The organism is Bacillus sp. RC51 (assembly GCF_044908115.1).
GTDB lineage: Bacteria > Bacillota > Bacilli > Bacillales > Bacillaceae_G > Bacillus_A > Bacillus_A mycoides.
On sequence record NZ_JBIYCW010000008.1, the window covers coordinates 173,015 to 230,685 of the forward strand.

At 34.6% G+C, this 57,671-nt stretch carries 58 protein-coding genes and 1 other annotated feature (2 of these 59 running past the window's edge); of the genes, 37 read left to right on the forward strand and 21 right to left on the reverse strand.

The genetic code is table 11. From position 1 onward, the window contains the following. A protein-coding gene (gene tet, locus ABH959_RS17595) for a tetracycline resistance ribosomal protection protein (RefSeq protein ID WP_113937607.1) crosses the window boundary here: on the reverse strand, positions 1-1,220 show its 5' portion. 724 nt of this gene lie to the left of the window's left edge; 1,220 of the gene's 1,944 nt are visible here — the first part of the coding sequence; the start codon lies at positions 1,218-1,220; its stop codon lies beyond the left edge, outside the window. 264 nt (positions 1,221-1,484) lie between these two features. Between tet and ABH959_RS17600 the strand changes: the two genes are divergently transcribed. The 10 genes from ABH959_RS17600 to ABH959_RS17645 all read left to right on the forward strand — a co-directional run bounded on the left by ABH959_RS17600 (position 1,485) and on the right by ABH959_RS17645 (position 11,078). Further along, the gene (locus ABH959_RS17600) at positions 1,485-1,913 is read left to right on the forward strand and encodes a MarR family winged helix-turn-helix transcriptional regulator (RefSeq protein ID WP_000204168.1); all 429 of its coding nucleotides are present in this window, start codon (positions 1,485-1,487) and stop codon (positions 1,911-1,913) included. 18 nt (positions 1,914-1,931) lie between these two features. Next, positions 1,932-2,570, forward strand: a complete 639-nt coding sequence (locus tag ABH959_RS17605; RefSeq protein WP_113937605.1) for a nitroreductase family protein — start codon at positions 1,932-1,934, stop codon at positions 2,568-2,570. Positions 2,571-2,617: 47 nt separating this feature from the next. After that, the gene (locus ABH959_RS17610; protein WP_002142306.1) at positions 2,618-2,911 is read left to right on the forward strand and encodes a putative quinol monooxygenase; all 294 of its coding nucleotides are present in this window, start codon (positions 2,618-2,620) and stop codon (positions 2,909-2,911) included. Between the two features lie 146 nt (positions 2,912-3,057). Then, positions 3,058-3,990, forward strand: a complete 933-nt coding sequence (locus tag ABH959_RS17615) for an AAA family ATPase (protein ID WP_113937604.1) — start codon at positions 3,058-3,060, stop codon at positions 3,988-3,990. Further along, entirely contained in the window at positions 3,987-5,096 is a 1,110-nt protein-coding gene (locus ABH959_RS17620) for a DUF58 domain-containing protein (protein WP_404492980.1), read from the forward strand. The genes ABH959_RS17615 and ABH959_RS17620 overlap by 4 nt, the downstream gene beginning before the upstream one ends. 15 nt (positions 5,097-5,111) lie before the next feature. Beyond that, positions 5,112-5,846, forward strand: coding sequence for a signal peptidase II (locus ABH959_RS17625; protein ID WP_113937603.1), 735 nt, complete (start codon positions 5,112-5,114; stop codon positions 5,844-5,846). A 350-nt stretch (positions 5,847-6,196) separates the two neighbouring features. Beyond that, positions 6,197-6,703: a DUF3902 family protein gene (locus tag ABH959_RS17630; RefSeq protein WP_404492981.1), complete on the forward strand. Its 507-nt coding sequence runs from the start codon at positions 6,197-6,199 to the stop codon at positions 6,701-6,703. Between the two features lie 452 nt (positions 6,704-7,155). Then, positions 7,156-8,322 (forward strand): serine hydrolase domain-containing protein, encoded by a 1,167-nt coding sequence (locus ABH959_RS17635; RefSeq protein WP_002137026.1) that lies wholly within the window; start codon positions 7,156-7,158, stop codon positions 8,320-8,322. Between the two features lie 366 nt (positions 8,323-8,688). Beyond that, positions 8,689-10,443 (forward strand): adenine deaminase C-terminal domain-containing protein, encoded by a 1,755-nt coding sequence (locus ABH959_RS17640; RefSeq protein WP_113937600.1) that lies wholly within the window; start codon positions 8,689-8,691, stop codon positions 10,441-10,443. Between the two features lie 113 nt (positions 10,444-10,556). Further along, a complete protein-coding gene (locus ABH959_RS17645) occupies positions 10,557-11,078 on the forward strand; it encodes a hypothetical protein (protein WP_113937599.1) in 522 nt (173 codons plus the stop codon). A 121-nt stretch (positions 11,079-11,199) separates the two neighbouring features. Here ABH959_RS17645 and ABH959_RS17650 read toward each other — a convergent pair whose 3' ends face one another. After that, positions 11,200-12,579, reverse strand: coding sequence for a catalase (locus ABH959_RS17650; protein WP_113937598.1), 1,380 nt, complete (start codon positions 12,577-12,579; stop codon positions 11,200-11,202). A gap of 289 nt (positions 12,580-12,868) precedes the next feature. Between ABH959_RS17650 and ABH959_RS17655 the strand changes: the two genes are divergently transcribed. After that, positions 12,869-14,086 carry an aspartate aminotransferase family protein gene (locus ABH959_RS17655; RefSeq protein WP_113937597.1) on the forward strand — a complete coding sequence of 406 codons (1,218 nt, stop codon included), beginning with the start codon at positions 12,869-12,871 and terminating at the stop codon, positions 14,084-14,086. Between the two features lie 303 nt (positions 14,087-14,389). Continuing rightward, positions 14,390-15,841, forward strand: coding sequence for an MFS transporter (locus ABH959_RS17660; RefSeq protein WP_002084815.1), 1,452 nt, complete (start codon positions 14,390-14,392; stop codon positions 15,839-15,841). Between the two features lie 68 nt (positions 15,842-15,909). Here ABH959_RS17660 and ABH959_RS17665 read toward each other — a convergent pair whose 3' ends face one another. From ABH959_RS17665 to ABH959_RS17675, 3 genes are read right to left on the reverse strand one after another with little or no spacing between them, the layout of a single operon-like run. After that, a complete protein-coding gene (locus ABH959_RS17665; RefSeq protein WP_404492982.1) occupies positions 15,910-17,019 on the reverse strand; it encodes a DUF4018 domain-containing protein in 1,110 nt (369 codons plus the stop codon). Further along, the gene (locus tag ABH959_RS17670) at positions 16,994-18,157 is read right to left on the reverse strand and encodes a DUF58 domain-containing protein (protein WP_404492983.1); all 1,164 of its coding nucleotides are present in this window, start codon (positions 18,155-18,157) and stop codon (positions 16,994-16,996) included. Before ABH959_RS17670 ends, ABH959_RS17665 begins: the two co-directional genes overlap by 26 nt. Continuing rightward, entirely contained in the window at positions 18,154-19,083 is a 930-nt protein-coding gene (locus tag ABH959_RS17675; protein ID WP_012261180.1) for an AAA family ATPase, read from the reverse strand. The genes ABH959_RS17670 and ABH959_RS17675 overlap by 4 nt, the downstream gene beginning before the upstream one ends. A 204-nt stretch (positions 19,084-19,287) precedes the next feature. Between ABH959_RS17675 and ABH959_RS17680 the strand changes: the two genes are divergently transcribed. Together ABH959_RS17680 and ABH959_RS17685 are read left to right on the forward strand one after the other, a co-directional pair. Next, a complete protein-coding gene (locus ABH959_RS17680; RefSeq protein WP_000991891.1) occupies positions 19,288-19,605 on the forward strand; it encodes a PadR family transcriptional regulator in 318 nt (105 codons plus the stop codon). Positions 19,606-19,612: 7 nt separating this feature from the next. Further along, positions 19,613-20,149, forward strand: coding sequence for a DUF2812 domain-containing protein (locus ABH959_RS17685; RefSeq protein ID WP_113937594.1), 537 nt, complete (start codon positions 19,613-19,615; stop codon positions 20,147-20,149). A 104-nt stretch (positions 20,150-20,253) separates the two neighbouring features. Here the strand turns inward: ABH959_RS17685 and ABH959_RS17690 are convergent, their stop codons facing one another. After that, the gene (locus ABH959_RS17690; protein ID WP_113937593.1) at positions 20,254-20,550 is read right to left on the reverse strand and encodes a hypothetical protein; all 297 of its coding nucleotides are present in this window, start codon (positions 20,548-20,550) and stop codon (positions 20,254-20,256) included. A 191-nt stretch (positions 20,551-20,741) separates the two neighbouring features. Between ABH959_RS17690 and ABH959_RS17695 the strand changes: the two genes are divergently transcribed. Next, positions 20,742-21,851 carry a lactonase family protein gene (locus ABH959_RS17695; RefSeq protein ID WP_113937592.1) on the forward strand — a complete coding sequence of 370 codons (1,110 nt, stop codon included), beginning with the start codon at positions 20,742-20,744 and terminating at the stop codon, positions 21,849-21,851. A 166-nt stretch (positions 21,852-22,017) separates the two neighbouring features. On the opposite strand, the gene ABH959_RS17700 is transcribed toward ABH959_RS17695, so the two are convergent. Further along, positions 22,018-22,266 carry a hypothetical protein gene (locus ABH959_RS17700; RefSeq protein ID WP_000433610.1) on the reverse strand — a complete coding sequence of 83 codons (249 nt, stop codon included), beginning with the start codon at positions 22,264-22,266 and terminating at the stop codon, positions 22,018-22,020. A 287-nt stretch (positions 22,267-22,553) separates the two neighbouring features. On the opposite strand from ABH959_RS17700, the gene ABH959_RS17705 reads away from it, so the two are divergent. The 9 genes from ABH959_RS17705 (at position 22,554) to ABH959_RS17745 (ending at position 28,490) form a co-directional block, all read left to right on the forward strand. Next, the gene (locus ABH959_RS17705; RefSeq protein WP_113937591.1) at positions 22,554-22,937 is read left to right on the forward strand and encodes a VOC family protein; all 384 of its coding nucleotides are present in this window, start codon (positions 22,554-22,556) and stop codon (positions 22,935-22,937) included. Between the two features lie 15 nt (positions 22,938-22,952). Then, positions 22,953-23,495: a GNAT family N-acetyltransferase gene (locus tag ABH959_RS17710; protein WP_113937590.1), complete on the forward strand. Its 543-nt coding sequence runs from the start codon at positions 22,953-22,955 to the stop codon at positions 23,493-23,495. Further along, positions 23,495-24,073: a kinase gene (locus ABH959_RS17715; RefSeq protein WP_404492984.1), complete on the forward strand. Its 579-nt coding sequence runs from the start codon at positions 23,495-23,497 to the stop codon at positions 24,071-24,073. The genes ABH959_RS17710 and ABH959_RS17715 overlap by 1 nt, the downstream gene beginning before the upstream one ends. A 27-nt stretch (positions 24,074-24,100) precedes the next feature. Continuing rightward, complete coding sequence (locus ABH959_RS17720) at positions 24,101-24,679, forward strand: HAD-IA family hydrolase (protein ID WP_113937588.1); 579 nt, start codon at positions 24,101-24,103, stop codon at positions 24,677-24,679. A 178-nt stretch (positions 24,680-24,857) separates the two neighbouring features. Continuing rightward, positions 24,858-25,592 carry a response regulator transcription factor gene (locus ABH959_RS17725; protein WP_113937587.1) on the forward strand — a complete coding sequence of 245 codons (735 nt, stop codon included), beginning with the start codon at positions 24,858-24,860 and terminating at the stop codon, positions 25,590-25,592. Next, on the forward strand, positions 25,592-26,908 hold the full coding sequence (locus ABH959_RS17730; protein WP_404492985.1) for a GHKL domain-containing protein: 1,317 nt from the start codon (positions 25,592-25,594) through the stop codon (positions 26,906-26,908). Before ABH959_RS17725 ends, ABH959_RS17730 begins: the two co-directional genes overlap by 1 nt. An 89-nt stretch (positions 26,909-26,997) precedes the next feature. Further along, positions 26,998-27,681 (forward strand): YhfC family glutamic-type intramembrane protease, encoded by a 684-nt coding sequence (locus ABH959_RS17735; RefSeq protein ID WP_404492986.1) that lies wholly within the window; start codon positions 26,998-27,000, stop codon positions 27,679-27,681. After that, positions 27,678-28,064: a DUF3887 domain-containing protein gene (locus ABH959_RS17740; RefSeq protein ID WP_113937584.1), complete on the forward strand. Its 387-nt coding sequence runs from the start codon at positions 27,678-27,680 to the stop codon at positions 28,062-28,064. Before ABH959_RS17735 ends, ABH959_RS17740 begins: the two co-directional genes overlap by 4 nt. 114 nt (positions 28,065-28,178) lie before the next feature. Then, on the forward strand, positions 28,179-28,490 hold the full coding sequence (locus tag ABH959_RS17745) for a hypothetical protein (RefSeq protein ID WP_113937583.1): 312 nt from the start codon (positions 28,179-28,181) through the stop codon (positions 28,488-28,490). Positions 28,491-28,532: 42 nt separating this feature from the next. On the opposite strand, the gene ABH959_RS17750 is transcribed toward ABH959_RS17745, so the two are convergent. The 3 genes from ABH959_RS17750 to ABH959_RS17760 form a co-directional block, all read right to left on the reverse strand. Next, positions 28,533-28,748 (reverse strand): helix-turn-helix domain-containing protein, encoded by a 216-nt coding sequence (locus tag ABH959_RS17750; RefSeq protein ID WP_002084833.1) that lies wholly within the window; start codon positions 28,746-28,748, stop codon positions 28,533-28,535. Positions 28,749-28,758: 10 nt separating this feature from the next. Continuing rightward, on the reverse strand, positions 28,759-29,241 hold the full coding sequence (locus tag ABH959_RS17755; protein ID WP_002032872.1) for a DUF2975 domain-containing protein: 483 nt from the start codon (positions 29,239-29,241) through the stop codon (positions 28,759-28,761). Between the two features lie 764 nt (positions 29,242-30,005). Continuing rightward, complete coding sequence (locus ABH959_RS17760) at positions 30,006-30,596, reverse strand: hypothetical protein (RefSeq protein ID WP_113937582.1); 591 nt, start codon at positions 30,594-30,596, stop codon at positions 30,006-30,008. A gap of 629 nt (positions 30,597-31,225) precedes the next feature. On the opposite strand from ABH959_RS17760, the gene desA reads away from it, so the two are divergent. After that, complete coding sequence (gene desA, locus ABH959_RS17765; protein ID WP_219302844.1) at positions 31,226-32,257, forward strand: Delta(5) desaturase DesA; 1,032 nt, start codon at positions 31,226-31,228, stop codon at positions 32,255-32,257. A 541-nt stretch (positions 32,258-32,798) separates the two neighbouring features. Here desA and proC read toward each other — a convergent pair. Next, positions 32,799-33,617, reverse strand: a complete 819-nt coding sequence (gene proC / locus ABH959_RS17770) for a pyrroline-5-carboxylate reductase (RefSeq protein WP_113937579.1) — start codon at positions 33,615-33,617, stop codon at positions 32,799-32,801. A 339-nt stretch (positions 33,618-33,956) separates the two neighbouring features. Beyond that, positions 33,957-34,167: a binding site (T-box leader), on the forward strand. 144 nt (positions 34,168-34,311) lie between these two features. Between proC and proB the strand changes: the two genes are divergently transcribed. Beyond that, a complete protein-coding gene (proB, locus tag ABH959_RS17775) occupies positions 34,312-35,415 on the forward strand; it encodes a glutamate 5-kinase (RefSeq protein ID WP_404492987.1) in 1,104 nt (367 codons plus the stop codon). Positions 35,416-35,538: 123 nt separating this feature from the next. After that, complete coding sequence (locus ABH959_RS17780) at positions 35,539-36,786, forward strand: glutamate-5-semialdehyde dehydrogenase (protein WP_113937577.1); 1,248 nt, start codon at positions 35,539-35,541, stop codon at positions 36,784-36,786. Positions 36,787-36,863: 77 nt separating this feature from the next. Here ABH959_RS17780 and ABH959_RS17785 read toward each other — a convergent pair whose 3' ends face one another. Further along, positions 36,864-38,057: a NupC/NupG family nucleoside CNT transporter gene (locus ABH959_RS17785; protein ID WP_002084844.1), complete on the reverse strand. Its 1,194-nt coding sequence runs from the start codon at positions 38,055-38,057 to the stop codon at positions 36,864-36,866. A gap of 363 nt (positions 38,058-38,420) precedes the next feature. Further along, positions 38,421-39,656: a helix-turn-helix domain-containing protein gene (locus ABH959_RS17790; RefSeq protein WP_113937576.1), complete on the reverse strand. Its 1,236-nt coding sequence runs from the start codon at positions 39,654-39,656 to the stop codon at positions 38,421-38,423. 136 nt (positions 39,657-39,792) lie between these two features. Here ABH959_RS17790 and ABH959_RS17795 point away from each other — a divergent pair, with 136 nt between their 5' ends. Beyond that, positions 39,793-42,084, forward strand: a complete 2,292-nt coding sequence (locus ABH959_RS17795) for a glycoside hydrolase family 3 C-terminal domain-containing protein (protein WP_404492989.1) — start codon at positions 39,793-39,795, stop codon at positions 42,082-42,084. 428 nt (positions 42,085-42,512) lie between these two features. Here the strand turns inward: ABH959_RS17795 and ABH959_RS17800 are convergent, their stop codons facing one another. Next, the gene (locus ABH959_RS17800; protein WP_404492990.1) at positions 42,513-43,004 is read right to left on the reverse strand and encodes a DinB family protein; all 492 of its coding nucleotides are present in this window, start codon (positions 43,002-43,004) and stop codon (positions 42,513-42,515) included. A gap of 355 nt (positions 43,005-43,359) precedes the next feature. Here ABH959_RS17800 and ABH959_RS17805 point away from each other — a divergent pair, with 355 nt between their 5' ends. The 6 genes from ABH959_RS17805 (at position 43,360) to ABH959_RS17830 (ending at position 48,219) form a co-directional block, all read left to right on the forward strand. Further along, positions 43,360-44,403: an ArsR/SmtB family transcription factor gene (locus ABH959_RS17805; RefSeq protein WP_404492991.1), complete on the forward strand. Its 1,044-nt coding sequence runs from the start codon at positions 43,360-43,362 to the stop codon at positions 44,401-44,403. A 57-nt stretch (positions 44,404-44,460) separates the two neighbouring features. Continuing rightward, positions 44,461-45,675, forward strand: coding sequence for an MFS transporter (locus ABH959_RS17810; protein WP_404492992.1), 1,215 nt, complete (start codon positions 44,461-44,463; stop codon positions 45,673-45,675). Positions 45,676-45,772: 97 nt separating this feature from the next. Then, the gene (gene hmoA, locus ABH959_RS17815) at positions 45,773-46,099 is read left to right on the forward strand and encodes a heme-degrading monooxygenase HmoA (RefSeq protein WP_002084853.1); all 327 of its coding nucleotides are present in this window, start codon (positions 45,773-45,775) and stop codon (positions 46,097-46,099) included. Positions 46,100-46,283: 184 nt separating this feature from the next. After that, complete coding sequence (locus ABH959_RS17820) at positions 46,284-46,721, forward strand: VOC family protein (RefSeq protein ID WP_016091644.1); 438 nt, start codon at positions 46,284-46,286, stop codon at positions 46,719-46,721. Positions 46,722-46,887: 166 nt separating this feature from the next. After that, positions 46,888-47,592, forward strand: coding sequence for a nucleotidyltransferase domain-containing protein (locus tag ABH959_RS17825; protein WP_219302828.1), 705 nt, complete (start codon positions 46,888-46,890; stop codon positions 47,590-47,592). Between the two features lie 207 nt (positions 47,593-47,799). Continuing rightward, entirely contained in the window at positions 47,800-48,219 is a 420-nt protein-coding gene (locus ABH959_RS17830; protein WP_404492993.1) for a VOC family protein, read from the forward strand. Between the two features lie 500 nt (positions 48,220-48,719). Here the strand turns inward: ABH959_RS17830 and ABH959_RS17835 are convergent, their stop codons facing one another. The 3 genes from ABH959_RS17835 to ABH959_RS17845 form a co-directional block, all read right to left on the reverse strand. Beyond that, positions 48,720-49,178: an SRPBCC domain-containing protein gene (locus tag ABH959_RS17835; protein ID WP_113937568.1), complete on the reverse strand. Its 459-nt coding sequence runs from the start codon at positions 49,176-49,178 to the stop codon at positions 48,720-48,722. Between the two features lie 70 nt (positions 49,179-49,248). Further along, positions 49,249-50,223 (reverse strand): helix-turn-helix transcriptional regulator, encoded by a 975-nt coding sequence (locus tag ABH959_RS17840; RefSeq protein ID WP_113937567.1) that lies wholly within the window; start codon positions 50,221-50,223, stop codon positions 49,249-49,251. Positions 50,224-50,499: 276 nt separating this feature from the next. Then, entirely contained in the window at positions 50,500-51,102 is a 603-nt protein-coding gene (locus ABH959_RS17845; RefSeq protein WP_404492994.1) for a hypothetical protein, read from the reverse strand. A gap of 185 nt (positions 51,103-51,287) precedes the next feature. Between ABH959_RS17845 and ABH959_RS17850 the strand changes: the two genes are divergently transcribed. Then, positions 51,288-52,070, forward strand: coding sequence for a class I SAM-dependent methyltransferase (locus ABH959_RS17850; RefSeq protein WP_404492995.1), 783 nt, complete (start codon positions 51,288-51,290; stop codon positions 52,068-52,070). 166 nt (positions 52,071-52,236) lie between these two features. Here ABH959_RS17850 and lsrF read toward each other — a convergent pair whose 3' ends face one another. From lsrF to ABH959_RS17870, 4 genes are read right to left on the reverse strand one after another with little or no spacing between them, the layout of a single operon-like run. Then, on the reverse strand, positions 52,237-53,019 hold the full coding sequence (lsrF, locus tag ABH959_RS17855; protein ID WP_242245819.1) for a 3-hydroxy-5-phosphonooxypentane-2,4-dione thiolase: 783 nt from the start codon (positions 53,017-53,019) through the stop codon (positions 52,237-52,239). 6 nt (positions 53,020-53,025) lie between these two features. Then, positions 53,026-53,388 (reverse strand): cupin domain-containing protein, encoded by a 363-nt coding sequence (locus ABH959_RS17860; RefSeq protein ID WP_404492996.1) that lies wholly within the window; start codon positions 53,386-53,388, stop codon positions 53,026-53,028. Between the two features lie 25 nt (positions 53,389-53,413). Next, the gene (lsrK, locus tag ABH959_RS17865) at positions 53,414-54,976 is read right to left on the reverse strand and encodes an autoinducer-2 kinase (RefSeq protein ID WP_404492997.1); all 1,563 of its coding nucleotides are present in this window, start codon (positions 54,974-54,976) and stop codon (positions 53,414-53,416) included. Next, complete coding sequence (locus ABH959_RS17870) at positions 54,976-55,908, reverse strand: sugar-binding transcriptional regulator (RefSeq protein ID WP_113937562.1); 933 nt, start codon at positions 55,906-55,908, stop codon at positions 54,976-54,978. The genes lsrK and ABH959_RS17870 overlap by 1 nt, the downstream gene beginning before the upstream one ends. Before the next feature lie 197 nt (positions 55,909-56,105). On the opposite strand from ABH959_RS17870, the gene ABH959_RS17875 reads away from it, so the two are divergent. Together ABH959_RS17875 and ABH959_RS17880 are read left to right on the forward strand one after the other, a co-directional pair. Beyond that, entirely contained in the window at positions 56,106-57,599 is a 1,494-nt protein-coding gene (locus ABH959_RS17875) for a sugar ABC transporter ATP-binding protein (RefSeq protein ID WP_404492998.1), read from the forward strand. Beyond that, positions 57,596-57,671, forward strand: partial view of an ABC transporter permease subunit gene (locus ABH959_RS17880; protein WP_404492999.1) — the 5' portion only. It continues 893 nt past the right edge of the window; only the first 76 of its 969 coding nucleotides appear in the window; the start codon lies at positions 57,596-57,598; its stop codon lies beyond the right edge, outside the window. Before ABH959_RS17875 ends, ABH959_RS17880 begins: the two co-directional genes overlap by 4 nt.

Here is a 57,671-nt window from a genome sequence, read left to right on the forward strand (position 1 = left end):
GTTTCAATAACTTCTTTTTGCACTTCACCGAAAAGGCGAATGTATAGTTCATTGTGAACATTGTCTTTCCACACTTTAATGAGCGGATCTTCTTCGCATAGCTCCATAAGTGCAGCGTATAGATCATGAATTCGCTCTTTAGGTACTGCTTCAATAGCAGCTTCCATTTGTGGTTCGGCAAAGTGAATATCTTTTATATAATCCGTCCGTTCACCGATAATATCACCAATTTTAATATTCGTAAGTCCCCATACTTTGCAAAACTCTCCGCTTTGAACAGTAGAAGATTGAACGGCATCTCCATTATGAAACATGCACATTTTTTTAATCTTTTCCTTATGTGGTAGAGACTCTCCACGCTGTATATCAACATATTTTCTAACGTGTAAACTACCTGAAAAAACTCTTACGTAAGCAATCTTTTCGCCAGAAGATTCACGTTCAATTTTAAAAACAACACCGGATAATGTTTCATCTTGTGCCGATTTAGTAGCTGGAATTAAGGATGAAATATTTTTAAGTAATTCAGTTACTCCTATACCTGTCATTGCTGAACCGAAAAAGATTGGGTACACATTTGCTTGCTGTATTTGCTTTTCGAGTTCTTTTCTTAATAGTGCATCCGGTATTATTTCGTTATTTACATATGACTCAAGCAATGATTCGTTAAATGGTGCTAATCGTTCAATACAATCGTCATAGGATTTATATTCAATAATCCGTACTTCCTTTGTACCTTCGTTTTCTACAGAGTAGAAGGGGCATGCTTCATTTGAAAGAAGCTCTTTTATTTGTTTCACAACTTTTTCAGTATTTGCGCCACTACGGTCTATTTTATTAACAAATAATATAGTAGGTATGTTTAATTTCTGTAATATCCGCATTAAAATCTTCGTTTGTGCTTGCACACCTTCAACGGCAGATATAACTAAAATGGCACCGTCTAAAACACGGAATGATCGCTCCACTTCAGCGATAAAATCAGCATGTCCAGGTGTATCAATGACATTTACTTTTAAATCATCAATAAAGAAAGAAACGACAGATGCTTTAATCGTAATTCCGCGTTGTCTTTCTAATTCCATTGAGTCAGTTTGCGTATTGCCACTATCTACTCGGCCAACTTCTTTAATCACATTCGTTTCATAAAGAATACGCTCAGTCAAACTCGTCTTGCCAGCATCTACGTGCGCGACAATCCCTATATTTATTGTTGTCATATATGAATATCCTCATTTCATTTTCCATTTTTAATTCCTCATTTTTATTTGTGTATTGCCGCATTACAATCACTCTCCAGTCATTTAAATTATTACTATTATAATGTAATTTACATTTTTTGTAACGCTACAAAACGCCTTAATTTGGAAAAAATAAAAAGAAAACAAAATGCTTGCATTCTAAATCGATATAGATTATATTAATTGACATATCAACTATTGATACATCAAACATTTTTGATTTGGATGTAAAGGAGGGGTAATTTGACAAGTTCATGCTCAAAAGAAGCAATAATTTTATATAAATTACACTTCCTCAATAAAGAAGTAAGTTCGAAGTTTGAAGGGTGTACGGGTATGAGTCAATCTAGACTAGAGCTTATACTTCAGTTATATGAAGTAGATGAAATTAGTCAAAAAGCACTTCAGCAAGAAGTGAATATTGATAATGCCGCGATTACGAGGCATTTAAAACAGCTGGAAGCAAATGGAATGATTACAAGACGTAAAAATCCAGATGATAACAGAATTACGTTAGTTTCTCTTACAGAAGAGGGACGAAATAAAATTCAAGTGTATCAAGAGGAAAAAGAGCGTTTCGCAACATCTGCATTTAAAGGATTAAGTGAAGAAGAACGCGATAATCTTTTAACAATGCTAGACCGCATTCAAGAAAACATAAAAGAATTATAAAAAAGGGAGAATACAACTATGACTAATTCAGTAAAAACAAATGATTTTAACGAAATTTTAACAGGACGTCGTTCAATTCGTAAGTACGATCCTTCAGTGAAAATTAGCAAAGAAGAAATGACAGAAATTCTTACAGAGGCAACACTTGCACCATCTTCAGTAAACATGCAACCATGGAGATTCTTAGTTATTGAAAGTGACGAAGCAAAAGCAACACTGGCGCCACTTGCGAAATTTAATCAATCTCAAGTAGAAACATCTTCAGCAATGATCGCTGTATTTGGTGATTTAAATAACTTTGATAATGCAGAAGAAATTTACGGTACAGCAGTTGAGCGCGGACTTATGCCAGCTGAAGTAAAAGAAGACCAAATGAAAAAACTTTCAGGTTACTTCTCAATGGTTACACCAGAAGTAATGAAAGATACTGTACTAATTGACGGTGGTCTTGTAGCAATGCAATTTATGTTAGCAGCACGTGCTCACGGCTATGATACTTGCCCAATTGGTGGATTTGAAAAAGACCAAATCGCAGAAGCTTTCGGATTAGACAAAGAGCGTCACGTACCAGTTATGTTAATTTCAATCGGAAAAGCTGCTGACAGTGGTTATCCATCAGTACGTCTTCCAGTTGAAAAAGTTGCTGAGTGGAAGTAATTTTATAAAAAAAACAGAAATAAGTGAGATATGAGAGGGGAAACACCATGATTATTATTCACGCAATATTTCAAGTAGATCCAGCAAAACAACAATCGTTTTTAGAAGAAATTCAGCCATTACTTCATGGTTCAAGAGAAGAAAGTGGAAATGTATCTTACGATTTATATAAAGATACTGAAAAAGAAAGTGTTTATACGATGGTAGAAGTATGGAAAGATGAAGCAGCAGTTGCGAGTCATAATACGAGTGAACACTTCACATCTTTCGTTAGTAAAGCATCACAGTTTTTAAATGCTCCGCTTGATATAAAAGCTTATAATGGAACGTTAGTAAAATAATATGGTTATAGAAGATGACTTTGGCGTATGCTGAGGTCATCTTTTTTATTTTGATAGGAATATATTTACTTCTAACGTGATGTGTTATAATTTGGAAAATAAATATTCTTAATTTTAAAAATATTTTAAGGGTGGAAGTGAAATATATGAACATATTAAAGAAAATCACTAACAATATTTCAAAGGTCATTATAGGGAAAAATGAATCGATTGAACTAGCAGCTATAGCTCTTATAGCAAGAGGACATATTTTATTAGAAGATGTACCTGGGACGGGGAAAACAACATTAGCGAAAAGTTTGGCTAAAAGTGTGGACGCTAAGTTCCAAAGAATTCAATTTACAGCTGATACTTTGCCTGGAGATGTTATTGGACTCGAATATTTTGATGTGAAGGAATCGGATTTTAAAACGAGGTTAGGGCCTATTTTTGCAAATATAGTATTAGTAGATGAAATTAATCGAGCTGTACCGAGAACACAATCTTCGTTACTTGAAGTTATGGAAGAACGTACTGTTACAATTGCGAAGCAGACACATTCTTTACCAGAACCTTTTTTAGTTATTGCAACGCAAAATCCTCTTGAATCGGCTGGTACATTTCCTTTACCTGATGCTCAATTAGACCGATTTTTACTTACTATACGCCAAGGTTACCCTACGAGAGAAGCGGAAAAGGAAATGATGAATCGGTTCCAAACGAATGATCCATTAGAAACGCTGCATTCTATTATTTCGAGTGAAGAAATAATAAATATACAAAAACGTGCAAGGGAAGTGTTAGTAGGGAGTGATGTGCAAGATTATCTTCTTGAAATCATTGAAGCAACTCGTAAGCATGAGCTAATTGAAATTGGTGTAAGTCCTCGGGGCACATTGGCATTTATGAGAGCGATTCAAGCACGAGCGATATTAAATGAAAGAGATTATTGTACGCCAGATGATATAAAACTACTAGCTGCATCCGTTTGTGCTCATCGGTTAACGTTAACGATTGAAGGTGAGATGAAAACGACGAAAGAACAAATTATGAAAGAAATTCTTCATACGATTAGTGTGCCAGTGGAGAATGTACGATGAATCAACAGCTTGTGTATACACCGTTAGCGGAGCCTTTCGTAATAGGAGTTATGTCAGTTGTAGCCGTTATTTTATGTGTATTTTCAAGTAATCTACTCATATTATCTCTCGTATTTTTGTATTTAATTTTAATAGGCGCTACACATATATATATTCGGAAAGTATCTCGCGTTAACTGGAAATACAATCAAGGTAATTCGAACGTTTTTATAGGTGAAATAAATATGTGCAAATTGAAAATTTCAAACAAGTCGATATTTCCTATTTTCAATATCGTATTTCGATTTAAATGTGAAAACAAGCTAACTTGGAATCATGATGAACTAAACAAAAATCATAGTACAGGTTCAAATTATTATTTGAATTTCAATATAAAAGGAGGAGAGGCAGTTTCATTTGATTTGCAAGCTGTAGCTTTAAAAAGAGGAATCGCGAAATGGGAAGAAGTTGAAATTGTTATTACTGATCCCTTTGGATTCATAACGAAACATATAACATATAAACAAGTTGATACGCCGTCCTATTTAGTTTTACCAGCCGTTCCGAAAATACAAGTTCCTGAATTACAAGAATGGTCACGCGGATTTCGAAAAGCGATGTCTTCTCCGCTATATGATGAAACGAAAGTAATGGGAGTGAAGTCTTATGAAAATGAAGATTTTCGTTCTATCCATTGGGGTGCAACAGCAAAAACAGGGATGATAACTGCGAAAAAATACGAACGAACACAATCTGATAAATATGCGATTTATCTCAATTTACAAAATAAAAGTGGCGTTTCTTTACGAAATGATATTGAAGAGCTTATTGAATTAACGGCAGGCATATGCAAACAACTGCTCATGCAAGATTGTTCATTTGAGTTATGGATTAACAGTGTGAAAGGTAACGGATTGTTACATGTAAAGAACGGGGATAATCGGAAACATTTGCAAAATGTATTAAAGGTACTTGCCTCAATATCGGATCAAGATACGCCTGTATCATCTTCTTATTTTTATACAGCAGGATTTCGTCGTAAGGAATTGGATGCAGTTCCTTTAATTCTTGGTACTTCACCTAGGGAATACAGTAGAACGAATAAATGGATTGTAATTAAAGAATAAGAAGGGATTCATGTCATGTTGAATAAAAAGCGGCATATGAAAGTGAAGTTTTGGAGTGTAAGAGCTTTAATCATACTATTCTTTGCGGTTAGTGCGATAACGTTATCACAAGGTGTTGTGCATGTACAAGACATAGTAAAAGAGCGTTTTTTTAGTGAAAAGAAATCTGAAAAAATTTATAAGGAAACAATAAACAATGAAAATAATGAAGATTATGGCACACCTTTGGAAAAGACAAAAGTAGGAGATAAAGGGATAAGAACAAAAACGGATAGTAAAATGCCAGCTTTCGAAAGGAAAAGTTCATGGGGGGATGTATTTTCTGTGCTCTCAAGCTCATGGATCAGTATAGCTTTTTATGTGATTATTGTAATGTCAATTATATATTCCATCTACAAGTACATTAGGAAAAGGTTGACGAAAACTGAAATAATACAGGAGAAAGAATCGGTCACAAAGCAAACTGTGGTAAGAACCACAAAGGATGAAAAAGTCATTGATCAGTCAGAAAAGTCATTGCCTGCAGATACGATAAGGAAAAAGTTAGTTGAATGGGAAAGAACTTTACCATTTCACGAACAGCGAAGGCCCTATGAAACGATGCAACAATGGCTGAAAAGAATTTGTAGAACGATAGACATTATTCCAATATACGAGTCTGTCCGATATGGTGAAAAGACGTATACGGAGTTAGATATTAAGAAGACTATGCGGTGGATAGAGCGGGATGGAAAAGGGGGACATGAATAGCAGAATATGCTATATCAAAATAAAAAAGATGGCTGAGTTAATCTAAATATAAAAATTATATAAGTAAATAAAATTAGCTGCAAATTAATTTTATTTACTTATATTTAATTGCATGTTAATGTATACTTAATTTTTTAATATCTCTACCAATGGAAAAAGAATATACAAGCTATATGGAACTCTTTGTAGAGTATTGCTTCTTTAATTGTTCATGAGTGTATCTTTGTTTTATTAATATAGAATGAAAAAAGGATGCATTAGAGCTAAACGATTAATGGGTAGCATGTTAATAAAAAATTACATGAGTTTAGTAAAAACTTATAATTTATTTTTAAGGGTGTGAAAATATAATGAAACCGGTATTGAAAAGCATACTTATTTCCTTTGCTTTTTCTGCAGTAGGGATGTGTTGGTTGCTGTTCATGTTATTTAGAGGAGGCGGAGACTGGTTATTGTCTTGGATAGGGGTATTAATGGCATATTTATCTTTATACACTTTAATAGATTTATATTGTAAAAATACATACGAAAAAACATTAAATATAGTGCTTATAAAATCAACAGTTACTACCTTTAGTTTTGGAGTATTAGGAATCATATTTGGTATAATACACGAGCTATTAACACCATGGAGTCTCAGTTTAATGGTTTGGTATTGGCTGCTAACTCTACTTTTATTTTTAACGACCATAATATTATTAGCTATTTTAGTATTTGTAAATCGTAAAGATCAAAATTTCCCCGGGGTATATAGATTACTTATACTTCTAAGTTTACTTCTTACGTTAGGACCAGTATTGTGGCCACTATTTCTTACTATTCTTGGAAATGGTATGAATGCTAGTGCAGGATGGTAAAAGTGGATATAGATTAGTAGTTTAAAGAAGTGAATGAAATAAAAAGTTGATATAGGGTTTTAAGTATGTAAGAGAACGTGTTTTGATAAATTGAAAACACGTTCTTTTTTTATTGTTAATCTTAATATGCACTCCTGAAATTTATAAGATAATTCGATTGGGAAAAAGATATGTTACTGGAACAAACATATATGTACCTTTGAAACGAACACAATTAATGAATCATCTTAAAAATAATAAAGACGAGGTGAAATGAAAATAAGGGCAGTTAAGTCGCTGTCCTTATTTTATATGCCCTTTTTATTTTCATGCATAGCTCTTTCTCAGTTTATCGTATCAAAATCTGAACGTAAGTATTTCGTAAGGAATGGATAAGAAAAAAGAGAGTTTTATCATATAGGATTAAAGTATAACTTGAATTAATCCGATATTAATAGAGGAGAGGGAGCCTTATGAAAAAATGTAATTCAATTAAGTTAGCAAGTTTGGCAGTTTTATTAGCGGGTACTACTCTATTCACACCAGGTTTTACTGTGAAAGCAGAGTCTGTTCAAAATTTATCTAGTCCGTCACAATCACATGATCAAAAGAATCGGAATGGTTGGAAACAAGTAATGCAGGAAACAGTACAGCTTGGAACCCCAGGAATATTAGCGAAGACGTCTAACAATGGAAAGATTAGTAGTTATACTGCTGGCGTCGCGGATTTAAGTACAAAGCAACCGATAAAATCAGAATATCGCTTTCGGATTGGTAGTGTGACCAAGACTTTTACAGCTACGACTGTACTTCAATTAGTAGGAGAAAATCGCATACAACTAGACGATCCAATTGAAAAGTGGCTACCGGGCCTCATTCAAGGAAATGGGTATGATGGCAATCAAATTACGATACGTCAACTTTTAAATCATACGAGTGGTATAGCTGAATATTTAAAGTCAAAAGACGCTGACATAATGAATTCGAAAAAAACGTATACAGCAGAAGAAATAGTGAAAATAGGACTTTCTCTACCTCCAGATTTTTCACCAGGTAAGGGATGGTTGTATTCAAACACAGGATACGTCATATTGGGAATGCTTATTGAAAAAATAACTGGAAATAGTTATGCGGAAGAAATTGAAAAGCGAATTATTGAGCCTTTGGATCTGTCAAATACGTTTTTACCAGGGAATTCACCCGTAATTCCAGGTAAGAATCATGCTCGTGGGTATATGAAAATTGATGAAACAAGTGAGTTGAAAGACATGACGTATTATAATCCGAGTTTAGCTAATTCAGCTGGAGATATGATTTCTAATGCGGACGATCTAAATAAATTCTTTTCATTTTTACTTGGTGGTAAGTTACTGAAAGAACGTGAGCTAAAAGAAATGCTTACTACAGTTCCTATAGAAGGAAAAGGTGTTGGTGATGGATATGGCCTTGGGATCTATGAGACTAAACTTCCAAACGGTGTTTCAGTTTGGGGTCACGGAGGGGCAATTCCTGGATTTACAACTTTTGTTGGCGGAGTAATGGGAGGCAAACATACATTAGCTGCCAATATTAACTCTTTAGGTGCGATGGATGTTTTTACACAGTTTAATAAAATGATGCAAATTGAATTTAAGAAATAGATGAAAAGAAAGCGAATGGAATACTGCTTTAGTTGTAAATAAAAGAGATGCTTTTTAATTTCGCAAATAAGGGCAGTATTAGCATTCATGGTATGGCAGCAATCAAGTATATGTAGAACATAAATACGGATACAAGTGTAATTCAATCTTATAGTCTAGTATAAAAAAGATGTCAGTTGCATGATATCTTTTTTATTTTGGATCAAAGAGATATATTATGAATTTTGAAAATTGTTATTTTTGTAATTATTCCATATAATAAAGGGTATAGGGGATATACAGGGGAGTTATGAATGGATAATACTTTAGTTAGTTAATTATTTTTATTTTAATAAATAAAAGTAAATTGATGTGGAGTGAAATACATTGGGACAAAATCAGTTTAGATGGAGTAACACACAATTACGAGAGCATGTTGAAGTAATAGATGGCACAAGAAGCCCGCACATTTTATTCAAGAATGCAACATATTTAAATTCCTATATGCGCGAGTGGGTGCAAGCAAATATTTGGATCTATGATGACCGCATTATATATGTAGGAGAAAAACTACCAGAGCAACTACATGAATGTGAAGTGATTGATTGTGATGGAAAGTATGTAGTTCCTAGTTACATTGAACCGCATGCACATCCATATCAATTGTATAATCCAGAAACTTTAGCAAATCATGCGATGCAATTTGGGACAACGACGTTTATTAATGATAATTTAACTTTATTTTTTACCTTACAACGTGAAGATGCATTTCGTGTATTAGATGAATTTGAAAAGATTCCAGCAAGTATGTATTGGTGGTGTCGTTTTGATGGACAAACTGAATTGCAAAACGGGGAATCTTTATTTAATCGTGAAGAAATAATAGAGTGGCTAAAGCATAAAGCGGTTCTTCAAGGCGGCGAGCTAACGGCGTGGCCAAAGTTATTACATGGCGATGATGAAATGTTACATTGGGTGCAGGAAACGAAACGATTACATAAAAAGGTGGAAGGGCATTTCCCAGGAGCATCTGAAACGACTTTAGCGAAGTTAAAACTGTTAGGTACAGATTGTGATCATGAAGCGATGACGGGGCAGGAAGCATTAACACGTCTTATGCAAGGTTACACCGTTTCTCTTAGAAACTCTTCTATCCGTCCAGATTTAGAAGTTTTACTGAAAGAATTGCTGGAATTAGGTGTCAAGCACTTTGATAGATTCATGTTTACAACAGATGGTTCACATCCGTCATTTTATGAAAACGGAATGACGAATAGGATGATAGAAATCGCGATAAAGCAAGGAATACCAGTAATTGATGCCTATAATATGGCAAGCTATAACATTGCTCGTTATTATAATATGGAGCATTTACACGGCGCGATCGCGACAGGAAGAATTGCAAATATTAATATTTTGGAAAGTAAAGAAAACCCGATTCCAATAAGTGTAATTGCAAAGGGTAAGTGGATGAAGCGTGACGGAATAAACAAAAATGCATCATTACATATAGACTGGAGTAAATTCAAAGTAACTCCATTATCATTAGACTGGTCTTTAAAGAAAGAAGATATGATTTTTTCTGAAACAACAGGTATAAAATTATTAAATGATGTTATTTCAAAACCATATGTAACTGAAATCGACTTAAACGGTGAGGAACTTTCTCTAGATCATGATGAGTGTTTCCTTATGATGATTGCTCGTGATGGTACTTGGCGAGTGAATACAGTTGTAAAAGGCTTTGCAAATAAATTAGGAGGCCTTGTTAGCTCATATTCCGGTACAGGTGACATCATCCTCATTGGAAAGAGTAAAGAAGATATGCTTACAGCTTTTCATAGGGTAAAAGAGCTTGGCGGGGGAATGGTAATAGTTGAAAAGAATGAAGTATTACACGAAATAGCATTACCATTGCTCGGGATTATGTCTAATTTAAAAATGAGTGAATTAATACAGGAAGAAAAACAGATGGTGAAATTATTGCAAGAGCGTGGCTACGCGTATGACGATCCGGCATTTACGATTTTATTCTTTTCTGCGACGCACTTGCCTTTTATACGAGTAACGCCTATAGGATTATATGATGTGAAAAGTAGTAAGGTACTTGCTTCGCCGATGAAACTGATAAATCAATATTAAAAGGAAAGGTCCTATAAAAAGTCTATTTTATAGGACCTTTCTCATTCTTAGCATAAGAATATCCTAAGCCTCAAATAATATAGTATCTAAATCATTTGAGGTGATACTTAAATATGAAAAAACTATTGTATGTTTTAAGTGTATTTATTTTGTGCGTATCTATACAGCATGTGGTACATTCTCAGTCAAATGCACCAAGGTTATCTTCGGATTGTCTGGAAGAAAGTAAAATTCGTGATGAAAAGTATGTGAAAAACATTATGAATGACATTATATCTACATTTGATTTAAAGATTGATGAAAATAGTTTTTGGGAAATTAGTAAAAGAGACCTAGAGGCTGCGCATTTGATGTATGGTGGAAGGGAAAATGATTCTTATTATAATTCGCTAACTAAAGTTTATGATAGTGGTGGATATAGAGGAGAGCCTAGATTATTTGTGAAGGCGCAAGAAGCATTTTTACTTTATAAAGAAATTGACGATACTAATGTAATGAAACGCTTAAACCTTGAAAAAGGGGAATGGATTGTTACCGAAACGAAAAAGAAGCAAGGGAAAATCGTGGAATACAGACCATTACAATGTGAAAAAGATTATCTGGAAAAAAGAAATGAGTACCATAATATGAAATGAGATAACGAAAATCTTGAAGGGGAAAGATTTCGTTAATAAATGTACATTGGTCGATAGAAATCACGAGTAAGTTCGCAAAAAAACGTCATTTTAATCATTAAAAATGACGTTTTTTATATTCTTAAAGCCTTTGCATCGTACTCTCAATCCTCTTTGCCAAATCAGCTGACACTTCATGGAAATACCCTAAAACTACCTTTCTTATATCATCGGAGATAACTTTCAAATCACTAGCTAAGTTTTCGGCAAGATGTTCTTTTTCTATCGGTTGTAACTTCGCATAAAATTCACCAGGCTGCCCAAAGTCGTCTTTCTTAGTTATAGAAGCTCTTTCAAGTTTTCCTTCAACGTATCTTCCGTCACCGCTAGTTGTTTGATTAGCAGGTGTCCAATTTTGCTGTTGGTTGATCGCTATTTTACGAAATTCAGGTCCAATTCTTCTTCTTTGAGAATCACTATAAATGTTAGCACGACCTTGTAGCATTTTATCATCTGATAGTTCTGCACCGTCTAGTAAATTAGAAGGGGAGAAAGCGACTTTTTCTACTTGTTCTTTATAGTTTTCAGGATTTTTATTTAATACCATTTTGCCTACTGGTATAAGAGGATACTCCTTTTCATCCCATACTTTTGTATCATCTAAAGGGTCATAAGAAAGGTGTGTTTCATCTTTAGGATCCATGAGCTGGACATATAAACCATATTCCACTGCTTTACCAGCCTCAATTGCATCGTATAAATCTTTCCCGCTATAATCAGGGTTTTCGGCAGCTAGTTTATTTGCTTCCTCACTAGTAATGAATTGCACACCTTCAAATGGATACCAATGATACTTTACGTACTTTCGATAACCGTGAGCATTTCTCCAAACATATGTATTTACACTATGTCCTGGAATGTGGCGAAGACTTTTTGCCGTACCAGCATCAGAGTATAAACGGACAACAAAATGAATGGATTCGGGTGCTCTAGCGACAAAACTCCAAAATCTATCAGGGTCTATTAAGTTATTTTTAGGTGAAGGCAACAACGCATTAATAGTTTCAGGGAAACGCATCGGATCACGAACAGAAAAGACAGGAAGGTGATTACATAAAAGATCAAATACGCCTTCTTTTGTATAAAATTTTGTAGCAAAACCGCGTACATTTCTAGCAGTATCAGGTGTTCCTTTCGTACTAACCGCTAATGAAAATCGCACCATAACAGGAATTTTCTCATTAGAATTTTGTAAAAAGCTTAGTTTTGTATGTTCAGACATCGGATATATCGTTTGAAAATAACCGAATGCACCAAATCCTTTTGCATGAACAGGTCTTTCTAAAATTTTTTCATGGATAAATTCTTGTAACGCCTCGTGCAGTACATTATCTTGCTTTAAAATAGGTCCACGTGAACCAACTGTTTGAGAGTGAAGTATAGCTGGTTCAGTAAGTTCTCGATTGCTATTAAAGTATTCTCCTAATAAAGACTCCTTCTGTTTATCATGTTTTTCATTCATCGACATAGCCTCCAAAATTTTTTCGTTGATTGTTACTAAATATGATTCTTTAGCCTCAATTATGTATTACATACGAAGTTCAAATTTATAACATACCGCTAGATGAAAAAAACGCACATATAGTGGACCTGTTGAAATAGAAGAAATTATGAAAAAATGAATATCGGAAAGAGAAATAACACGTTTTAGAAAACCACAATTAAAATTTCAATCTTAAAAATGAATTTATACATGATTTTATAGAGAATGAACATAAATAAACAGGGAAAATAACTAGGAGGAATTTAAAATGTCGGATTGGTTTCAATTAGATAAAGAATATATGATGCCTACGTATTGTCGTACGAAGGTTGCGATAGAAAGAGGAGAAGGGTGCAAGCTTTATGATGTGGATGGTAAAGAGTATGTAGATTTATTTTCTGGTGTCGGAGTGAACGTATTAGGGTATAATCACCCGAAAATCGTGCAAACGACAATGGAACAAGTTACGAAATCTCTGCATCTCCCATTTCATTTTTTAAACCCAGTTGCGATTGAGTATGCAAAGAAATTAGTTGATTGCTCTTTAAAAAATGGAAAAGTCTTTTTTACAAACTCTGGTACGGAAGCGACAGAAACAACGTTGAAATTAATTGATAAATATAGAGCGAATACGCATGAGGAACGTGAAGGAATCGTAGTGCTGAAGAATAGCTTCCACGGGCGTACGTTAGGGGCACTTCATTTTACGAGACAAGAAAGTGTATATCAAAATTTCCCTAAAACATCGATTCCTGTATATGAAGTAGAGCGCGAGAATATAGAGCAATTAGAAGAAACAATTGTTAAAGAAAATCCAATTGCGATTATGCTAGAGCCTGTATTAGGTAGCGGGGGGATATACCCTTTATCGGGTGAATATTTACATGGTGTTCAAAACTTATGTGATAAATATAATGTCATTCTTATCGTTGATGAAGTTCAAAGTGGTATGGGGAGAACTGGTAAACTATTTGCTTATCAAAATTTCAATATTACACCGGATATTATTCAAATTGGTAAGGGAGCAGGAGGCGGGATACCGCTTGGCGGAATTATTGTAGGTGAAAAATTATGTGATGTATTTGCACCAGGAGATCACGGTACAACGTTTGCGCATTCTTCAATGGGAACGGCTTTAGGGTTAACGGTTTTAAATACATTGATTGACGATGGTTTAATGCAAGAAGCGTATGAAACATCACACTATCTAAATGATAAATTGCAAGAAATTCAGAAAGAAAATTCTTATTATATTCAGGAAGTACGTCATGCTGGAATGATGTTTGGAATTAGTTTGAATGATAAGAATGAAAATGTTAAGAAATTACAGGTGGAGCTAATGAAGAAAGGAATGTTAGTTGATGTTACACAAGGGAACATCATCCGTTTACTTCCTCCATATATAATTACTAAAGAAGAAATTGATGCATTTATTTATGAGTTTATCTCCTGTATTCATAGCTTATCAGCTATAGCGAGTGTTTAAAAAACTTTATAAAAAAGCACCTTATTTTTAATTCAAATAGGAAGAAAATAGGGGTGGAAAAAATAAATTTACGTATTAAAATAAAAAGCTGAAAAAGGTACTCGTATAGCGCCTTCTTCAGCTTTTTAAAATAGTAAATTACTTAATCTAGGAAGCATCTCGTTGGACAAATAATTAATTATGTGAAACAATAATAACAGATAAGGAGACGTTGCTTTTCCTTAAGTGCTTCGTATTGAATTTATTCTAGTAAGAGAAGGTGTGCTTAAAGAAGTTAAATTAAATAAGGGGCTGTTTTACTATATGCAACAAAATAATGATTTGAATTTTGAACCTCAAGACGTTAATATTGTCAATCCTAAACAAGCCAGGAAAGCAGTTATTGCTACTGGTATAGGGAATGCAATGGAGTGGTTTGACTTTGGATTATACGCGTATTTAGCGGTAATATTAAGTCAACTATTCTTCTCAGGTGTGGATAATAGTGGTTTGCAACTTGTACTTACATTTGGTACATTTGCAGCGGCCTTTCTCGTTCGACCAATCGGAGGTATTTTCTTTGGTAGAATAGGAGATAAGTATGGCCGAAAGATTGTTTTAAGTACAACTATTATTTTAATGGCACTTTCTACATTATTCATCGCATTACTACCAACCTATGAACAAATTGGTGTATGGGCACCAATACTACTTTTAATTGCTCGAATGATTCAAGGCTTCTCTACAGGCGGCGAATATTCAGGAGCAATGGTTTATATCGCAGAATCTTCTCCAGATAAAAAGCGTGGTATACTCGGTAGTGGTCTTGAAATTGGAACACTCTCAGGTTACATTGCTGCCTCGGTAATTGTTACCATTTTAACGTTATTATTAACAGATGAGCAAATGCTCAGCTGGGGATGGCGTATTCCTTTCTTAATTGCTGCACCAATTGGTTTGGTCGGTTTATATTTACGACGTCATTTAGATGAATCTCCAATCTTTCAAGAGATGGAAAAAGCACAAGAGGAATCTGAAGACAACGAACAATTTTCATTTATGGATATATTAAAATATCACAAAAAAGACTTCTTATTAAGCACAGTAATTGTTGCCTTCTTTAACATTACAAACTATATGATCCTTTCGTATATTCCTTCTTATTTAACACAAGTACTAAAAGTCAAAGAAACAACGGGCTTATTAATTATTTCAATTACGATGGCACTTATGATTCCACTAGCACTTTATTTCGGTAAATTAAGTGATAAAGTAGGTAATAAACGCGTAGTACAAATTGGTTTACTCGGTTTAGCATTATGTTCAATTCCAGCATTTTTATTAATTGGTAACGGACATATTGTAGCCATGTTTGCGGGTATTTTCATTTTAGGTTTCTTCCTTAGTGTATATGAAGGAACATTGCCTTCGTTATTACCAGCACTCTTTTTCACAGATGTACGTTATCGTGCGCTTTCTATCTCCTTTAATATTTCTGTATCTATATTCGGTGGTACAACGCCGCTTGTATGTTCATACTTAGTTCATGCTACTGGTAATCCACTGGCACCAGCATTTTATTTAACAGGTGTAAGTGTAATTGGATTAATTGTGTTTAGTGTACTGTTTGTCACAACATCAGGACGTGCACTAAAAGGTTCTTATCCTACTGTAGAATCGAAAAAAGAAGCACATCAAATTGCTAAAGAGGATCCTGAAGAAACACTTTGGTGGCATGAAGAATCTTTAGAAATTGAAGCAGGAAAAAAAGCATAATTTGTGAAAAGCAACGTGGACTTTTACACAAAAAGACTCCTAGTTTAATAGGAGTCTTTTTGTATACATCATTTTCTCTTCTTCTTCAAACTCTTCTGATACGCATAAAGCTTATGAACCTCTTCCTTAAATTCATGCAGAAGTACAGTGTTTTCACCATTTGAATAACGCACTGCATTATACGCGTCTATAATAATATGACTCTGAATATTTACCTCTTCTTCATCATTAATTCTCTCTAGCCAAGCTTCAACAGTTTCTCCTCGTTCTCGGTTTAAAGGAGGAGATAGCTTACTCTCGAGTTTGAAAATTTCTTTTCGAATTTCATTATGTGGTGGTTTATTTCGTTTGAACCGTTTTTGGCTAATGCCTTCTTTATCAGTAATGATTGTAGATTCAAAGACAGGCATATTTGGTAAACTTAAATGTTTTCGTTTTTTTACTATTTTCCAAACGACGTAAATAGCGATGGCTGTACATGCTATTATTGTAATGCTATTTATGAGAGTTGGATCAAAAGGACGCTGCCCCAGGTCCTCTTTAATTTGAGGATCTTTTAAATTTCCTTTATTCGACCAAAAGTCGTCTGTATCTTTTAATGCAGCTGCCGAGAACAATGGATTTAAAGCATAACCAAATCCTAAGGCAACTACTTGTATGATATAAGAAAAAAGAAGCCGAATATAAGGAAATACCGGAATAAGTAAAGCGCTAATTATTCCAATCGTAATAATAGAAGTGAAACGTAATAGCTGTTGATTACGATTGGAACCTGTTAACCAAAATGTAATCATAATGTGTAAAGTTAATAGTAACAATTTCCACAATGGTGGAAAGGGGGCATAAAATATAGCTGAAACGACAAACCATACAATACCGCCTAACGATTTTTGTACTGGATATCCCGGTCCAACAGAGTGTACGATAAAGAAAAACAGTGGTAATAATATTGTGCCTAAAATAGAGAAAGGTAGAAATAAAGAACAACCGATTATTTGAATAACTAACAGTAGTACAAAACCTGTCGTTTTTTTCTTCATAAATTTATGAATAAGAAATACTCCTACATAACCGGTCACTAAAAATATAGCAATACCAATGAGTTCATCTCTTTCCGTTAATAATGAAAGAAGGAGGAGCAGAATAAAGTCATTAACGTGATAGAGCCAAGTTTTCAAGCTTTTCCACCATCCCTTCATTATTAATGAGGAACGTAGGCTGAGATAGAAGAGGGAGCTCCTTTTTCTGCAAACCAATGTATATCATTGTAGATGAGCGTTCCCTTTTTCTCGTTACATAGTGAAGAAATCCTTGTTTCGGAAGTAATGTACTATCATCTGAAATACGTGCTAATTCTTCTAACGCTTTGGCGTAATGTGTTTGTCCTTCGTTTAATGGTAAAAGCAAAGGGCCACCTTCTGCTAAAACGCTAATAAATAACTCAAACGGAATTTGATGCTTCGTTGCGAATTGACAAATGTACGTTGTAAATGAAATAAGGTCTTCTACATTCTCTTTCCAACCAAACCCACGATCAGCAGCTAAAGAAAGACAAATTGTCCAACTATAATTTTTTACAGGTTCATATTGTTTAGCTTGTAACGCCTGCATTTTAGCAGATGCTTTCCAATGAATAGAGCGGAAAGATTCACGTTCATATCGTTTAACACCGATAATGGATGTTTCATCATTGTAAAAAGAGAAATTCGTTCGATACGAACCTGTTAATAGTTGCTGAAGTTCTTGTAAACCGGCTACCTCTTTAGGAGAAGGGTACACAATAATTTCAGCCTTTAACTTATCGAAAACAGGTAAATGTACAGTTAAAAGATGAAAAGGATCTTTTAAAACACATTCGAACTGTTCAATTTGAAACACACCACGCTTCGTTGCGGTTAATGTTAAATCCCATTTTTGTGCTGAATGAGCAGGTTGTGAAAATGGGAAAGAAAATAACGTTTTCGATATTTGTTCAATCCCTTGATCCTTATGCGGTATAAGAGATGAATTTAAATGAAAATAACAAACGCCGTTAACAAGTGGTATGTTTGCACCATTTTTTAAATGAATATAAAATTGTCCAGATTCATCTGGGAAAAGCCGAGTTGTTTGTTTCTCATTTATAATTTGAAATTTTTTCTCTAAGTAAGCGACATATTTATAAATGAAAATCGCAAATAAATAGTAGAAGAAAAAGAGAAACATAATAATTCGTTGCGGCAGAAAAAACGTAAATAGTATAGCACCTGGCACAGTTAATTGAATAATATGGAGTTGAAAAAATAAAGGTACAGTTACAACGCGCTGTCCATTCATGCTTGTTCAATCTCCACGGGTACGTCCACTTCTTTTAAAATCCTTTGCATTAATTCATTTTTTGTCGTACGTAAAGCTCCTTCCATCGATAAGACGATACGGTGATTCCAAACGGAAGGAACTAAAAATTGTATATCTTCAGGTGTGCAATATTCTCTGCCGCGTAAAAAGGCTAGTGCTTGAACGGCACGTACTAAAGCTAATGTAGCACGCGGGCTTACACCGTTAGCAATGTAATCATGATTTCTTGTAGCGTGAGCAAGCTTAATAATGTAATGTTCTAACGGTTCTGATACGAAAATTTCTTTCACTTGTTTCTGTGCTTCTAAAATGTCTTCTAAAGAAATGACAGATGTGACGCTTTCTAACGGTGCATTGTTACGAAAACGGCGCATCATTTTTAATTCATCTTCAGGAGACGGATAACCAATTGAAATCGTCATTAAAAAGCGATCAAGTTGTGCATCTGGAAGAGGGAAAGTTCCTTGTGATTCAATCGGGTTTTGCGTCGCAATAACAAAGAACGGTTTCGGAAGAGGAGTAGACTGCTTTTCAAGCGTTACTTGTCGTTCTTCCATCGCTTCTAACAAACTAGATTGTGTTCTCGGCATCGCGCGGTTAATTTCATCTGCGAGTAGTATATTTGTCATAACTGGTCCAAGTCTTAATTCGAATTCACTAGTTTTTGGATTGAAATATTCAATACCTGTTACATCACTCGGAAGTACATCAGGGGTAAATTGAACGCGAGAAAAATTACCACCAATGCTTTTAGAAATTGTTTTTGCTAGTAATGTTTTTCCAGTACCAGGTACGTCTTCAAGAAGTACATGTCCATCAGCAAGCAGTGAAACGAGGAGTAAATCAATTACATTTTCCTTACCGACAAAAACAGATCCTATGTTTTCTTTTAATTTATTTATCATATGTATCATTCCTTTCAAAATAAAAATGGATATTTCTATATTTTAACAAATTATTCAGAAAATTGGTATGATTTTTTAATCCGAAGAAATAGATATTTAATTTTAATATTACACTTGCATATTTTGGAATATGATTATGCAATATCGTTATACGATGTATCGTAAGTCGATATATCATGAAGCGATGTATCGGAGGTAGTTATAATGAATGCGAAAGCGCAAAAATACATTCCATTAACTGAGGCGACATATTACATATTGTTGTCACTTGTAAAGCCAATGCATGGTTATGGAATTATGCAAATGGTAGAAGAGATGACAAATGGGGAAGTAAAACTCGGTCCTGGTACTTTATATGGGAATACGACGAAGTTATTAAAAGAGAAATTGATTGTTGAAGTTGCCTCTACAGACAGAAAGAAGTGCTATGAGTTAACACCGTTTGGGAGAGAAGTGTTAGAGCTAGAGTATAACAGACTGCAGAGATCTGTAAGGAATGGAAACAGTATATTAGGGGAGTGAATGGAAGATGGAGACAAAGAAGATATTCAAACCTTTCGCGGTATGGAGCTTAGAAAAAGAAGAAGCTTTTTTACGGGATATGCACCAACAAGGCTGGGCATTACAAAAATATAATATAATGTATACGTTTCAGAAAACTAAGCCGAAAGATGTAGTATATAAAGCGGATTTTAGATTGGATTATAAAGATTCAATGGAAAAACAAAAAGAATATATTGAAATATATGAAATGTGTGGATGGAAACATGTAACGAGTTTTGCAAAGTGGAATTATTTTTGTAAAGATGTAGAAGAGGAAAAAGAGTTGCCTGATATTTATTCAGAAAAGGAAACGAAGGTACAAAAAATGAAGGAATTACTACAATTTTTTGCCTTTATTTCAATAACTATATTACCCTCAATGTATAACGCATTTTTAAGTTCAACAGAATCAAGAGTGCCAATTTGGGCGAAAGTTATGCTGGGGTTTGTTGGTTGTATGTATATGTATCTCTTTATAAGGCTCTCTTGGAAAATTAAGAAATTGAAAAGCGAAATATTATAATAAAGAGTGGATTTTAAAAGAAGATGATTATCGGAATCATCTTCTTTAATTTTTATGTAATTCTATTTTGTTCACTCTTTTTTACATAATAAAAAACTATATATTTAAGGCATAGAACTAACAGTTACAAAGATAATACCAGTGATAATACCTAAAAAAATCATAAATGATGAAGAAACGATTAATAATAATGAACTACCAATTAAGACTATTTTATTAGATTTTTGATGTTTAAAGTGGTAATAAAGTAAAAAGCCGCAAACAGTAGAAACAATCCATATAGCTAGACCGTAAGGAGCTGTTATCTTCTTCCAATCGAAAATCCAAAAGTAAAAAATACCTATGTGACAAGTTAATAGTAGAAATGTAGATGGAATCATTAACTTTTTATTTAAAATCATTAATTTCACCTCTCTTATGTAAATATTACCAAAAGAGTGTGGGGTTGAAAATATAATATGGAAGTGAATAAGGATTTCACTTAAAGAAACTACGAGATGAGTAAGAGATATTTCTAAATCAATTTCCATTTGCATGGGAATTTAAATGGAAAAAGAACCATATAAAATTATGAAGGGAGGAGAGTCATAAAATGCAGAGAATGAACAATTATTTTCGTGCTCGTGCGAGTATGGTATACATGATGACTAATAATGAAGTAATGAATCACATTGTTGCTTTTCATATGGATACGAATGGAATGCTCACCTTTGTGGGTTCTTACCGAACTTACGGAAGAGGTACTGGTATAAAGGAAGTTTCTACAGAAACGGCAAACGATGGTATAGATCCTCTAGCATCACAAGGTTCTCTGACTTTGTCCCGTGATGGTCGGTTCCTATTTGCAGTTAACGCAGGCAGCCATAGTATCAGTAGTTTTATCATAGCAGATAACGGGGTGCCGACTTTCGTGGATGTAAAGTCATCAGGAGGTGCTCAGCCCAATAGCATTGGTGTGTATGGTAATCTTCTCTATGTCTCCAATGTAGGTAATGCTGCAAACAATTTTGCATCAAATATTACTGGATTTCACATAGATGATAAGGGAAACCTTACACTTATTCCAGGATCCACTCATGCTCTCAGTACCTTTAATGCTCAGCCCGCACAAGTTCTCTTCACCCCGGATGGTAGTAAAATTGTTGTCTCCGAGCTTACATCAAACCATCTCAGTGTCTTCCATGTAAATAAAGATGGTACGGTTACAGGACCAATTGTTAATGATTCTTACGGTAAAGGCCCATTGGGTGCTTACTTTCTATCGTCCGGAATTCTCTTAGTTACAGAAGCAGTTTCAAATGCGTTGTCATCTTATTCCTTGAGCAATGACGGTACTCTTCATGTAATCAGCGGCTCTGTACAAAACGGATATAAAACTGCCTGTTGGGTTATAACAACGAAGGATGAACGTTTTGCCTACACTACGAACACTTTAAGTGGCACCATCTCCACCTACCAAATCGCCCCCAATGGAGTAGTGTCAGTAGTAAGGCATATTACTAGTACACCGCCGGGGACGGCACCGGGTCTTCCGATGGATGTTGGAGTGAGTAAAGATGGACGACATTTTTACACCCTTAATGGAAATCAGGGTACAGTGTCAGTATTTAATATTCAAAGTGATGGTAGTCTAGTAAGGTTGCAGGTTGTTGCTTCATCAAATTTTCCTTACTTTGGGTCGCAAGGCTTAGCTGTTCTTTGATTCTATTGGGCCGCTATATTTGTGTGGAAAAGAAAAATATATGACGGTGTATGAATAGTAGACATGTAGATGAATTAGAAACCTTTGATTAAACAGCAATTGTCCACCTTGCTTATGTAAAATGGAAAAACCCCCTATAGAAAATTGATAGGGGGTAGGGAAATGTTTAAGAGAAAGACTGATTTTGAGCCGGTTTAATAAATTGCTCTGGGTTTTCAACAAGCCCGCATACAGCACATTGGACGCGGTAAGTAGGTCCTTGATAAGCCATATGAAAAGCGTTCATCGTTTCATTTGTGTATTCTTCTTCTACTTGACCAGTTTGCGGATTTAATTTTACTGGTTTTACTTGTTGCTCAAGAATATTAAAGCGAGTTCGGTTCGTTTTACAACTTGGACATAGCATTGGTTCCATATGTATACACCTCCATTTGTAGCATTTCTTAAGCGGTATGATTTTATGCAAGTAAAAAAACTTTCTCAACATAAATAGGTATTTATTATATTTAAAATTCAGAAAAAATAAAATATAATATAATAAATGTAAGAACTGGTTATGTCCAAACCAAATCTCCTGTTTTATGCCAATAAGCTGGGGGGCCGAGAAATCGGCCTCATTTTTTTGTGCTCATCTCAATAAGGTACAAGGTTTTTAAAAACATTTGTCGAATTTTTAAAGGTGAAGGTTAAGGGGGAATAATTATGAACTTAAAAATGAAATACATTATTTTATATGTAGAAAAGTTTGAGCAATGTCTTCAGTTTTATAAAGAAATTTTAAGATTGCCAATAAGAGCAGAGCACGGTACATATATTGAATTTGAAACAGGAGCAACAGTTTTAGCGATGAATACACGAGAGGATGTTAAGGAGTTAACGGGACTACCTCTTACAGAAGGTGTACTACAATCTTCTCATTTTGAGTTAGGGTTTGTTGTAGAAGATGTAAAGGGAACGATTGAGAAATTAAAAGAACAAGGGGTTAAAGTTCTAGTTGAGCCAATCGTAAAACCGTGGGGACAAACAATTGCTTACATTGCCGATCCAGACGGTAATTATATTGAAATTTGTAGTTCATTAGAATAGAAGGAGAAAAAGAGGATGGGGTTTCCAAAATTAGAGACAGAACGTTTACTATTAAGAGAACTTACACTGTTAGATGCAGAAACGATGTTCCATTATTTTTCAAAAGAATCCGTTATTCGTTATTTTGGGATGGATGCTTTCGAAAATATTGAGCAAGCGAAAACGACAATTCAAACGTTTAGAAAGCGTAATGAAGAGGGAAGCGTATTTCGCTGGGGAATAGAGAAGAAAGGAACGGATCAATTAATTGGTACGTGTGGGTTTCATTTAATTAACAATCATCATAAACGAGCTGAAATTGGTTATGAGCTAGATGATACGCATTGGGGGCAAGGATACGCAACCGAAGCACTGCAAGCAATGTTAGCTTACGGATTTGAAACGTTGCAATTTATAAGAATTGCAGCTGTCGTATATATAGAAAATGAAGCTTCCCGTAATTTATTGACAAAAGTCGGATTTCAAGAAGAAGGATTACTTCGAAAATATATGATTCAAAATGATGTTGCTCATGACACGGTCGTTTATTCATTATTAAAAGAAGAGTGGCAAAAGTAATGAGCACAAATGAAATAATGAAAGTTATTAAGGAACATAAAGATGAACGATTTATACTAGGTATAGATGGACTAAGTCGTTCGGGTAAAACAACATTGGTTAAAAAATTAGAAGAAAATATGAAACGAAATGGAATCTCGTTTCATATTTTTCATATTGATGATCACATTACCGAGCGTAACGAGCGATATAATACTGGATTTGAAGAGTGGTATGAGTACTACAACCTTCAATGGGATATTGATTGGTTGCTGCGAAACTTTTTTCAAAAGTTGCAAAGCGATATTGAATTAGAATTACCTTTTTATCATGATGAAACAGACTCATGTGAAATGAAAGAAATACAGCTTCCTTTAGTAGGTGTAATAATTATAGAAGGCGTTTTTCTTCAGCGAAAAGAATGGAGAGATTTCTTTCATTATATGGTGTATTTGGATTGTTCAAGAGAGACAAGGTTTCTACGTGAAAGTCCAGAAACGCAGAAGAACCTTTCAAAATTTCAAAGTAGGTATTGGAAAGCTGAGGAGCATTATTTGGAAGCAGAATCGCCGAGGGATAGGGCGGATTTAGTTATTTAGTGATTAGAAAATAGAAGGGTGAATGAAATGAATATTTTGTGGGACTTTGATGGGACGTTATTTGATACGTATCCGGTATATACAAAAATTCTTTCTCAAGTTTTAGGGAAGGAAATAAGTGAAGAGGAAATCTATACAAAGTTAAAGGTTTCATTTTCTCACACAATTGATTATTATAAAATATCTAAAAAACAATTAAGTGAAATTGATGTATTAGAGAGTCGCATTATGATAGAAGATATAAAACCATTTGAAAAAGTGGAAGAGGTATTAAAGTTTGCCGATAAAAATGTAATTATGACTCATAAAGATAGAGCGGGGGTATTATCTATATTAAATCATTACGGCTGGGAGAAATACTTCGTAGACATGGTTACAATTGACGATGGTTTCCCCCGAAAACCGAACACTTTATCTTATGATCATTTGCATAAAAAGCACAGTATTGATTTAGCTATTGGTGATAGAGAATTAGATTTATTACCTGCAAAAGAATTAGGTATTTCAACATGTATGTTTCAAGGGAATTGTGATGTAGCGGATTATTCTTTATCGCATTACTCGGAATTTTTTAACGTAGTGATTGATAGAGAGGTTATTTTATAAATAATTCAAATAAAACCTTTACTTTTTGCTTGAAAGTAGAGGTTATTTTCTATGCTTTATAAAAAATATAGAAAATTAATACTTTCTAGTACTTAGGAGGAGATTGGTATAACGATTTGAATTATATAGTTATAGATAAATTTATAGATGAAAAGATTTCAATAAAGCGAGTGATCACATGAGTATTTTCATTTTAGAAGATGATGTCATACAAGCACAGCAAATGAAGCGGCTAGTTGAAGAGATTTGTGAGGAGTATATGTTGCCTTTTGATTTTATAGAGGTAACTAGTAAAAGTGAAAACATCATTACTAACATTCCTAAGGCGAAGTATATCCCAATCTATTTTTTAGATATAGAGATAAAAAGAGAAGAACATAAAGGGTTACAAGTGGCACAAGAGATACGAAAGTATGATACGCAAGGAATTATTGTGTTTGTAACGACGCATTCTGAATTTGCACCTATTTCATATCAATACATGGTATCAGCTTTAACTTTTATTGATAAAGGGTTGCCATACGAGGAGAGGTGTAACGTTTTTGAACAATGTTTACTCCAATATGAAGCGCGTAATAAGCATATTATTCCATCTGATGATTTTATCGTTGAAAATAGTAATGCGACTGTGCGGGTTCCGTTTCATGAAGTTGAATATGTTATGACTGATGAACCACATCGTTTAGCATTAGTGACGTTAGATCGTATCGTTTATTTTTATGGAACATTAAAGGAGATAGAAATAATAGATGAACGTTTATTTCGTTGTCATCAATCATATATCGTGAATACGAAGCAAATGTCTTATTACGATGCGAAGCAAAAAATGATAGTTTTAAAAAGCGGGAAACGTATTCCAGTATCACGTCGTTTATTGAGTAAAGTACGTAACATATTAAAGGGTGAGATGTAATGTATATTTATGATTTATTTGCAATACTGCTTACTAGTATAAGCCATACGTTTTTATACATTCAATTAATCCGGTACAATAGATTGTCATATAGAATGTTAATAGCTTTAAGTGCAGTATTCATTATTTTACTGGCTATTGTCGTAACAGTAACGAGATACCCAGAGTTGAATAGTACTATTGTGTTATTTTTAATAAGTTTAGGATTAATGCAAAATGAATTGAAATTTAAGCATAATGTATATTTTGCACTAGTGAGTATGGTGATTATAACGTTAGTGAAAATGTTGCTATTTGATTTAGGAATGAAAATCTTTATGTTAACAACATTCAATTTATATTTATGGACAGGTAGTATTATTCATCTTATCGTATCGACACTTACTTTTATCGGTATTTTTGTAGCTCGGAAAAGAATCCGAAAAATTGCTCAATATATAGTAGGTAGTCGGCTATACTATGTAACTTATATATTATTAATTGTTGGATTTATTATTGAACTAATTTTAACTCGGCCATCTTCTGCGTTTTTAGCAAAGTTAAATCAACAATACAGTGATGTAAGTTATATTTCAGCGATTATTGTATTTTTATTATTAGTCATCATAGTACTTATAAGTTCACATTTATCGAAAGCAAAGTTACAAGAAGAGCATGAAAAACGTTTAGATAAAGAGTTATTAGATTATGTGGAGAAATTAGAGGATATGCATGATGAGCTTGCTAGTTTCCGTCACGATTATATGAATGTATTACTATCGTTAGAAGAGGGAATACGCACGAAAAATGTGAAAGAAATTGAGCAAGTGTACTATGACGTTATAGCTCCTACGTTAAAAACAATAAATGATCATGAACTTGATCTTGCGAAATTATCTCGCATACATATTCCTGAAGTGAGAAGTGTATTGAGAGCGAAAGTTGGCACTGCCCAGCAACAACAAATAAAAGTAATGCTTGATATACCGGAGAAAATTGAAAGTGTTTCGATGACGATCATTTCATTTATTCGCATCATTTCAGTTTTAGTAGACAATGCAATTGAAGAGGCAGTACATAGTGAGGAAAAGATATTGCAAATCGCATTCTTTGAAATGGATTCACGACAATATTTTATTGTGCGTAATAGTTCAAAGGATGAAGCGATTGATTTGCAAAAAATTTATAAGAAAAACCATTCAAGTAAAGAAGGGGCTAGAGGATACGGGTTATTCTCATTAAAACGTATTATGAATAAAACAAATAATGCGACGTTAGAAACAACTTATGTAAGTCCTTATTTTACTCAAACATTCATATTAAAAGAGATGAAATGACCATCTATGATGAAAATGAAACCGAATAGGAAAGAACTACATACTTTCTTCACTCGTTTTTATACACTTCAAGTAAGAGGTGAAACGAGATGAATGGTCTTATTTTTACAGCGTGTATAAGTATAGGGTTACCGCTTGTTGCACTTTTATATGCTTTTTGGAAGAAACGTTATATCCCGTATATGTTAGGCGTATTGGCATTTGTTGTATCACAAATTTTAATCCGTATACCAATACTGAATTATTTAAATGGAAATAGCACAGCTTTTTCAATGTTGAGTGTCATGCAGCCTATATTATTTGTGATTATGCTTAGTTTGTCAGCTGGTATTTTTGAAGAGATAGCTCGTTTTATTGCAATACGTTATTTTATGAAACAACGAGATTGGCAGTCTGGATTTTTATTCGGAGTAGGGCACGGTGGTATTGAGGCGGTGTTGATAGTTGGTATCCCGGTAATATCTCTATTATTGTCACAAACAGTCATTCAAAATGGTGACAGTTACTATTTCGGCGGTATTGAGCGCATCTTCGCGATGATATTGCATATTGGACTTTCCTTCATTGTATTACAAGCTGTCGTCCAAAAGAAATTCCGTTATGTTGTATATGCAATTCTCATCCATGGGACCGCAAATGCATTAGCTGGCATTATATCTCTATATGTACCAGGGAAAAACGGGATCATTATGTCAGAAGTTTCAATAGCAATTTGTGCTTTACTTCTATTTAGTTATAGTTTCATCTTAAAAAGAAAGGGTGTATTAAAATGAAAAGAATGTTACTCATTATTATAAGTGCTATTGCGGCGTTCGCACTTGCAGCATGTACTGGTAATAAAGTAGATGAAAGTACTTCAAAAAAGTTTATTCCGAAAGCGGAAGAGATTGTAACGTTACTAAATGAAGCTAAGTATAAAGAAGTACATGAAAAATTTGATAGTAAAATGAAATCAGCCTTATCAGAAGAGCAAATGAAAGAACTTACTCCTATAATTGAAAAAGCTGGTACATTCGAAAAAATTGAGAAAAAATCGATTGAAGAAAAAGATGGTTTATATACTGTTATTCTTGTAGCAAAGTATAGTAAAGAACAACGTACCTTTATCGTAACTTATAACGATAAAGAAGAAATAGCTGGGTTAGTAATTAGGTAGAAATGTAATGGCAGATAAGGTGGTTGTGTCCACTTTATCTGTTTTTTTGTTTTAACCAAATTATGGTTATTCATGCTAATATGAACACATAGCTATATAAAAGGGGTGGGTATTATGAAAATCGAAATAGTTCCCAAAAAGAAGTACAGTATAATAAGCTATATATCTTTACTCATCGGAATTATGTGTTTTTTATTCGTTTTTATAACTCCGACGAGAATAGCGAATGCGGGAAATATAGTTGGAGATTATGTAACGATTGCTCTTACAGGTGTAGGTATTATACTTTCAATAATTACAATGACGAAACAAACAGAGAAGAAGGCAATTGCAATTATCTCATTAATACTTTCCTCATCATTTTTTATTTTTTGGATTATCGCGATTATCTTATTGTTTACTGGGCAAATAAGTTTTGCGCCTTAATGAGCGATAAAAAGAGTCCTTCATTACGAGAAGGACTCTTTTTTATTCGCTATCTTCAGGTTGATATTCTAAAATATCCCCAGGCTGGCATTCTAATGCTTTACAAATAGCATCTAAAGTTGTAATTCTAATTGCTTTTGCTTTTCCATTTTTTAATATAGAAAGGTTAGCCATTGTAATTCCAACCTTCTCCGAAAGCTCTGTTACACTCATTTTTCTTTTAGCTAACATTACATCAATATTAATTATTATTGCCATGTTATTCACCTCAGACCGTTAAATCATTTTCTGATTTTATATCTATCGCATCTTTTAAAAGTCTTTGGAGAACGGCAGCAAAGACTGCGATAACCATTGAAGCAAAGATTAGGAGCATACCAAGTATAATAATACCTGGTGCATCATCTCTCTCTGCTACAAGATAGAAGAGTGGCATACCTACCACATATAAAATACTGATTGTTACTGCGCAGTTTTTTATCTTTTTTAAAGCCCTAACAGATAATTTCGAGAAAGCGTTACCCTTGTCAATGAAGCTTACAAGTTTAAAGGCTTGATATAGAGCAAAATAAAAAGGTATCACGGTTGCATATAGATTGATTAAAACAAGATATTTTATAAATGCAATATCCGGGAACAATTCTGCTGCATATTTCCCTATGTTAGGAACTAAAAATATACATAAAGCAAGAACAGGGATTCCAATCAGAATAATAGCTGTCTTTAAAAAGAGTGTTGATCCTTGTTTCATATAAAGCACCTCATTTATTAATTATCTATTTAATCTAACATGAAATTTATCGTTTAACAATAAATTTTTATTTATTATAATCTTGTTTTTATTGTTAAACCAATTTTGTATTTTAATAAAGATAATCATTCCTTCTTTCTGTAAATGATGTTATGTTAAAAGTAACGATTAAGTCGTTCTTATCCCGCTATTTGTGGGAGTCGGGCTGCCCGTAAAAGCCCGATTGGTGAAGGCTAATAATCAGTGGGGATTGAAAAAAAAACCTCTGATTAAAGTTTCACTTTATAGATAATAATTAATATGATTATATCTTTAGAATTTCTTCAACTACTACAAATAAATGAACAGTAAAAAGCCGATTATCCTTTAGATTACAAGAAATCGGCTTTTTTATATAAAAGATTGCTTAGCGTACGAAAATCGCTTTTTGTTGGCAGTGCCCTGTCACAATCAAGCTGAGAAAAACAAATAATCCAAAACGAGAAAATTCTTAAGTTGATGGATGTGTGATGCTACTCCTATGTTAAGGTTCGAGTCATTTGAAACAGCAACCTCTATATTGAGTGGTGTTAAAGCGACGTATATGATAAAAAAGATGTATCGCTTGTAAAAAAATTGCATCACCTTGAATGAGCTAATACGACAAGAATCCGTTTCGGGCCTAATTAGGGAATGCAGTACAGATCAGTATATAGTATACAAGCATTCCCTTTCTATAAATACGGTATGTTTTTAATATAATTAAAAGAAAATTTTTGTGTTCTTTAATATGATGTGACATAATACCAGTTTTTTTCTATTTTTGTGATTTCTTTATATTCATTATTAAAGTCGTATTTGTTTGGTTTAGTATCATTTGGTGTATAAATAAATCCTGAAAAATTATCTAATATACCACGATAAGTAAAAAAGAAAACAGAAATACCATTTTTATTTTGTTGAATAATTACATCCCCACCGTTTTTGGAAGTGGATGCAAACTGTTTAGGTAAATGAATTTGTCTACTATCATAATGAACATTAGGAGTTAACTCTTTATGTTCTATACGTGCTATAACTTTTTCACGGTCTTCTTTATAGATAATAAAATCTAAATTTATATAAATCTCATTAAATGGTATACATATCCAAGTAATTATTATGATTAATTGAATAATTAACGGTTTCCAATTTTTGTATTTGATAAGATGTATGATTGTGAAAATTAATATCAAGAAAAACAATCCATGAACTATTATTGAAAGAAATGGCATAACAAATGGGGTAAGGAATTCAACTAAATACCATTTGAAAAAATGATAAAGTATAAGAGCGAGACCGCTTATTAATGTAATTTTGGTTAAATTCTTATTCAAATTTTGAATCTCCTTTCTATATTAAAAACTATGTGATTTTAGTATGAATATAAAATATATTTTTTCATAAATTTCCCTTGTTTTCATTTTATTAACTTTGTGTGATTAATATTTTGAATATATCATAGATTTAAAATTAAATAAACGGACGTTGAATTTTTATATTTTATATAGAATAACAGTTAAATAAAAGTGAGGGAAGTTTTCAAAATAGACTAGTTTTTTATTTGAAATGTAATTTGATTAGTTTCATGAAATAGATCCAGTTCCGGTAAAATCAATTGCAACAAGTGAACATTACGAGACTAAGAGGAGCATATCAAAGTCGGTGACACCGACTTATGGGACAGTTCACTTCTGATTGTGGAAACGGGGCAGTACAGAAGTGGAAAAATTCTGTGTTTCTTTTTAATTAATATATTTATTTGGAAAAACTTCGAAATTTCCGGCACAAATGCTCCTTCTATCCTATAATAGAAGCTATTCTGGACGTAAGTAATTTGTAAGGAATGAGTAAGAAAAAAGAGATTTTCATAGTATAAAATATTTATTATACCTACGTATAACACCTGCTACTAATAATGTGTTATAATACGAATTAGCAACATAAAGGAAAGGAATTAGAAAAAATGACCTTACAAAATACTAAAAATTTAAAAAAACAAGTTGCTCCTTTTGAAAAATCAACGGCAAAAAAAAGTGTTTGGCAAATCATCAATACGGTAGTGCCATTTATTATCTTATGGTACCTTGCTTATAAAAGTTTGTCCGTTTCTTATTGGTTAGCATTAGTTCCAGCTGTGTTAGCCGCTGGATTTATGACACGGGTTTTCATTATTTTTCATGATTGTACCCATCATTCTTTCTTTAAAAGCCGTCGTGTAAATAGAATAGTAGGGACATGTATGGGTGTTTTAACTTTATTCCCGTTTGATCAATGGGGGCATGAGCATTCCGTTCATCACGCTACAAGTGGTAATTTGGATAAGCGAGGTACAGGAGATATTTGGACGCTTACAGTGAATGAATATTTGGCAGCGCCATTTAGACTCCGTTTAGCATATCGTTTATATCGCAACCCATTCGTTATGTTTGTGTTAGGTCCGATTTATGTTTTTCTACTTAAAAATAGATTTAACAGAAAAGGTGCTAGAAAGAAGGAACGCATGAACACCTATTTGACGAATGTTTTAATTGTTGCTTTAGTAGGGTTACTTTGCTGGGCAATCGGATGGCAATCGTTTCTTTTAGTACATGGTTCCATATTCTTAATAGCAGGTTCAATAGGTATTTGGCTGTTTTACGTACAGCACACATTCGAGGATTCTTATTTTGAAGAAGATAAAGAGTGGGAATATGTGAAAGCGGCAGTGGAAGGAAGTTCTTTTTATAAACTACCTAAAATCTTGCAATTTTTAACTGGTAATATTGGATTTCATCATGTTCACCATTTAAGTCCAAGAGTACCTAACTATAAACTAGAAGAGGCACACAATAATACGCTTCCTTTAAAGAATGTACCAACGATTACTCTTGCTACAAGTTTGCGGTCACTCCGTTTCCGTCTTTGGGATGAGCAAAACAACAATTTTGTTAGCTTTAAAGACGCCAAAAAATTAGTGAAAAACAATGTTTCTATTCCAGTAAAATCAGAACTATAACTTCATCAAATATGACTGACTCCCCTTAATCATTTTCGATTTAAGGGGAGTTTTTGTTTAACTAGTAGATGCACGATATGTAGAAAACTTAAATGATTTAAATTGTAATGGAGGTGGATTAGGAATAGTAGGTATTAATATTAGAGGACGATAAAAATATTATGTTAACAATTTGAGGCGATTGATATTACTTTTTTCAATAGATATTATGCTTAGTCTCTGAGTATATTTCATCTGGTATGTATCATGTCTTTTACAAGAAACGTATGATTTAAAACTTAATACAATCTGCAGAAAATACATATAAAAATGATGTTACCTTAATGATAAAAGGGTATTACGCTATAAAATAAATGATAATAAGAACAGTGAAATTATTTTAAGATAACAAAATACAAAACGGACAAACTCAATTATCCTTGAATTTGTCCGTTCAGTTACTGGTGAAAAAGGAGGAGTATGTAAATGTAATGTACATATAGTCTAAAACTGTTTAAAGATATGTGAATGTATTTAAAGTGGGTTTCTTTACACTTATTTATTACTTTTTAGTTTGCCTAGATAGTTCAACAGACTTTTGCGTACAACGCTGCATAGCTGAAATGATGGCTGTTCGTAAGCCTTTTTCCTCTAATGTTGCTACAGCTTCTATCGTTGTTCCGCCAGGGGAACAAACCATATCTTTCAATTCACCTGGATGTATGCCTGTTTCTAGTACCATTTTTGCAGAGCCTAACACAGCTTGAGCAGCGAATTTATATGCTTGATTTCTAGGCATACCATTTAATACAGCTGCATCTGCCATCGCTTCTATAATCATATATACGTATGCTGGCGACGAACCACTTACAGATGTTACAACGTCCATTAATTTTTCGCTTACGATCTCTGTTTGACCAAAGCTATTGAAAATGTTTAGCACATCTTCTAAATCTTTTTCTGTCACCATTTCATTAGGGCATAACGCAGACATTCCTTCTCCAACAAGAGCAGGGGTGTTAGGCATTACTCTTACAACCTTTAATTTTTTAGCAAAAGCCTCTTCAGTACTTTTAATGCTTTTCCCGGCAGCGATCGTTACGACGATAACATCGTTTTTGATTATTTCTTTTATTTCGTTAATGATTGATGCGTATAGGTCTGGTTTAATTGATAAAATTAAAATATCAGCATTTTTAGCTACTTCATTGTTGTCAGTAGTTGTAGTTAGCCCATATTTTTCACTAGCATTTTTTAAATTCGTAGTGTTTAAATCCGAACAAAGAATATTATTTGCAGACACTATCTTTTTGTTTAGCATCCCACCAATCATAGCCATTCCCATATTTCCGCAACCGATGAATCCAATTTGTTTATCCATAATAACTCAATCTTGCTCCTTTTATAATAAATTATATCATTTTGAAATTGTTATCTTAAAATAACAATAACATCTCCATGCAATATAAAGAAACATTCTAAGAGAATATATTCCTTTTTGCAACACCAAAAGTTGAAAATCAATTATATTCGACAATATGTAAATATATACACTTTAATTTTAGGTTTTATGTTGATGAATATGAGTTAAACTTATATCGATTTGTATTTTCATTCAGTAGGGTAATAAATTCATACAAGTAACTTGCCGCTCTATTTATTTTTAAAAATACTTCTTGACACCAAATCAAATTATATCGCATAATATAAAAAATTAAACCGAAAATCGTTGAAGGGAAATAGTACATATGTCTTCTTGCGAAAGAGAGTGGAATTCACCGGCTGAAAGATTCCTCGTATAGAATATATCGAACCTATCCCTGAGTCTTAAATGAAAGTTTAGGCGTTCGCCTGCGTTATAGGCACCAAGTGGATATCTATGTATATCAATTAAGGTGGTACCGCGGAACAATGACCGTTTCGTCCTTTTTATTTTATTAAGGGCGAAGTGGTCATTTTTATTTTGCTCTTTAATAGGCTAGGTGCAGCACTGATAAGAATAGAAGCCGCTGTAAGCTGTATGAATAGAAGTGAAATTTATAAAAACTTTGATTTTAGACTTGGGGGATAAAAAAGTGAGAAAGCAAAGAATTGTTGTAAAGATTGGGAGCAGTTCCTTGGCAGCAAGTCATGGAGGCATCTGTAAAGAACAACTTTCAGATCACGTTGCTGCATTGGCACGATTGAAAGAGGAAGGGCATGAAGTTTTGTTGATTACATCTGGGGCAGTCGCTGCAGGTTTTTCGGCTCTAGGGTATCCTAGCAGACCTGTGACAATTAAAGGGAAACAGGCTGCTGCCGCTGTCGGGCAAAGTTTATTAATGCAGGCGTACACGGAGGAATTCCGTAAATATGGTATCGTTACTGCACAACTTTTACTAACGAGAAGTGACTTTTCTAGAAAAGAACAATACAGTAACGCTTACGCTACTTTAGGAGAGCTACTAAATCGTTCCGCTCTTCCTATAATCAATGAAAATGATTCCATTTCTTTAGAAGAGCTGACGTTCGGTGATAATGATATGCTGTCAGCTTTAGTAAGCGGACTTGTTTCGGCGGATATGCTCATGATTTTTACAGATGTGAACGGTTTATATGACCAAAATCCTCAGAAAAATGCGGATGCGAAAAAATATCATTTCCTTCCTGAGGTAACGGAAGAAATTGCTTCTCTTGCTGGAGATGCGGGCTCAAAACTTGGGACTGGCGGTATGAAATCAAAAATCGATGCTGCAAAGACGGCACTATCTCTTGGAGTGAGTGTATTTATCGGAACGGGATGTGGACAGGAGAAGTTTTTAGATGTTATGAAGGGCAAAGGTGATGGAACATATATCGGGAATGCTCCTCAAAAAGTGATTAAGATGAACAAGCAATGGATCGCCTTGCATTCGCTTGTTAGCGGACAAATTGAAGTAGATGCGGGGGCAGCTTCTGCCATCATTCAGCATGGTAAGAGTCTTCTTCCTGCTGGTGTTACAAATGTGTCAGGATTTTTCCAAGTGGGCGAAGTCGTGGAAGTAATCACGCAACAAGGGCGCGTAATAGGAAAAGGACAATGCACATATAGCGCAGAGGAACTAAAGGATCTAAAAGGTATGCAGAGCCAAGATATTCAAGCAAGAGGGGAAAGGCATAATTATGAAGTTATCCATAGGGATCATTGGGTTTCATTTTAAGAATAGCGAGGGCAGAGTCCACTGCTCAAATTCTTTAATTCCATAGGCGGGAAACACTTAGTTGGTGGAGATAAACGGGTCTTTAATTTTTACTTATTAACTTTTTAAAAGGAGGAAATAAAAATGAATGAAGTGTTGGCAAAGGGGAAAAAGGCGAAAGAAATTGCTAGAGAACTTGTACTTAAATCTACAAATCAAAAAAACGAAGCACTTGCTGCGATTGCTGATCAGATGATAGTAGAAACAGCTTATATTTTAGAGGAAAACAAACGGGATATTGAAGAAGGGAAGGCAAAAGGATTTTCTGATTCTCTTCTTGATCGTCTTATGCTGAATGAACAGCGTATCATTGATATGACTGAAGGTATTAAGCAACTAATTGATTTACGTGATCCTGTTGGAGAATGTGTTAGTGCATGGGAACGACCAAATGGACTGTCTATTCAGGAGATGCGCGTACCACTTGGTGTTGTCGGAATGATTTACGAGGCAAGGCCGAATGTGACAGTGGATGCTGCTACAATTTGCTTAAAAACAGGAAACGCAGTAATACTACGTGGTAGTTCTTCTGCTATTCATTCTAACAAAGCCATCGTTAGCGTTATTCACCGGGCGCTCAAACAAACAAGCTTGCCTTCAGAAAGTGTGCAGCTCATAGAAGATACAACGCGCGATAGTGCAAAGCAGTTGTTTACATTGAATGAGTACTTGGATGTTCTTATTCCAAGAGGCGGCAAGCAGTTAATAGATACTGTAGTGAGAGAAGCATCTGTTCCAGTACTTGAAACAGGTGCGGGAAATTGTCATATTTTTATTGATGAAACAGCAAATAAACAAATGGCAATTGATATTATTATAAACGCAAAAACGCAGCGTCCATCTGTATGTAATGCAATTGAAACGATTATACTTCATGAGAATTGGGCGCAGCAATTTGGTAGCGAGCTATTTTCTTCCTTGAAGGAAAGAGGCGTGGAGCTACGTGGTGATAATAAAGCATTGGCAATTGATTCTTCTATTGCATTAGCTTCAGAAGAAGACTGGGAAACAGAGTTTTTATCTCTCACACTGGCAGTTAAAGTGGTTTCCACTACGGAAGAAGCGATTCATCACATAAATACGTATGGATCTATGCATTCCGAAGCGATTATTACAGAAAACGAGGAAAGCGTCAGTAAGTTTTTCACATCTGTTGATGCGGCTGCACTGTATCATAATGCATCAACTCGTTTTACTGATGGATCTGAATTCGGATTCGGCGCAGAAATTGGCATCAGTACACAAAAGCTACATGTAAGGGGACCAATGGGGTTACCTGCATTAACTTCCACAAAATATGTGATTCGTGGGAATGGACAGATTCGGGGATAAGAATTATAAAAGAACAAGTAATAAGATGAAGACACCCAATTCAGTTTAAGTGTCTTCATCTTATTACAATTATTCATTTACCATACAAAAAGCCCCACAAGCATAGCACTTAATAAGGAAACAGCCATTCCGCTAACAAGAAGCTTCCAAACATTTTTACCGATTATTGATGATTTTTCCCCGCCAAATAAAGAATTGTATGTTCCATAAATCATACCTACTGTACTAAAGTTTGCAAAAGAAGCTAGAAATGTTGTGGCAACTGCAATTGTATGTGGTTGTAAAGACTTTAGGTTTGATTTTAAATCCATCATTGCAACAAATTCATTCGTTGTTATTTTTATCCCCATTAATTCAGCTACATACATAGCATCTTTTCCTGATAAACCGAGTAAAAAAGCAAAGGGGCTAAAGATAATAGAGAAGATTTTTTGAATTGTTAAACCTGTTACAAAAAAGCTCAAAATACCATTTAAACATGCTGTTAATGCTACATACCCAATTACCATCGCTAAAATAACAATAACCATATTCATCCCAACTAACATACTGTTTGAAATAGTAGAAAAGAAATCTTTTTTTTCATTTTTTGAAGGTGAATAAATAACATCCTCTTCTTTAGTAACTTCTACAGGATTTAAAACATTAGCCAAGATTAATGCGTTAATACAGTTTAAAGGAATAGCGCTGAAAATATATGTTGCTGGAACCATTGATAGATAAGCACCAAGAATGGATCCGCTGACGCTACTCATACTCATAATTCCAAAAGTCAACAAACGATTTTCTTTTAACACAGATAATTGATCACGAACAACTGCAAGTGCTTCCGTATTTCCTAAAAACATCATTTGAATGGAAAAGAAGCTTTCTAACTTTGGTAAACGAGAAATCTTTGAAATGATTGCACCAACTTTATCAATAATCCAAGTTAAGATTCCAAAATACGAAAGAATATCAAAGAAAGTGATAACAAAAATGATAGGAAGTAAGGCGCTAAAGAAGAAATCAACTGTTTGATTTTCCATAGCTGAAGGAAATACAAATCGAATTCCTTCATTCGCACATGATAGTAGCCAACTGAAAAATGACGCAATTTTATTAATGATAATACTGCCCAATTTCGTGCCTAACATAAACCACGTAATAAAAAGCTCCAATATTATTAGAATAACAATTGGTCTCCATTTTATTTTTCTTTTATTAGGCGAACATAGGAAAACGATTAATATTACAACGAAAATCCCTAACATATTTAATATGAAATGCATGTCAACAACTCCTTGAGGCTTATCCCGCATTAACAGGCAGTAAGACTTCCACCTCAAAATTCGCGAATGCGAGGGAGTTGGTGGGAGTTAACTGCCCATAAATGCCCGATTGGTGAAGGCTAATAATCAGTGGGGATGGACAAAACTCCCACTGATTAAAGTTTCGCTTTATTATTTGTATATAAAAAAGCCTCTATTCTTCCAAATTTGGATTATGATCAGAAGTTATGAAGAATGTAAATTATGTTTGGGATTAGTCTATTTCAATTTATGTACTAAAAATTAATGTTTTTTCGCTTTATAAAGGATATGTATTAATAATGTAAAGCAACAAAATAAATCTATTGGTAGAACGAAGGAGAATTAATAGCTGCATCCATTTTTAAATTGTTTAGGTGAAATACCAGTATGTTTTTTAAAAATCTTTGTAAAATGACTTTGGTCGTGAAAATTTAATAATGTAGAAATTTCGGATATAGAATGTCTCGTATAAGTCATTAACTTTTTTGACTCATCTACTTTGGCACGCTGAATATATTCATTTAGAGAAATTCCAACTTCTTTTTTGAAAAGGGAAGATAGATAACTAGGGTTTAATGTGACTATTTCTGCAAGGATAGTTAGTGTAATATCACCATAAAGATGAGTAAATATATAATTTTGGCATTCGTTTATAGGTTTGGAATGTTGCTGCATTGTACCATTTTTGACACGTTCTGCAAACTCAAGTAAAGCATTCTCCAAAAAAGGGGCAATTGCTTCATTTTTATGTATTTCTTCGAGTTTTTGTATAAATAAATCGCTAAGAGTATATGCGATTTCAGGGAAAAGTCCTCCTTCTATCGCAGATCTAGTTGCAAGTGTAATAGCTGCAATGGCAGAATTTTTTTGGCTTCGCAGGTGACTCGTCTTTGATAACACCCCAAGCTCTCCTGATTCAGGTAATCTCCTTAGATTTTTAATTAAATCATCCTTTTTCCCTTGCTTAATACACTCAAATATTTTCCTCTCGGCTAGTGGATCGATATGAGTTAATGTACTTTGTCGTTGCTCCGATATATGTATTTCAGGCTGTTCAATTTTAAATTCCATCTTTTTTACAAGCATGTTTTTTTGCAGAACATCTGCTATGTTCAATTGTTTCTGATACAGCATGTAATAAAGCACTAAACTTATATTTAAAAAACTCAAATTATTTAATACGGGTAGAGAACGATAATATCGAATCATTTCTTCTTTGTCTATTTTTAGTTGAAGATCATTAACGATACCTTTAATTGATGTTTCTGATAGCCTGGAATAAAGGACGGGTCCAACAATGATGTTCCCACTAATTTGGTCGTTCAAACGCAGATTAATTGCGAAAAAATTTTCAAGAAAGGCTGTCTCTTCTAATGACGGAAAAGTAAAGGGAGGCTGTTCTTTAAATATTTCATTAAGTATCGCCTCTTTTGAAGAATACATAGGGTTATGCTGAATATTGGACGAGATTTCAAATACTAAATCTCCATTGTTATTAAGAAAATAGACAGGTGTTTTATGTACGTCAAAGACTAGTTTACAAATATAATATAAATCCTCTAGTTTGGAGAAACTCATTATTTTAACCTCTATTCTTTAAAAATCAGCTAAATTTTTTACCAGTATTCTAAAAAATATACCATAATATCTAAAAAATAATAACTATAATGACATTAAGAAAACGTTTACTTAATTATTTTTTAGGAGGGCTATCATGAAAAGGGATATTAAGAAAATCATTTCACAAATGACATTAGAAGAAAAGGCAAGTCTATGTTCTGGATTAGACTTTTGGAATACAAAAGGGATTGAGCGATTAGGAATTCCTTCAATTATGGTAACTGATGGACCACACGGACTTAGAAAACAGGCAGAGGGAGCAGATCACTTAGGGATTTATAACAGTATTCCAGCGACTTGTTTCCCTTCAGCAGTAGGGTTAGCAAGTACATGGAATAAAGAATTAATAAAACAAGTAGGAGTTGCATTAGGAGAAGAATGTCAGGCTGAAAATGTAGGAGTTCTCCTTGGACCAGGTGCAAATATAAAACGTTCGCCGCTATGCGGAAGAAACTTTGAATATTTTTCAGAGGACCCGTATTTATCATCACAAATGGCTGCAAACCATGTTAAAGGCGTACAAAGTCAAGGGGTTGGAACGTCATTAAAACATTTCGCTGCTAATAATCAGGAGCATCGCAGAATGTCTGTAGATGCAATTGTTGATGAAAGAACATTGCGTGAAATCTATCTTGCTAGCTTTGAAGATGTTATTAAGGAAGCACAGCCTTGGACAGTAATGAGCGCTTACAACAAAGTGAATGGTGAATACGCTTCGGAAAATAACTATTTATTAAATGATATTTTAAAAGATGAATGGGGATTTGAAGGTTTTGTCGTTTCTGATTGGGGTGCAGTAAATGAGCGTGTTGCAAGTTTAGCTAACGGTTTGGAGTTAGAAATGCCTTCAAGCTTTGGAATTGGTGAGAAGAAAATTGTCGACGCAGTTAACTGTGGTGAGCTATCTGTAGAAAAGCTTGATCAAGCGGCAGAGCGTCTTCTTTACATTATTTTTAAAGCTTATGATAACCAATTAGAAAACGCTGTGTATAGTAAGGACGCGCATCATCAGCTTGCAAGAGAAGTTGCAAGTGAAAGTATGGTTATGTTACAAAATGAAGCTTCCATTCTTCCGCTGAAAAAAAAGGGAACGGTAGCAGTAATTGGAGGATTTGCAAAGCAACCACGTTTTCAAGGTGGCGGAAGCTCTCATATTAATCCAACAAATCTTGAAAGTATTCTCGAAGAAATTGAAACGGTATCAGGTGAAAAAACGAACATATTATTTGCCCAAGGCTATGACATTGCAAGTGATGATGTAAATGAAAGCATGGTTAATGAAGCAAAAAAAATAGCAGAGCGAGCAGATACAGCGGTCCTTTTCGTTGGACTTCCAGATCGTTATGAATCTGAAGGCTTTGATCGAAAGCATTTACAGATGCCAGAAAATCATGTGCAATTAATTGAGGCTATCGCTGAAGTTCAAAGTAATATCGTTGTAGTTTTAAGTAACGGTGCTCCAATTGAAATGCCATGGATAGGTAAAGTAAAAGGAATACTTGAAGGCTATTTAGGTGGCCAAGCATTAGGCGGGGCGATTGCCGATATATTATTTGGTGATGCGAATCCAAGCGGGAAATTAGCGGAAACATTCCCGAAAGTGTTAAGCGATAATCCTTCTTACTTAAACTTCCCTGGTGAAGGGGACAAAGTGGAATACAAAGAAGGTGTGTTCGTCGGATACCGTTACTACGATGCGAAAAATATTGAACCGTTGTTCCCATTTGGTTTTGGATTAAGCTATACAAATTTTGAGTATAGTAATCTTTCAATAAATAAGAAAGAGATAACGGATACGGACACTGTTTCTATCAGTGTGAACGTGAAAAATACTGGCAGTATAGCAGGGAAAGAAATTGTTCAGCTTTATATAAAAGATGTTGAAAGTAGTATGACTCGTCCTGAAAAAGAGCTAAAAGGATTTGAAAAAGTAGAATTGCAGCCGGGAGAAGAAAAAACGGTTAGCTTTACTTTAAATAAAAGATCATTTGCTTATTATAATGTTGAATTAAAGGACTGGCATGTTGAAACAGGTGAATTCGAGATTTTAGTAGGAAAGTCTTCAAAAGAGATCGTTTTACATGATAGCATGTATGTTCAATCAACGACTATAACTCAAAAACCAGTGCATCGTAATACGTTACTAGGGGACATATTTACGGACCCAATCTTAGCACCAATCGCAAAAGGGCTTATGGAAAAAGCATTAAAAGATAGTCCGTTTGGTAGTATGGCTGAAGGGGATAGTGATGCCTCTGAAATGATGGATGCTATGTTGAACTATATGCCATTACGAGCATTAGTGAACTTTAGCGCAGGTGCTTTTACAGAAGAAATGTTAAGTGAAATAATTTGGATATTGAACGATGCGCAGATGAATCGATAAGTATGAATGAACTTTTTATCCCATATTAATGGCCCGGAAATGCCTGATTGGTTTGGGTTAATAATTAGTGGGGGAGGGAAAAAATCCCATTGATTAAAGTTTTACTTTATCCATTGAACATTCTTTGTTGAATATTAATTAAGCTTAATAATTCATTGCAGGATGTTTCTCCAGCACGCAAAAAGGCAAATGAGAGTTAGAATCTCATTTGCTTTTTTTGTACTTATTTTGCTAAATGTAGAATCATATGCTTATCTATCATCTTTAATCATTGCTTATCCCGCTATTTGTGGGCAGTAAAACTCCCACCTCAAAATTCAGGTGGAGCAAAGAAGTTAGGTGGGAGATCAACTGTCTGTAAACGCCCGATTGGTGAGGGCTAATAATCAGTGGGGATGAAAAAACCCCCCACTGATTAAAGTTTCACTTTATAAATATGAACGATGAGATGGCCATGAACCTTGGAGTTTACGAAGTTGTATAATTTGACCTGTATGATATGCATCGTGCAATAGGATATTCATATATTGTTGCCAAACTGGTAGAGACGGACTTGGTTGATCCAGTTCTGCTTCTTGAAGGGATGTTAATGAAGATTGTAAGGCATCATGTACTTGGAGTGTTCGCTTCACTGTTTGTTGCCAAGCATCATCATCATTAGGTCCACCTTGGAAAAACGTGTCATCATTATTTTGTGGAGTAACAAATGTGTCATCTTGATGTAAGCGGGAAAGTAAGCGCTCTTTAAAGGTTAGTAAATGGTTTGTATTTTCCCAAATCGTATTACTGGCCTTTCCTTCTGGGTGCCAACATGCTTGTGCAGCGGTAAGATTCTTTAACGCTTCTGATATCGGTGGGTACCATTCTTCTTCGTAAAAAACTTGCTTGACTCCATTTTGCAACATTTCTTTTTTACTCATTCGTATAGCCTCCTTAACTATGAGATAGACCGGCAATAAGTGTTAGAGAAATTAGGTAGAAACGTACCTACTTATCATCTAATTGATATTTGGAAGTTTCTAAAAGAACAATACGGCGCCGTTGTAGCAATTGCAGAAATAAACTTATGCTTTCTAAATCATTTTTCTTACTGCAATAAATTCTCCTTTCTCTTCAATAAACCTGCCTCATAGTTGAACAAGAAAATCAACTGTAGCTTAAATTTAAAAACTTGTAGCAATATAAAGTTTCATAAAGTTTTAAAATTCTAAAAAAATAGAAGGTATAATTCGATAAATACAGAATTAAATACATAGCAAATAAGGAGGGGATAAAATGGAAGTCTTTCACGTGACGAGTAGAAAGAGGGAAACGTACAACGTTGAAATGAAGTATTCGATACTTTTCGAATGCGCACTTGGCATTGCGGCAATTACTCATAAGAGGTTAATCGATACTCTTGAAAAGACTCAAAGTGAATGGGAAGAAATTAGAAAATCGTTACCTCATGAAATGATAGAACATTTACAATTTGTCGAGAGGCATAATACGTGGAAAGCGTTGCTTCAGTTACTGTATGATGGAGATTTTACGGATTTAACTCAGTTTGTTCACAATATCAATTCGCTATCGGAAGTAGATTTTAAATATGTGTGCTTACCGTTTTTAGGAGAAATCCATCAAGAAAAAAGACGTTTAGCCGCAAGTGGAGAAGCATCTGTAATACACGAACTAAAGGAGCTGACACATGATCATCAGTTTTTCTCTACGTATATAGAGTTTGTATGTCATGCCGATGTGCATGAACTAAAAACGCATTTAATTGCCGTTATGACAGGGTGGTATGACAGTGTTGTTAAAAAAGAGGCAGAAGAAATTGTTTCTATACTAGAGCGAGATTATGAAGCGAAAAATGAAATGAATAAAAAGATGCAACCGGAAGAGTTTGTAGAGTGGGCAACAGGTGGCGTTACATATATGCCAGAGCCAAGTGTTCATCACGTACTTCTTATCCCGCAAATTACATACAGACCGTGGAACATAGAAGCTGATATTGAAGATACGAAAGTGTTTCATTATCCAGTCGCAAATGAAAGTATACATCCAGAAGATCCGTATGAGCCGAGTTATTTTTTAGTTCATAAACATAAGGCGCTCGGGGACGAGGCAAGGCTTCGTATTGTAAAACTACTCTTTGAACAAGAGCGTACGCTGCAAGAAATAACGGAAAGATTACAACTAGGAAAATCGACAGTACACCATCATTTGAAACTTTTACGTTCAGCAAAGTTAGTTGATATTCAAGACGGAAAATATGTATTGAGAAAGAAAGCAGTGCAGTCTTTAGCGAAAGAATTAGATGCATTTTTGAATAGATAATATACAACGAGAATGTACATAAAGGGAGGAATTTAATAGAAAAGTTGGTGAGCTATAGTGAAAAGTGTATTGAAAAACCGTTCATTCTTTTATATGTGGATTGGTAGTGCAATTTCAGAATTAGGCGGGGCTTTCGGGACGTTATGTAATTCAATTCTTGTATATGAGTTAACAGGGTCGAAAACAGCATTAAGCAGTATGTGGTTACTATATCTAATTCCTTCTCTCATACTGCAACTTATAAGTGGGCCATTTATTGATAAATGGAGCCGAAAGTGGATTATGATTTTTTCGCAATGGATGCGGGCATCTGTTTTCTTACTGCCTTTGGCGATGCTAGTTACTAGCAGTATAGAAGTTTGGCACATTTACGTTGTCCAAATTATAGTTGGTCTCATTACGCCTCTTTATACCCCTGCGAGCCAAGCGATTACACCAACTGTTGTGAATAAAGAGCAGCTTCAAGACGCGAATGCGTATATTGATGGAATGACTCGTCTTATGATGTTTCTCGCGCCAGTAATAGGTGGTATCGTCATTAAATTTATTGGAATCGAACTTACGCTATCTTTCGTATGTATGTGTTTATTTATAAGCGGAGGATTATTGCTTTTCATAAAAGAAAAGAGGGTACAGCAAGAACTTCGAAAAACGTGGCTAGAGCAGTTTCTTCACGGCTTTACATACTTTTTCACAAAACCAGTTATCGTTTGGCTTGGTATCTTTCTAACATTCGTTCAATTTGGAGTAGGAGTAACGATGGTTACGAATCTTCCTTATATTAAAGACGAACTATCGGCAGGGTATGCTGAATACGGTTATTTTATGGCAGGATTCCCACTTGGCTATGTAGTTGGTTCCATGTTAGTTGGGAAAGTGAAGTATAGAAGCCGTAGATTACTTATGCTTGGAGGATTATTCGTAGGGGGCCTTACTTACATTTCACTAGGTTTAAATAATAGTATTATTATTGCGATTGTAATCGAGGTAATTGCTGGTATTTGTATTTCATTTTTCAATGTTCATAATACGACGATATGCCAACAAACTGTCCCAAATAATATGATAGGAAAAGTATTTTCAGTGCGATTATTTTTCATACGATCGGCAATGCCATTAGGTGTGTTATTAGGGGGAATACTGAGTGAAATGTGGGGAGTGAGAGTACTATACTTTATCATTGGCTCGATTATATGTGTCACTTCTTTAATAGGAATATTGCTTCCGTATTTCAAATTTTTAGATGAGGCGATTGAGGAGAAGTCAGCATAATTCTAAAGATTTGAAACTTTATAATTGAAAATAATTATCATAATCAATTATAATAGAAGAATACTAGTATTCGTATTACAAAGAGGGAGTGGAATATATGTTTATCGAAACGAAAACATTTACAGTAAAAGAAGGTACATCAGATATAGTTGTAGAGCGTTTTACAGGAGAAGGCATTATTGAAAAATTTGAAGGCTTCATCGACTTAAGTGTTCTCGTGAAAAAAGTGAGACGCGGAGATGAAGAAGTAGTAGTTATGATTCGCTGGGAATCGGAAGAAGCATGGAAAAACTGGGAAACGAGTGAAGAGCATTTAGCTGGACATAGAGCGGGCCGCGGTAAGCCAAAACCAGATCATATCATTAAGGTTGAGCACGGGGTTTATTATGTGAAATCATCGAAATCGGCTTATCAACAGTCGTAAAAATACATTTGTTTAATTATATTCTTTCGAATAAATAACCATCTATCTGCTTACTGATAGATGGTTATTTATATTGAATAAAGAGAATGATTCGCATGTGATGTAAGAAGAATTAACGGACAGGTTAAAACTAGAAATGTTATAATATAAACTCGATTAGTGAGTAAGATTAGGAGGGACAATAATGGTTCAATCGATAGTTCATATTGCATTAGTAGTAAAAGACTATGACGAGGCAATAGAGTTTTATACAAAGAAACTAAATTTCACATTAGTTGAAGATATTTATCAGCCAGAAGAAAACAAACGGTGGGTAGTGGTATCTCCTCCAGGTTCAGTCGGCACAACAATATTACTAGCTAGGGCATCTAAACCTGAGCAAGAGCCCTTTATTGGTAACCAATCAGGCGGTAGAGTATTTCTTTTCTTAAATACTGACGATTTTTGGAGAGATTATAATGAAATGATTTCAAGAGGAATAGAATTTGTGAGAGAACCGAAAGAGCAATCATACGGAATTGTTGCAGTATTTAAGGACTTATACGGGAATTTATGGGATCTACTGCAACTAAAAGATGATCACCCAATTGCACAAAGAATTAATAGTAAGCAATGCGACTAAGCATTTCACAAGTATGTAAAAATTAGCAGTGTTTATAATGGAAATGTATGAGAAAAAATATAATTCAATATCGTTTAAAAGGTGTTTGCGTATTTTAGAAACTGAGAAATATCGATATATTATTATAGGAATTCTATTACGTGCTCAATAACTTTGGCGGGTAAAAATGATAGAAAATCTTTCATTTATTACATATGAAAACCATAAAGAGTTAGTACATAAAATTCTAAATGAATATATAGCTAGGAATGAAGAGTGTGGATTAATGCTCATCGGATCTATAGCAAGAGGTGACGCATACCCCGAATCCGATTTAGATTTATACGTTCTTTTAGAGAATGGACAAAAGAAAGATTTTCATTCTGAAAAGAGAGAAGGTATTTTAATTGAATATAAGTATGCAGATTTTAATAGAATTCAATTAAACTTTAAAAATAATCCAATGGAATTATACTCTTTTCTAGAAGGAGAAATTTTATTTGATAGTAACGGTGAGTTGAAAAGGTTAAAGGAAATAGCTCAACATAAATATGAAAATTATTCTGTTTCTAGTGATAAAGTAAAAGGCATTTCTCATTGGTTACATAGTTCGCTTATTAAAATTCAGGCTGCTTTGAAAGCAAACGATGAGTTAAAAGCTTCATACATAGTTCACACATCAATGTGGACATTGCTAGAGGGAATATGGGCTATTAATAACAGACCAACACCTCCAGCTGGATCTGCTTTGAAATATATTGAAACATTATCTAAAGTACCGACGAATTTTGCAGGTTTTATAAATAAATTGTTTTTAGGTGATACGACAGAGCGTATCTCTTCAGCAGTTTTCTTGATTGAGTGGATTTTACTTAATTTGGAGAATAAATAATATGGCTATAACACTTGTCAACTTATATAGGTAAATCGATACTCCATGTCGAATTTTTCATATGATTGCATTCATTTCGAAAAACGTTCTAAGCTATAGGAAAAAGCATAAGACTATAAAAAAGTCTTAGACGGTATATCTTTCTTTACATATGTAAGTGTTATCAATATGAGTATATATACCCTCTGCTTAAAAGGAGATGAGTAAATGAGGTTAAATCATATGAATCTATGTGTTGATGATTTATCAGAAGCTAGACATTTCTTTGAAACATTTTTTGATTTTCAATTTTTGGAGCAAAAGGGAAAGGCACTTGTAGTAATGAGTGATGAGAGTGGATTTATACTTGTGCTAAGTGATCCAAAAGCATTTAAGGGGAATAAGGAAGTTATGTATCCTGAAGCTTTTCATATTGGTTTTTTAGTGGAAACTTCAAGTGAAGTTGATCAATCATATAATCGTTTAGTAGCTGGTGGCATTGAAATAGACAAGGAACCGTATTTAATGAGAGGTAGTAGTTATGGTTTTTATTTTACAATGTTTAATGGATTGTTAATTGAAGTATCTTGCCTTGACTATAGAGATGGTAAGAAAGTCTCAAAACTGAATGGCACTCATCAAGAATAATTCTTTGAAGGTGTATATATAGCCCCTTATCCAGTTTGGAAAGGGGCTTGTTATCATAATGCTCGTTATTCAAAAAGCTAAATTTAATCATTTGAACTACTCTCATTTAACAGGTTAACTAGCTGTTTTTTTAGTTAAGGTAAATAATAGGGGAAATATGGAGTTATCAATGTGTTGGCTTGAAATAAAGTTTAATCAAAAACACTCCACAAACCCATATTATATGGTAAATAAGAATAATCCATTTTGAAAAGAGATTAATTAAAATGGATTATTCTCTAGCAGTTTTCAGTTATGGTGTTATAAAAAAGTTTAATCATTTTCTCAAAGAAATCAGTTATATAGAAAAATTCTAGGTCACGGTTAAGTTTTTTAAGTCACATTTAAGTTGTTTACTTCACAATCAGTGAGCTAGGCCAAAAAACATAATTCTTAAAATACAAATTCGTTCAGGAGCTGAAATCCAATATTTTCTTTCTGTTAAATCATTTATGATGGACCTATGAGATTTCACCAAAGTCTAGTGTACTTCCTGTTTCTACTAAAGTCTTTGTATTATTTAATATCATCCACCAGGCCTTGTTGCTGTTCTCATAATAAGGATCATCTTCTTTCCATTGGTCATGAATGAGTATTAATTTCGTGCATGATCCAATAGGCTTTAGAATATAAGAAATTCTTGACTCAAATGCACGATTATCTTTCATATAAGACTTTCCAGGATAGTGAGTAAATCGAAGTAACTGATTTGGTTCATATTCCAATACGTTTCCGTATACATGCACCGTTTCATTTCCATCTAATCCAGGACCTACATATTCCAAGAGATCGCCCACTTGAAATGTAGATCGAATGATGGACCCATAATAAATTTGTTTTGTACCCTCAGGAGAAATCAATGCCTTCCAAACTGCCTCTGGTGAGCCTGCAATATAAAATTCATACATCAAATTCTTCATGATTTTTATGCCTCCTAAAAATTTAATTCGCTACATGTACATTATAAAAAAACTTCACTGACAATTACGGTCAGTGAAGTGAAGGGTTTTTATAATGATTGAATAATTCAAAGCTGATAGTTGCCAATCTTTCTTGTAATAAAGTTGGTTCCAGAATGCTAATAGATTTACCATAAGGGAGAAGGAGGTAAGGTACAAAAGTATGAATAGACTCTATATCAACCTTAAAAAGGGCTTGATTGTTTTTTCGTTCTATTAAAGCATGGTTAAATAACCAATGCTGACATAAATCATCAAGCGCATGTGACATGCCTTGGATACGGACAGAAATGAGTTCTTTAAGTTGGTTTGAATCAGGTAAAATGTCTTTTAGAAAGAAAGAACGCGCTGAAAATTCCAAGGGCCGATCAAATTTTTTATCTGTTCTGGATAATGATTGAATACGATCGATTCGAAAACTTCGAATTTCTTTACGCAGATGGCAATAAGCTACTGTGTACCACTTGCCTTTCCAATAAACAAGACCATAAGGATCAATATGACGTGATTGAGGTTCGATTTCTCCACCCTTACGATAAACAATAAATAACCTATAACTTTCGGCAACAGAAATTTCTAAATCTTGAAGAATAGATTTCAAAGAGGGTTCAACAGTAGGATGGATGACTTCAAACCCTCTTAAATGACGATTGATATGATTCAATTGTTCCTCATTTGTATACATTTTCAATTTAAAAATTGATGTATCTAGTGCTTCACTAAAGGGATACCCTGCATCTATTGCAAATTTTGCAGCATGGACAAGCGCTTTCTGCTCATCCAAATTAAAAAACAAGGGTGCCTTTGTAAACTCATTCAGTAAACTGTACCCACCATTATGCCCTGCATCTGAAATAATTGGTACTCCACTTGCACACAGAGCATCAATATAGCGGTACACCGTACGAATACTGATTTCTAATTCCTCTGCTAATTCCTTAGCAGTCAATTGTTTTCTCGTTTTGAGGAGCCATAAAATAGAAAGCATGTTAACCATTTTAGACATATATAGACATTCCTTTCGCAAAGATTCAAGATAAGCATTCTACATTAGTATAAAACATTCTGCTTCTCTATTAATCATATTCCAATTACACAATCTGGCCCTGTAGTGGAGTAACTTTATTACTACCCAATAGTTCCTTAATCAGCCTTTCAGTTCCGATCTTCTTTTCATTTTGCACTATAAATACACGCTTTTAGATAAATAGATTAAAAGGGATAAAATAACGCATCTTTTAGTCAGAAATCCGACTTATGAGACAGCTCATTTATTTATTTATTAATCTAATCGAATTTCAAACTCAAGCATAGCTTGATCTTTCATAAATGGCATACTTTGCTCTTTAAATCGTAAGCTTATTCCAGACAAATTATCAGGAAGAGTAGGGGAAACTACAAATTGGTAGCTCACATGTCCATCTGTTCCAGTCCATCCTTCTGCCCAACAATCGTATGTATCATTTATCGATAATTCAACAAGGCTATGTGTATTTTTTTCGTTAAGTGTTTTGTTTTTCGAATCCCATTCTTTATATAAGTAAATTACACTAGCGTTAGAATATTGACGAATAAAGGTTACAGTATACACAGTTCCTTTATGTTCATAAGTTTTTAAAACGGGTATATGTTTTTTAAACTTAGTCGCTTTGACGCGAGGTTTAAACTCATCTTCGTCCATCATAGATGAGAATAATGAATTTAAATAATCGGGATATAACCCGTTCTGCTTTGCCCAATTAGAAATGGCTTCATCTGGTGGGAAACCCGGATTCCCATTCGAAAGTTCTTTCCGTTCTTTTAATAAAGAGCAAATTTTTTCATCAATAGAAGATAAGCGTTCATCATAATGATCAGTAGGGCGTTCAAAAGGCATTCGTTGCATAATCATTCTTCGTTTTTTGCAATATAATCAATTAATTTAAATATTTCGAAAAATAGGATGTTTATGTGTTAAAATAAATATAGAAAACCATTTATTAACTATCGGCAGGTTAATAGAAAAAGGGTGTAAATAGTTAATAATGTCACAATTAAAATGCAACTAGATAGTTAGGAGGAATCATTATAATGGATACTACACAACAAAACAGTAATGCATGGGATAAGAAGGTTGAAGAAGGTTCTAGATACACTCAACCTGTAAGTAGTGAGGTTATTGAAAAAAGTAAATCAGGTGAATGGGAAATCACAGTCACCACAGAAAAATCAGTTCCTAGAGATTGGTTTCCAAAGTCATTAGAGGGATTAAAGATACTTTGTTTAGCATCAGGTGGAGGGCAACAAGCACCAGTACTGGCTGCTGCTGGAGCAGATGTAACAGTTACTGATATATCTAAGAAGCAATTGGAACAAGATGAAATGGTAGCGGAACGGGATGGATTAACTTTAAAAACAGTACAAGGAGATATGTCAGACCTTAGTGATTTTGAAGATGAATATTTTGATATTGTCGTAAATCCTGTTTCTAATTTGTTTGTAAAAGATGTTTATCTTGTATGGAATGAGATTTCAAGGGTTTTAAAGAATAAAGGTATTCTTATTTCTGGATTTACAAATCCTTTACTATGGATTTTTGATGACAACCAAGAACAAAAAGGTATTTTGGATGTTAAACATTCAATACCTTCATCAACATTGGATTATTTACCAGAGGATGAAGTTCAAGATTATATAAATTTAAATCAAACAATAGAATACGCACATACTCTAGAAGATCAAATCCAAGGTCAAGTTGAAGCTGGTTTTGTTATAACGGGTTTTTACGAGGATGATTTTGGTGGAACAAGGATATTAGATAAGCATATTAAAACTTTTATTGCTACAAAAGCTATAAAGTTAAAGGTTGATTAAAATTTTTGGCTCGTTAGTCGAAGAAGGAAACTTGAAAACAATAAAAGTTCAATATATGTCAAAAAGGATGGCAAGTGCCATCCTTTTCCTTGTGTAGTTTGAGTGTCAAAACAAGTTTTACTCCTCTTAACTGAACCCGTTATAATAAATGGTCCATCTTTTCACCTTAATTTTTCACATCATTATATAGTTCCAGCGCCTCTTTCACATTCAATCTATTTTTCACAATGCCATGAATTGCTTGAATCATCGCAGCTGGATGTTCGGATTGCCATATGTTTCGGCCCATGTCTACTCCAATTGCACCTTCTTGCAGTGCATTGTAAGTAATGTTTAATGCGTCTTCGATTGAATCTAGTTTTGGGCCGCCCGCGATTACGACTGGAGCAGGGCATGTGCTCGTGATTTTTTCGAATCCTTCGCAGTAGTAAGTTTTAATAATGTCAGCTCCCATTTCAGCACATACGCGGGAGGCGAGTGCCAAAAAGCGAGCTTCACGTTTTTGTAGTTCTTTCGCAACGGCGGTAATACCGAGTACTGGCAGGCCGTAATCGTGAGCTTCAGAGACTACGTTTGCGAGATTTGAAACAGTTTGTGTTTCATAGTCTGATCCAACAAAGACAGAAACGCCGACGCCAATTGCGTTTTGTTTTACTGCTTCTTTCACAGGTGTAACAATTGTTTCATTCGCTAAATCTTTACCGACTACAGTTGCCCCACCTGATACACGCATAACCATTGGTGTGCTGCAATTTTCAGGTATACAGGAGCTGAGTACACCTCGTGTTAAAAAGAGGGAGTCTGTATATGGAAGCAAGTTTTTAACTGTTTCTAACGGTTGTTCAAGTCCGTGAATCGGTCCTAAAAAGTAGCCGTGATCTATCGCTAACATAACTGCTCTGCCGTCAGGCAAAATTGTGTTTAATCGATTTTTAAATCCCCAAGTCATTAGGAATCACTCCTTCGTTAATATTGGATTTTCAGTTTGTACAGTATCTTTATTTGGTAAATGTGGTGACTTTATAAAAACAGCTTTAAAAGGCTTATCAGAATGGTTAATAAGATAATGGGATTCATGAGGGCGAACTTGCAAGACATCCCCTTGTTTGATCGGAACTCTCTCGTTATTCACATAGAAATCTATTTCGCCTTCTAACGCATAGAAGACTTCTTCGCACGTTGTATGATAGTGATTTTGAAACTCTTGCCCAGGCTGAATAACGACTAGGCCAAGATCGATATTTGGACCTTGTATTAAATATTTAGGCCCGTTATCACCGAAGCGATAGGTGAAATCATCTTCATTCACTTTAAGCATAGAAATCACTCCTTTATGTAATGTGTTACAGCGCACCTGGCGCAATCCACATATGTGAGGTGAGCCCTTTATCGGCTAAAGCGAGCTGACTGTCATATACGGTTTTCCATGTTTCATAGAACTCCTTATAGAGTTCATGATTTTCAGTGACTGGCTCGAATGTTTTTTCCCACTGTACAAACTGTTTGGCAGTCTCTTCCATAGATGAATATATTCCAGCGCCAACACCAGCAGCAATTGCAGTTCCTAAAGCAGCTGCTTCTTTCACAACGGGTACTTTTACAGGAATGCCGAGTACGTCTGATAGAATTTGAGGCCATAGTTTTCCTTTAGCACCACCACCAGCAAAAACAACTTCAGAAGGGAATGTACCTGTGAGATTTTCAATTCGTTTTAAGTTTCCAAGTGTAACGAAGGCGGCATTTTCTTCAATAGCGCGGAACATTTCTTTCTTCCCACATTTGTCAGCATCTAAGCTTAAATTTAAAAAAGAAGGTGCGGCATGACGCCAAGAGATATAGTTCATGACGTTTGAGAAAGTAGGGATAATGCCATGTGAGCCGACAGGTACGTCTTTCGCTTGTTCTTCTAACAATTCATATGCATCTACACCGAGTTTTTCAGCGAGTTTCTTTTCTTCTTGGCAAAAAGCATCTCGAAACCAGCGCATAACGAGGCCTGGGAAAAAGGCGATCGTTTCATATTGCCAAAGTTTAGGAACGACATGGCAATTTACGCGAATCGCAGCATGCGGATCCGTTATTGGTTCAGTAATGTTAACTTCTTGCTGCCAAAAGCTACCCCCGCATATTAATGTTTGATTTTGCTTAACAACTCCAGTTCCGAGTGATGCCATTTGTGCATCTCCGCCGCCAGCAACGACAGGAGTTCCTTCATGTAATCCTGTTAATTCAGCACTTCGTTTTGTGACATTCCCAATAGTTGTACCAGCTTCATTTACTTTTGGAGAAAAGGCTAGAGTAAGACCGCATTGCTCAGCGATGGAGTTATCCCAAGCTCTATTTTGTAAATCGAATATACCGGACGTACATCCATTTGAAGAATCAATTTGCAGTACGCCGCACAATTTATATAAAATCCAATCGTTTAACATCGTAAAGGAATGAATGTTTTTGTACACGTCTGGTTCATGTTTTTTAATCCAAAGTAAGCGAGGTAAAGCACCTAACGAAAAAGTTTGACCGGATTTTCTATATAAATCTTCTTCAATTTCGGAACGGATTTTTTTTAGTTCACTAACTTCCGCTGATGCGCGGCCATCAACATTTGCACAAGCCCATATTTCTTGCCCGTTTTTATCGTATAAAACAAAGCCTTCGCGCATGCTCGTTGCACTTATGCCTTTAATAGAATAGGGGGACGTATTACTTTTTTGCAGCATATCCTTTGTACATTCTTGGACGAGCTGCCAATTTTCTTTTACATCAAAATTCATAGAACCGGGATAACGACTATCGGATTTATGAATCCATTCTTTTTGACTGACTGCAAGCTGATTTCCTTGTAAATCAAAAAGGACTGCTCGAATACTTCCTGTACCAGCATCGTAAGCTAATAGAGTAGACATTAAGAGTCACCTTCCTTTCTTAATAAGGAGAGAGCAGTTTCTTCATCGGTAATTAATGTATGAATGAATTTTCCTTTTAAGGCGCCGAAAATTGCGTCTAACTTTTCAGTGCTGCCAGCTACACCAACGACATGTTTCATACTTTGAAGAACAGAGAGTGGTGTGCCGATAAGACGGTTATGATGGGGAAGCTCTAATTGTTTTCCATCAGTATTATAAAATTGACCTAAAATATCTCCGGCTCCGTTCTGACTACGTATATATGTCATTTCATGTAGCGTTAATTTTTCTTCTTTTACAATTGTGGCATCTTGAGATAAACCTCCAATGCCGACTACTGCTGTATGAGCAAGTGAAGCGACGTGAAGCATATCTTTCACGCTCGGTTCTGATAGAATACTTTGTGCCATTTGGGTTGTGGATGCTAGAAAAGGGGTAGGGATAATGTGAAGATCTCCTTGCATGTAGTTCAAATAGTTTTGTTTCCTCGGAATATAGTGGTTAACACCGCCTGTAAGAGTAACGATTGAAAGATTCATAGAACTTTCAAAGTGGATGTTTTCTAACATGTTACTGATCGTCTCTCCCCAGCCAATGCCGAGTAAATTGCCTTGTTGCAGGTGAGTTTCTAAATATTGTGCGGCAGCTTTTCCGAGTGAAGATGCATAATCTTCTGTTGGCGTTGGAATAACGAAAGCATCTTTTAGATGGAACTTTTTCATAAGGCCACGTTCAATACTTAAACAGTGCAAACCAGTACCTTTTACGTGAAAGGTGACGACACCTTCCGTCCGTGCTTTATCTAACAACCGAACGACTTTATTGCGTGAAATGTGAAGAAGTGAAGCAATTTCTTGCTGGGTTAATTGATCTTTATAATAGTACCAAGCTACTTTTGTTAACAAATTGTCTTCAAAGTTCAGCTGTGACATGCTCTTCATCCCTTTCAACAATTGACCACTGCTTAAACATATGTGCTCGTTATTTTGTTTATTCCAGTTGAAGCGATAAATAGTCCAGTGAAAAAAGTGTTCTAGATATGAAAAAAGAAATATACAATGCTACAAAACAAGTAGAACAAAAAATCATTTTCTCAAAAAATGTTCTGCATAAAGGCAGGTGACATCATGTGGAGAACGTGCCCTTATTACAAGTTACAAAGATGAGTAAATCATTTGCAAATCAACTGGTATTAAAAGAAGTCAATCTACAATTAGAGCGTGGAGACGTATATGCTTTAGTCGGTGGAAATGGTGCCGGGAAATCAACATTAATGAAAATATTAACGGGTTTGCATTCATACGATTCAGGTGAGATGTTTGTGAAAGGGGAAGTAAAACAGTTTTCAAACACAGCAGAGGCGCATCAACATGGTATTTACTTAATACCACAAGAGCCGCTCATCTTTCCTCATATGACAATTGAAGAGAACATTTGTATCGGAATGAAAGCGAACAAGAAAGAACTGCGAAATAAAATTAATAAGTTGCTAGAGGAATTAGGGTGGAACATTCAACTTCATGAGCTAGGGTTATCGTTATCCATTGCCCAGCAACAATTAGTAGAAATATTGAGAGGATTAATAAGGGAAGCTGAGATTCTTATTTTAGATGAGCCAACATCGACATTAACAACTCACGAAATTAAGAGTCTTTTTGTATTGATAAAAAGTTTAAGAGAAAAAGGAATTGGAATGATATATATTACGCATCGTTTTCCAGAAATCTTTGAAATTGCAAATAAAGTAGCGATTTTGCGTGATGGTATGATTGTTAGTCAGGGAAATGTATCGAGTTATACATATGACTTGCTAATGGAGGGGTTATTGCCGAAAGGTTATAGACTTGAGGAGAAGAAAGAAATTGCACATAAAGAAATAGAGCCTTCGGAAATAATATTAGATGTCACGAATGCGTCAAGCTATGCGTTTCAAAATGTATCATTTACTGTACACGCTGGAGAAGTTGTTGGGATTGCTGGGATCGTTGGATCAGGTAGGACTGAACTAGCTGAATCGTTATGTGGATTAAAGCCTTTGAAATCAGGTTCTGTTTTATTAGATGGGAAATCCATTACAAAGTATTCGGTACATAAGCGAATAAAGGAAGGTATGGTGTATGTACCGGAGGATCGAGCAGGGAATGGTATTTTTTCAATTGCGTCTGTTAAGGAAAATATAACATCCGCATCTTTAAGCAGTATGAGTAGCTTCTTTTTAAATAACAAAAAAGAAAGCGCTTTATCCGAATTGTATATAAAACAGTTTAGAATTGTTGTCCCTCATATGAATGAGAAAATGACGTCTTTATCAGGTGGGAACCAACAGAAGGTCGTGCTAGCGAAATATCTTGCATGTAATCCGAAAGTGATTATTCTTGATGAACCGACCCGTGGTATTGATGCGAAAGCAAGATTAGAAGTATACGAAACGATACAAAGTTTGAAGAGAAAGGGACTTGCGCTCATATTAATTTCTTCAGATATGGAAGAAATCGCTCAATTAGCGAATCGTGTTTATGTGATGAGAAACGGAGCATTCGTCTCTCATTTGGAGAAGAAGGAAATTTGTATTGATGAAGTTACACGCCTTGCGTACGGAGGAAATGGAGGTGTAACCGAGTGAACCGTTTATTTAAAATGCATGAGACGTCTATTATTATTTTATTACTTCTTTACATAGCCTTCGTTGGAGTGA

Excerpts from the sequence above, each read along its gene's own strand:
- desA (WP_219302844.1), top strand. The coding sequence starts at position 31,226 with ATGACCTTACAAAATACTAAAAATTTAAAAAAACAAGTTGCTCCTTTT.
- ABH959_RS17730 (WP_404492985.1), top strand. The coding sequence starts at position 25,592 with ATGTATATTTATGATTTATTTGCAATACTGCTTACTAGTATAAGCCAT.
- ABH959_RS17605 (WP_113937605.1), top strand. The coding sequence starts at position 1,932 with ATGACTAATTCAGTAAAAACAAATGATTTTAACGAAATTTTAACAGGA.
- ABH959_RS17690 (WP_113937593.1), bottom strand. The coding sequence starts at position 20,550 with ATGATTTTAAATAAAAAGTTAATGATTCCATCTACATTTCTACTATTA.
- ABH959_RS17860 (WP_404492996.1), bottom strand. The coding sequence starts at position 53,388 with ATGCTTAAAGTGAATGAAGATGATTTCACCTATCGCTTCGGTGATAAC.
- ABH959_RS17630 (WP_404492981.1), top strand. The coding sequence starts at position 6,197 with ATGAAACCGGTATTGAAAAGCATACTTATTTCCTTTGCTTTTTCTGCA.
- ABH959_RS17795 (WP_404492989.1), top strand. The coding sequence starts at position 39,793 with ATGAAAAGGGATATTAAGAAAATCATTTCACAAATGACATTAGAAGAA.
- ABH959_RS17680 (WP_000991891.1), top strand. The coding sequence starts at position 19,288 with ATGAATGCGAAAGCGCAAAAATACATTCCATTAACTGAGGCGACATAT.
- ABH959_RS17745 (WP_113937583.1), top strand. The coding sequence starts at position 28,179 with ATGAAAATCGAAATAGTTCCCAAAAAGAAGTACAGTATAATAAGCTAT.
- hmoA (WP_002084853.1), top strand. The coding sequence starts at position 45,773 with ATGTTTATCGAAACGAAAACATTTACAGTAAAAGAAGGTACATCAGAT.
- ABH959_RS17785 (WP_002084844.1), bottom strand. The coding sequence starts at position 38,057 with ATGCATTTCATATTAAATATGTTAGGGATTTTCGTTGTAATATTAATC.
- ABH959_RS17830 (WP_404492993.1), top strand. The coding sequence starts at position 47,800 with ATGAGGTTAAATCATATGAATCTATGTGTTGATGATTTATCAGAAGCT.
- ABH959_RS17620 (WP_404492980.1), top strand. The coding sequence starts at position 3,987 with ATGAATCAACAGCTTGTGTATACACCGTTAGCGGAGCCTTTCGTAATA.
- ABH959_RS17735 (WP_404492986.1), top strand. The coding sequence starts at position 26,998 with ATGAATGGTCTTATTTTTACAGCGTGTATAAGTATAGGGTTACCGCTT.
- ABH959_RS17625 (WP_113937603.1), top strand. The coding sequence starts at position 5,112 with ATGTTGAATAAAAAGCGGCATATGAAAGTGAAGTTTTGGAGTGTAAGA.
- ABH959_RS17740 (WP_113937584.1), top strand. The coding sequence starts at position 27,678 with ATGAAAAGAATGTTACTCATTATTATAAGTGCTATTGCGGCGTTCGCA.
- ABH959_RS17655 (WP_113937597.1), top strand. The coding sequence starts at position 12,869 with ATGTCGGATTGGTTTCAATTAGATAAAGAATATATGATGCCTACGTAT.
- ABH959_RS17720 (WP_113937588.1), top strand. The coding sequence starts at position 24,101 with ATGAATATTTTGTGGGACTTTGATGGGACGTTATTTGATACGTATCCG.
- ABH959_RS17835 (WP_113937568.1), bottom strand. The coding sequence starts at position 49,178 with ATGAAGAATTTGATGTATGAATTTTATATTGCAGGCTCACCAGAGGCA.
- ABH959_RS17685 (WP_113937594.1), top strand. The coding sequence starts at position 19,613 with ATGGAGACAAAGAAGATATTCAAACCTTTCGCGGTATGGAGCTTAGAA.
- ABH959_RS17610 (WP_002142306.1), top strand. The coding sequence starts at position 2,618 with ATGATTATTATTCACGCAATATTTCAAGTAGATCCAGCAAAACAACAA.
- ABH959_RS17675 (WP_012261180.1), bottom strand. The coding sequence starts at position 19,083 with ATGATAAATAAATTAAAAGAAAACATAGGATCTGTTTTTGTCGGTAAG.
- ABH959_RS17850 (WP_404492995.1), top strand. The coding sequence starts at position 51,288 with ATGGATACTACACAACAAAACAGTAATGCATGGGATAAGAAGGTTGAA.
- ABH959_RS17645 (WP_113937599.1), top strand. The coding sequence starts at position 10,557 with ATGAAAAAACTATTGTATGTTTTAAGTGTATTTATTTTGTGCGTATCT.
- ABH959_RS17695 (WP_113937592.1), top strand. The coding sequence starts at position 20,742 with ATGCAGAGAATGAACAATTATTTTCGTGCTCGTGCGAGTATGGTATAC.
- ABH959_RS17840 (WP_113937567.1), bottom strand. The coding sequence starts at position 50,223 with ATGTCTAAAATGGTTAACATGCTTTCTATTTTATGGCTCCTCAAAACG.
- ABH959_RS17845 (WP_404492994.1), bottom strand. The coding sequence starts at position 51,102 with ATGCAACGAATGCCTTTTGAACGCCCTACTGATCATTATGATGAACGC.
- ABH959_RS17725 (WP_113937587.1), top strand. The coding sequence starts at position 24,858 with ATGAGTATTTTCATTTTAGAAGATGATGTCATACAAGCACAGCAAATG.
- ABH959_RS17635 (WP_002137026.1), top strand. The coding sequence starts at position 7,156 with ATGAAAAAATGTAATTCAATTAAGTTAGCAAGTTTGGCAGTTTTATTA.
- ABH959_RS17710 (WP_113937590.1), top strand. The coding sequence starts at position 22,953 with ATGGGGTTTCCAAAATTAGAGACAGAACGTTTACTATTAAGAGAACTT.
- ABH959_RS17755 (WP_002032872.1), bottom strand. The coding sequence starts at position 29,241 with ATGAAACAAGGATCAACACTCTTTTTAAAGACAGCTATTATTCTGATT.
- ABH959_RS17800 (WP_404492990.1), bottom strand. The coding sequence starts at position 43,004 with ATGAGTAAAAAAGAAATGTTGCAAAATGGAGTCAAGCAAGTTTTTTAC.
- proC (WP_113937579.1), bottom strand. The coding sequence starts at position 33,617 with ATGGATAAACAAATTGGATTCATCGGTTGCGGAAATATGGGAATGGCT.
- ABH959_RS17700 (WP_000433610.1), bottom strand. The coding sequence starts at position 22,266 with ATGGAACCAATGCTATGTCCAAGTTGTAAAACGAACCGAACTCGCTTT.
- ABH959_RS17660 (WP_002084815.1), top strand. The coding sequence starts at position 14,390 with ATGCAACAAAATAATGATTTGAATTTTGAACCTCAAGACGTTAATATT.
- ABH959_RS17805 (WP_404492991.1), top strand. The coding sequence starts at position 43,360 with ATGGAAGTCTTTCACGTGACGAGTAGAAAGAGGGAAACGTACAACGTT.
- ABH959_RS17790 (WP_113937576.1), bottom strand. The coding sequence starts at position 39,656 with ATGAGTTTCTCCAAACTAGAGGATTTATATTATATTTGTAAACTAGTC.
- ABH959_RS17715 (WP_404492984.1), top strand. The coding sequence starts at position 23,495 with ATGAGCACAAATGAAATAATGAAAGTTATTAAGGAACATAAAGATGAA.
- ABH959_RS17650 (WP_113937598.1), bottom strand. The coding sequence starts at position 12,579 with ATGAATGAAAAACATGATAAACAGAAGGAGTCTTTATTAGGAGAATAC.
- lsrF (WP_242245819.1), bottom strand. The coding sequence starts at position 53,019 with ATGACTTGGGGATTTAAAAATCGATTAAACACAATTTTGCCTGACGGC.
- ABH959_RS17820 (WP_016091644.1), top strand. The coding sequence starts at position 46,284 with ATGGTTCAATCGATAGTTCATATTGCATTAGTAGTAAAAGACTATGAC.
- ABH959_RS17615 (WP_113937604.1), top strand. The coding sequence starts at position 3,058 with ATGAACATATTAAAGAAAATCACTAACAATATTTCAAAGGTCATTATA.
- ABH959_RS17750 (WP_002084833.1), bottom strand. The coding sequence starts at position 28,748 with ATGGCAATAATAATTAATATTGATGTAATGTTAGCTAAAAGAAAAATG.
- lsrK (WP_404492997.1), bottom strand. The coding sequence starts at position 54,976 with ATGTCTACTCTATTAGCTTACGATGCTGGTACAGGAAGTATTCGAGCA.
- ABH959_RS17670 (WP_404492983.1), bottom strand. The coding sequence starts at position 18,157 with ATGAATGGACAGCGCGTTGTAACTGTACCTTTATTTTTTCAACTCCAT.
- ABH959_RS17870 (WP_113937562.1), bottom strand. The coding sequence starts at position 55,908 with ATGTCACAGCTGAACTTTGAAGACAATTTGTTAACAAAAGTAGCTTGG.
- ABH959_RS17780 (WP_113937577.1), top strand. The coding sequence starts at position 35,539 with ATGAATGAAGTGTTGGCAAAGGGGAAAAAGGCGAAAGAAATTGCTAGA.
- ABH959_RS17825 (WP_219302828.1), top strand. The coding sequence starts at position 46,888 with ATGATAGAAAATCTTTCATTTATTACATATGAAAACCATAAAGAGTTA.
- ABH959_RS17705 (WP_113937591.1), top strand. The coding sequence starts at position 22,554 with ATGAACTTAAAAATGAAATACATTATTTTATATGTAGAAAAGTTTGAG.